General features: G+C 62.2%; 58 protein-coding genes, 1 tRNA gene, 1 rRNA gene and 1 pseudogene. 20 read left to right on the top strand and 41 right to left on the bottom strand.

All coding sequences use genetic code 11. From position 1 onward, the window contains the following. Positions 1–559 precede the first annotated feature (559 nt). A complete protein-coding gene (locus tag QMK32_RS16720) occupies positions 560–823 on the top strand; it encodes a hypothetical protein (RefSeq protein WP_283476224.1) in 264 nt (87 codons plus the stop codon). Positions 824–941: 118 nt separating this feature from the next. Here the strand turns inward: QMK32_RS16720 and QMK32_RS16715 are convergent, their stop codons facing one another. From QMK32_RS16715 to QMK32_RS16705, 3 genes are read right to left on the bottom strand one after another with little or no spacing between them, the layout of a single operon-like run. Beyond that, complete coding sequence (locus tag QMK32_RS16715; protein ID WP_283476223.1) at positions 942–1,088, bottom strand: hypothetical protein; 147 nt, start codon at positions 1,086–1,088, stop codon at positions 942–944. Next, the gene (locus QMK32_RS16710; protein WP_283476222.1) at positions 1,085–1,522 is read right to left on the bottom strand and encodes a hypothetical protein; all 438 of its coding nucleotides are present in this window, start codon (positions 1,520–1,522) and stop codon (positions 1,085–1,087) included. The genes QMK32_RS16715 and QMK32_RS16710 overlap by 4 nt, the downstream gene beginning before the upstream one ends. A 31-nt stretch (positions 1,523–1,553) precedes the next feature. Further along, positions 1,554–2,213 carry a hypothetical protein gene (locus QMK32_RS16705; RefSeq protein ID WP_283476221.1) on the bottom strand — a complete coding sequence of 220 codons (660 nt, stop codon included), beginning with the start codon at positions 2,211–2,213 and terminating at the stop codon, positions 1,554–1,556. An 872-nt stretch (positions 2,214–3,085) separates the two neighbouring features. Here QMK32_RS16705 and QMK32_RS16700 point away from each other — a divergent pair. Continuing rightward, positions 3,086–4,351 (top strand): cytochrome P450, encoded by a 1,266-nt coding sequence (locus QMK32_RS16700; protein WP_283476220.1) that lies wholly within the window; start codon positions 3,086–3,088, stop codon positions 4,349–4,351. Positions 4,352–4,382: 31 nt separating this feature from the next. Next, the gene (locus QMK32_RS16695; RefSeq protein WP_283476219.1) at positions 4,383–4,973 is read left to right on the top strand and encodes a MarR family winged helix-turn-helix transcriptional regulator; all 591 of its coding nucleotides are present in this window, start codon (positions 4,383–4,385) and stop codon (positions 4,971–4,973) included. Here QMK32_RS16695 and QMK32_RS16690 read toward each other — a convergent pair. The 4 genes from QMK32_RS16690 to QMK32_RS16675 all read right to left on the bottom strand — a co-directional run bounded on the left by QMK32_RS16690 (position 4,970) and on the right by QMK32_RS16675 (position 8,634). Beyond that, positions 4,970–5,704: a FadR/GntR family transcriptional regulator gene (locus QMK32_RS16690; protein WP_283476218.1), complete on the bottom strand. Its 735-nt coding sequence runs from the start codon at positions 5,702–5,704 to the stop codon at positions 4,970–4,972. The two genes, QMK32_RS16695 and QMK32_RS16690, sit on opposite strands and share 4 nt — an antisense overlap. 236 nt (positions 5,705–5,940) lie before the next feature. Next, a complete protein-coding gene (locus QMK32_RS16685) occupies positions 5,941–6,933 on the bottom strand; it encodes an ABC transporter substrate-binding protein (protein ID WP_283476217.1) in 993 nt (330 codons plus the stop codon). A 52-nt stretch (positions 6,934–6,985) separates the two neighbouring features. After that, positions 6,986–7,777: an ABC transporter ATP-binding protein gene (locus QMK32_RS16680; protein WP_283476215.1), complete on the bottom strand. Its 792-nt coding sequence runs from the start codon at positions 7,775–7,777 to the stop codon at positions 6,986–6,988. Next, on the bottom strand, positions 7,774–8,634 hold the full coding sequence (locus QMK32_RS16675; protein WP_136171916.1) for an ABC transporter permease: 861 nt from the start codon (positions 8,632–8,634) through the stop codon (positions 7,774–7,776). The genes QMK32_RS16680 and QMK32_RS16675 overlap by 4 nt, the downstream gene beginning before the upstream one ends. A gap of 570 nt (positions 8,635–9,204) precedes the next feature. Here QMK32_RS16675 and QMK32_RS16670 point away from each other — a divergent pair. The 9 genes and pseudogenes from QMK32_RS16670 (at position 9,205) to QMK32_RS16630 (ending at position 19,487) form a co-directional block, all read left to right on the top strand. Further along, positions 9,205–9,858, top strand: a complete 654-nt coding sequence (locus QMK32_RS16670; protein WP_283476214.1) for a flavin reductase family protein — start codon at positions 9,205–9,207, stop codon at positions 9,856–9,858. A 163-nt stretch (positions 9,859–10,021) separates the two neighbouring features. Then, positions 10,022–11,584 (top strand): carotenoid oxygenase family protein, encoded by a 1,563-nt coding sequence (locus tag QMK32_RS16665; protein ID WP_283476213.1) that lies wholly within the window; start codon positions 10,022–10,024, stop codon positions 11,582–11,584. Positions 11,585–11,598: 14 nt separating this feature from the next. Continuing rightward, positions 11,599–12,327: an alpha/beta fold hydrolase gene (locus QMK32_RS16660; RefSeq protein ID WP_283476211.1), complete on the top strand. Its 729-nt coding sequence runs from the start codon at positions 11,599–11,601 to the stop codon at positions 12,325–12,327. Next, positions 12,324–13,130 (top strand): alpha/beta fold hydrolase, encoded by an 807-nt coding sequence (locus QMK32_RS16655; RefSeq protein ID WP_283476209.1) that lies wholly within the window; start codon positions 12,324–12,326, stop codon positions 13,128–13,130. Before QMK32_RS16660 ends, QMK32_RS16655 begins: the two co-directional genes overlap by 4 nt. A 17-nt stretch (positions 13,131–13,147) precedes the next feature. Then, positions 13,148–14,635: an aldehyde dehydrogenase family protein gene (locus tag QMK32_RS16650; protein ID WP_283476208.1), complete on the top strand. Its 1,488-nt coding sequence runs from the start codon at positions 13,148–13,150 to the stop codon at positions 14,633–14,635. Beyond that, positions 14,632–15,723 carry an alcohol dehydrogenase catalytic domain-containing protein gene (locus QMK32_RS16645; RefSeq protein WP_283476206.1) on the top strand — a complete coding sequence of 364 codons (1,092 nt, stop codon included), beginning with the start codon at positions 14,632–14,634 and terminating at the stop codon, positions 15,721–15,723. Before QMK32_RS16650 ends, QMK32_RS16645 begins: the two co-directional genes overlap by 4 nt. A 45-nt stretch (positions 15,724–15,768) precedes the next feature. Continuing rightward, positions 15,769–16,725: an LLM class F420-dependent oxidoreductase gene (locus QMK32_RS16640; protein WP_283476205.1), complete on the top strand. Its 957-nt coding sequence runs from the start codon at positions 15,769–15,771 to the stop codon at positions 16,723–16,725. Further along, positions 16,718–17,938: a CaiB/BaiF CoA transferase family protein gene (locus QMK32_RS16635; protein ID WP_283476204.1), complete on the top strand. Its 1,221-nt coding sequence runs from the start codon at positions 16,718–16,720 to the stop codon at positions 17,936–17,938. The genes QMK32_RS16640 and QMK32_RS16635 overlap by 8 nt, the downstream gene beginning before the upstream one ends. Positions 17,939–17,990: 52 nt before the next feature. Further along, a pseudogene (locus QMK32_RS16630) lies at positions 17,991–19,487 on the top strand (CoA-acylating methylmalonate-semialdehyde dehydrogenase). Between the two features lie 436 nt (positions 19,488–19,923). Here the strand turns inward: QMK32_RS16630 and QMK32_RS16625 are convergent. Then, positions 19,924–20,763, bottom strand: a complete 840-nt coding sequence (locus tag QMK32_RS16625) for an ABC transporter permease (protein ID WP_283476203.1) — start codon at positions 20,761–20,763, stop codon at positions 19,924–19,926. A gap of 60 nt (positions 20,764–20,823) precedes the next feature. On the opposite strand from QMK32_RS16625, the gene QMK32_RS16620 reads away from it, so the two are divergent. Then, positions 20,824–21,399: a TetR/AcrR family transcriptional regulator gene (locus QMK32_RS16620; RefSeq protein WP_283476202.1), complete on the top strand. Its 576-nt coding sequence runs from the start codon at positions 20,824–20,826 to the stop codon at positions 21,397–21,399. A gap of 133 nt (positions 21,400–21,532) precedes the next feature. On the opposite strand, the gene QMK32_RS16615 is transcribed toward QMK32_RS16620, so the two are convergent. From QMK32_RS16615 to QMK32_RS16605, 3 genes are read right to left on the bottom strand one after another with little or no spacing between them, the layout of a single operon-like run. Then, the gene (locus QMK32_RS16615; protein ID WP_283476201.1) at positions 21,533–21,802 is read right to left on the bottom strand and encodes a hypothetical protein; all 270 of its coding nucleotides are present in this window, start codon (positions 21,800–21,802) and stop codon (positions 21,533–21,535) included. Next, positions 21,756–22,244, bottom strand: coding sequence for a Rossmann-fold NAD(P)-binding domain-containing protein (locus QMK32_RS16610; RefSeq protein ID WP_283476200.1), 489 nt, complete (start codon positions 22,242–22,244; stop codon positions 21,756–21,758). Before QMK32_RS16610 ends, QMK32_RS16615 begins: the two co-directional genes overlap by 47 nt. Next, positions 22,225–22,569: an NAD-dependent epimerase/dehydratase family protein gene (locus QMK32_RS16605; RefSeq protein WP_283476199.1), complete on the bottom strand. Its 345-nt coding sequence runs from the start codon at positions 22,567–22,569 to the stop codon at positions 22,225–22,227. The genes QMK32_RS16610 and QMK32_RS16605 overlap by 20 nt, the downstream gene beginning before the upstream one ends. 157 nt (positions 22,570–22,726) lie before the next feature. Here QMK32_RS16605 and QMK32_RS16600 point away from each other — a divergent pair, with 157 nt between their 5' ends. Then, on the top strand, positions 22,727–23,101 hold the full coding sequence (locus QMK32_RS16600) for a helix-turn-helix domain-containing protein (protein WP_283476198.1): 375 nt from the start codon (positions 22,727–22,729) through the stop codon (positions 23,099–23,101). After that, positions 23,098–23,556 carry an MmyB family transcriptional regulator gene (locus QMK32_RS16595; RefSeq protein ID WP_283476197.1) on the top strand — a complete coding sequence of 153 codons (459 nt, stop codon included), beginning with the start codon at positions 23,098–23,100 and terminating at the stop codon, positions 23,554–23,556. Before QMK32_RS16600 ends, QMK32_RS16595 begins: the two co-directional genes overlap by 4 nt. 138 nt (positions 23,557–23,694) lie before the next feature. Here the strand turns inward: QMK32_RS16595 and QMK32_RS16590 are convergent, their stop codons facing one another. The 3 genes from QMK32_RS16590 to QMK32_RS16580 are packed head-to-tail and all read right to left on the bottom strand — an operon-like array spanning position 23,695 to position 24,517. Beyond that, a complete protein-coding gene (locus QMK32_RS16590; RefSeq protein ID WP_283476196.1) occupies positions 23,695–23,967 on the bottom strand; it encodes a DUF4235 domain-containing protein in 273 nt (90 codons plus the stop codon). Continuing rightward, complete coding sequence (locus tag QMK32_RS16585; RefSeq protein WP_283476195.1) at positions 23,964–24,260, bottom strand: DUF3618 domain-containing protein; 297 nt, start codon at positions 24,258–24,260, stop codon at positions 23,964–23,966. Before QMK32_RS16585 ends, QMK32_RS16590 begins: the two co-directional genes overlap by 4 nt. Beyond that, a complete protein-coding gene (locus tag QMK32_RS16580; protein WP_283476194.1) occupies positions 24,257–24,517 on the bottom strand; it encodes a phage holin family protein in 261 nt (86 codons plus the stop codon). The genes QMK32_RS16585 and QMK32_RS16580 overlap by 4 nt, the downstream gene beginning before the upstream one ends. Here QMK32_RS16580 and QMK32_RS16575 point away from each other — a divergent pair. Both QMK32_RS16575 and QMK32_RS16570 read left to right on the top strand, forming a co-directional pair. After that, positions 24,504–25,202, top strand: coding sequence for an IS6 family transposase (locus tag QMK32_RS16575; protein ID WP_283476193.1), 699 nt, complete (start codon positions 24,504–24,506; stop codon positions 25,200–25,202). The genes QMK32_RS16580 and QMK32_RS16575 overlap by 14 nt on opposite strands. Before the next feature lie 614 nt (positions 25,203–25,816). After that, entirely contained in the window at positions 25,817–26,368 is a 552-nt protein-coding gene (locus tag QMK32_RS16570; RefSeq protein WP_283476192.1) for a DUF2716 domain-containing protein, read from the top strand. Positions 26,369–26,647: 279 nt separating this feature from the next. On the opposite strand, the gene QMK32_RS25395 is transcribed toward QMK32_RS16570, so the two are convergent. The 5 genes from QMK32_RS25395 to QMK32_RS16550 form a co-directional block, all read right to left on the bottom strand. Further along, positions 26,648–26,962, bottom strand: coding sequence for an Rv1352/Rv1906c domain-containing protein (locus tag QMK32_RS25395; RefSeq protein WP_502943668.1), 315 nt, complete (start codon positions 26,960–26,962; stop codon positions 26,648–26,650). A 438-nt stretch (positions 26,963–27,400) separates the two neighbouring features. Then, positions 27,401–28,447 carry a hypothetical protein gene (locus QMK32_RS16565; RefSeq protein ID WP_283476191.1) on the bottom strand — a complete coding sequence of 349 codons (1,047 nt, stop codon included), beginning with the start codon at positions 28,445–28,447 and terminating at the stop codon, positions 27,401–27,403. Positions 28,448–28,758: 311 nt separating this feature from the next. Continuing rightward, positions 28,759–30,038, bottom strand: a protein-coding gene (locus QMK32_RS16560; protein ID WP_283476190.1) for an IS3 family transposase whose coding sequence is annotated in 2 segments (ribosomal slippage) — positions 28,759–29,753 and positions 29,753–30,038 — 1,281 coding nt in all. Because the reading frame shifts where the segments join, the coding sequence is not laid out codon by codon here. Between the two features lie 180 nt (positions 30,039–30,218). Then, entirely contained in the window at positions 30,219–30,677 is a 459-nt protein-coding gene (locus tag QMK32_RS16555; RefSeq protein WP_283476188.1) for a hypothetical protein, read from the bottom strand. A 198-nt stretch (positions 30,678–30,875) separates the two neighbouring features. Further along, positions 30,876–31,322, bottom strand: coding sequence for a hypothetical protein (locus tag QMK32_RS16550; protein WP_283476187.1), 447 nt, complete (start codon positions 31,320–31,322; stop codon positions 30,876–30,878). A gap of 339 nt (positions 31,323–31,661) precedes the next feature. Between QMK32_RS16550 and QMK32_RS16545 the strand changes: the two genes are divergently transcribed. From QMK32_RS16545 to QMK32_RS16535, 3 genes are all read left to right on the top strand, one after another. After that, positions 31,662–32,309: a hypothetical protein gene (locus QMK32_RS16545; RefSeq protein ID WP_283476185.1), complete on the top strand. Its 648-nt coding sequence runs from the start codon at positions 31,662–31,664 to the stop codon at positions 32,307–32,309. A 344-nt stretch (positions 32,310–32,653) separates the two neighbouring features. Then, positions 32,654–33,589, top strand: coding sequence for a GIY-YIG nuclease family protein (locus QMK32_RS16540; protein ID WP_283476183.1), 936 nt, complete (start codon positions 32,654–32,656; stop codon positions 33,587–33,589). Between the two features lie 338 nt (positions 33,590–33,927). Next, positions 33,928–34,854, top strand: a complete 927-nt coding sequence (locus QMK32_RS16535) for a DUF1942 domain-containing protein (RefSeq protein WP_283476182.1) — start codon at positions 33,928–33,930, stop codon at positions 34,852–34,854. Positions 34,855–35,615: 761 nt separating this feature from the next. Here QMK32_RS16535 and QMK32_RS16530 read toward each other — a convergent pair. The 22 genes from QMK32_RS16530 to rrf form a co-directional block, all read right to left on the bottom strand. Beyond that, positions 35,616–36,731, bottom strand: a complete 1,116-nt coding sequence (locus QMK32_RS16530; RefSeq protein ID WP_283476181.1) for a hypothetical protein — start codon at positions 36,729–36,731, stop codon at positions 35,616–35,618. A 370-nt stretch (positions 36,732–37,101) separates the two neighbouring features. Beyond that, the gene (locus QMK32_RS16525; RefSeq protein ID WP_283476180.1) at positions 37,102–37,428 is read right to left on the bottom strand and encodes a hypothetical protein; all 327 of its coding nucleotides are present in this window, start codon (positions 37,426–37,428) and stop codon (positions 37,102–37,104) included. A 373-nt stretch (positions 37,429–37,801) separates the two neighbouring features. After that, positions 37,802–37,875 (bottom strand) — tRNA-Pro (locus QMK32_RS16520). Positions 37,876–37,960: 85 nt separating this feature from the next. Then, positions 37,961–39,403, bottom strand: a complete 1,443-nt coding sequence (der, locus tag QMK32_RS16515; RefSeq protein ID WP_283476179.1) for a ribosome biogenesis GTPase Der — start codon at positions 39,401–39,403, stop codon at positions 37,961–37,963. Further along, entirely contained in the window at positions 39,400–40,083 is a 684-nt protein-coding gene (gene cmk / locus QMK32_RS16510) for a (d)CMP kinase (RefSeq protein ID WP_283476415.1), read from the bottom strand. The genes der and cmk overlap by 4 nt, the downstream gene beginning before the upstream one ends. Further along, the gene (locus QMK32_RS16505) at positions 40,083–41,033 is read right to left on the bottom strand and encodes a pseudouridine synthase (RefSeq protein ID WP_502943651.1); all 951 of its coding nucleotides are present in this window, start codon (positions 41,031–41,033) and stop codon (positions 40,083–40,085) included. The genes cmk and QMK32_RS16505 overlap by 1 nt, the downstream gene beginning before the upstream one ends. Then, positions 41,030–41,323 carry a hypothetical protein gene (locus tag QMK32_RS25390; RefSeq protein ID WP_502943650.1) on the bottom strand — a complete coding sequence of 98 codons (294 nt, stop codon included), beginning with the start codon at positions 41,321–41,323 and terminating at the stop codon, positions 41,030–41,032. The genes QMK32_RS16505 and QMK32_RS25390 overlap by 4 nt, the downstream gene beginning before the upstream one ends. 35 nt (positions 41,324–41,358) lie before the next feature. Beyond that, positions 41,359–42,051 (bottom strand): SMC-Scp complex subunit ScpB, encoded by a 693-nt coding sequence (gene scpB / locus QMK32_RS16500; RefSeq protein WP_283476176.1) that lies wholly within the window; start codon positions 42,049–42,051, stop codon positions 41,359–41,361. Beyond that, the gene (locus QMK32_RS16495; RefSeq protein ID WP_502943667.1) at positions 42,044–42,889 is read right to left on the bottom strand and encodes a segregation and condensation protein A; all 846 of its coding nucleotides are present in this window, start codon (positions 42,887–42,889) and stop codon (positions 42,044–42,046) included. Before QMK32_RS16495 ends, scpB begins: the two co-directional genes overlap by 8 nt. After that, positions 42,886–43,974, bottom strand: coding sequence for a ParA family protein (locus tag QMK32_RS16490; RefSeq protein ID WP_283476175.1), 1,089 nt, complete (start codon positions 43,972–43,974; stop codon positions 42,886–42,888). Before QMK32_RS16490 ends, QMK32_RS16495 begins: the two co-directional genes overlap by 4 nt. Positions 43,975–44,074: 100 nt before the next feature. Beyond that, on the bottom strand, positions 44,075–44,974 hold the full coding sequence (gene xerD, locus QMK32_RS16485) for a site-specific tyrosine recombinase XerD (protein ID WP_283476174.1): 900 nt from the start codon (positions 44,972–44,974) through the stop codon (positions 44,075–44,077). A 20-nt stretch (positions 44,975–44,994) separates the two neighbouring features. After that, on the bottom strand, positions 44,995–45,633 hold the full coding sequence (locus tag QMK32_RS16480; RefSeq protein WP_283476172.1) for an NUDIX domain-containing protein: 639 nt from the start codon (positions 45,631–45,633) through the stop codon (positions 44,995–44,997). After that, complete coding sequence (gene pyrG, locus QMK32_RS16475; RefSeq protein WP_283476170.1) at positions 45,630–47,369, bottom strand: CTP synthase; 1,740 nt, start codon at positions 47,367–47,369, stop codon at positions 45,630–45,632. Before pyrG ends, QMK32_RS16480 begins: the two co-directional genes overlap by 4 nt. 154 nt (positions 47,370–47,523) lie before the next feature. Next, a complete protein-coding gene (locus QMK32_RS16470) occupies positions 47,524–48,471 on the bottom strand; it encodes a copper transporter (RefSeq protein ID WP_283476168.1) in 948 nt (315 codons plus the stop codon). Continuing rightward, a complete protein-coding gene (steA, locus tag QMK32_RS16465; RefSeq protein ID WP_269306792.1) occupies positions 48,468–49,652 on the bottom strand; it encodes a putative cytokinetic ring protein SteA in 1,185 nt (394 codons plus the stop codon). Before steA ends, QMK32_RS16470 begins: the two co-directional genes overlap by 4 nt. A 208-nt stretch (positions 49,653–49,860) precedes the next feature. Beyond that, the gene (gene recN / locus QMK32_RS16460) at positions 49,861–51,627 is read right to left on the bottom strand and encodes a DNA repair protein RecN (protein ID WP_283476167.1); all 1,767 of its coding nucleotides are present in this window, start codon (positions 51,625–51,627) and stop codon (positions 49,861–49,863) included. A gap of 3 nt (positions 51,628–51,630) precedes the next feature. Continuing rightward, the gene (locus QMK32_RS16455; RefSeq protein WP_283476412.1) at positions 51,631–52,575 is read right to left on the bottom strand and encodes an NAD kinase; all 945 of its coding nucleotides are present in this window, start codon (positions 52,573–52,575) and stop codon (positions 51,631–51,633) included. 79 nt (positions 52,576–52,654) lie between these two features. Next, positions 52,655–53,485, bottom strand: coding sequence for a TlyA family RNA methyltransferase (locus QMK32_RS16450; RefSeq protein WP_283476165.1), 831 nt, complete (start codon positions 53,483–53,485; stop codon positions 52,655–52,657). Position 53,486: 1 nt separating this feature from the next. Next, complete coding sequence (locus QMK32_RS16445) at positions 53,487–53,708, bottom strand: hypothetical protein (protein WP_283476164.1); 222 nt, start codon at positions 53,706–53,708, stop codon at positions 53,487–53,489. Between the two features lie 85 nt (positions 53,709–53,793). Further along, positions 53,794–54,798, bottom strand: coding sequence for an HAD-IIA family hydrolase (locus tag QMK32_RS16440; RefSeq protein WP_283476162.1), 1,005 nt, complete (start codon positions 54,796–54,798; stop codon positions 53,794–53,796). Further along, on the bottom strand, positions 54,795–55,715 hold the full coding sequence (locus tag QMK32_RS16435; RefSeq protein ID WP_502943649.1) for a hypothetical protein: 921 nt from the start codon (positions 55,713–55,715) through the stop codon (positions 54,795–54,797). Before QMK32_RS16435 ends, QMK32_RS16440 begins: the two co-directional genes overlap by 4 nt. Before the next feature lie 71 nt (positions 55,716–55,786). Continuing rightward, positions 55,787–55,903: ribosomal RNA gene (rrf, locus tag QMK32_RS16430) — 5S ribosomal RNA — on the bottom strand. Between the last annotated feature and the right edge of the window lie 190 nt (positions 55,904–56,093).

The following is a 56,093-nucleotide window of genomic DNA, read 5'->3' as shown; positions in this document are numbered from 1 at the left end:
GACCCCTTGACCCCCAGCTAGATGCGACGGCCTGTTGTGGGTCCACCTGGGACCACTACCGCAACTCCACCAGCACAAACAGTCCATCCCCGGTCGTAGCAAGCCAAGGTCAACCGGAACCACTTGTGACACCCTCGTGACACTGCCGAACGCCGAAATCGGCGCACTTGACCGCACCGAGTGCCACGCCTTCCAATGCGGCGAGTGTGCGTGCATGTCACCGACCGGGCCCGTGCCGTCCACCCAGTGCCTCGTCAATCCAAGTAGATGCAGGAACCGACAGAAATTCTGGCTAATAGCCAGAAACCTTGAACTCAATATCCACGAAAGTCGCTGCACCACTTCGCCAGACTCAAGTGCGCGCACACAAGGCGAAACTGCTGATTTACTAAGAAGTGCGCATCCACTCCCTTCCCCACGCGTCCAGAATCAGCACGCAGCCGTCATCGACGGCCCTTGTCACCGCCGAACCTGGCGTGGCCGCCACAAGTTGTGACAACGTCGTGACACCGACAGCAAGCTGCTCGATCTCGCCCGCGCCGCCACCGACCGTCTGCGCATGAGTGCATCGTTGCCGCGCTTTACTGCGTCTACTCGCGCCTCCCCCACCGCACCAGCTAGGAGTCCCACCGCGCTTCGCATTGTGGCCGGCACCCGGGTCTTCCAACGCCACAGCACCGGCCGCGGCCCGCTGTGGTTAGCCAACGCCGGATACGGCCGATTCGACCTCGCCGGCGATCACGGAACCTGCTACATCGCCCAGCCCCCGCAGATCACGTTGCTCGAAACGTGGGGAGGTATGCGGGTCATGCCAACCACATGACTGCGAGAGCTCGACCGGCCGCCGAAGCAGCGGCCGAATTGCCCACCGGACCAATCCAATCGACTCACGGTGACGGCCATCAACGCTACCGGTTCGTCGCAACGCCGTGAACGCGTCCTCACTCTGAGAGGCGACTGGGCCGATCACTGCACCGCTCGACGGCGGCACGGCGGCGTATCGCCGTCGAGCGGTGCAGCCCGGTGAGGGCGCTCGCCTGACGTGTCCCGATTTCGATATCGGTGAGGTCGGTGTAGGCGGAGGTCATCGCTTGTTGTTCTTCTCGTCCGAATCCGCGCTCTCGGAGAGACTTGCCAAGAGCGCGTGTGCTTTTCCCATGATATCCAGTGCAGCTTCGGTAGTATTCAACCGCTTGTTCGCGCGGGTCAGTTCGCGGGTCAGTCGTGCGATCTCGGCTTGCTCGGCGGTGAGCTTGCCGACCTTCTCGCCGGGCTTCTTTCCGGCGAGCACACCGGCGTCGCGGTGTTTGCGCCATTCGCTGATCAACGACGAATACAGTCCCTCGCGGCGTAGGTATGCCCCACCGTCGCCGCTCTCGCAGGCCTGCTCATACGCGCGCACGTGCTCTGATTTCTCCGCTGCGGTGAACGTGCGTCGCCGTCGTGGTCCGTCTGCTCTCGGATGTGCTGGATCCATCCGTTCATTGTCGCCGCTGATCGGCATGGTGGTGGTAATCGTCATGGTGTGTGTCGATCCGTATCTCGCCCCTGCATCAGGCCGGGTTGCTATGAACCACTGGACTCACCTCACCCTGACACGCAGGGCGGTCGGCGTCGATGTCTTTGAGGGTGACAGTGTCGCCGATGTATCCGGGGTTGATTGCTTTGCACAGGAAGTGGCCGTGGTGAAAGACCCGATTTCGGTGATGTCGCGGGAGTCGTAGTGGATGGTGACAAGTTCTCGTACGTAGGCGGCCAGGAGTGGGGTTGAGGTAGCGCAATCCCTGGAAGTGGATGCCGTCGCGGTGCACGATGCACGGTTTTGCGACGTAGACGAGCAAGAGGTCGAGTTCGGTGAGGTCCGCGGGCATGCGCGGGAGCCAACGGTCGGCGAGCCAACGCTCGTGGGGGCTGGTACCGATTTCGGAGTGCCGTCGGCGGTGGTGGGTGTCGACGATGAAGTGCCGCAGGGCTCGGTCGAAGTCCGCGAGGGTCGAGGTCGGTGCGGTGACGTGGCGGTTGAGGACCGGGGAACTCAGACAGTAGTTCGGTGTGACGGTGCCGAAGAAGCGTTCAATCTTGCCGCGACCTTGCGGGCTGGCGATGGTCGAGTGCACGATCTGCAATGTCAGGTCGGAGGCGACCTGGGCGAGGTAGCTATTGTTGAAGTCGCTGCCGTGGTCGACGTAGAGGATGCCGGGGATTCCGCACATCGGCCGGTGGGGTCTGCTTTCGTCCAGATCGCTTGTCGTAGTGCGAGGGACGTCGATAGGGGCGGGGGCGCGCCGAGTCCGACGATGTAGCCGAGGGCTTCGATGTCGAGTTCGGTGTGAGCGACCTGCCAGATTTGGTTCGAGGTTTCGCTTTGTCTGCGGTAGACCAGCCCGTATTTGTCGCGCGGTGCGCTCGCGCCTTCCCTAGCGAGAATCAGAGCCGCGGGATCCCATCGCATCGATGACCGCGCGACCGCGCTGTACGAGAGCGGTCGGCAGGTTTCGTGCCGCTGCGGTCGAGACCGCCAGCGCGGTAGTCGGGTGAGCCAGCGCCGGGCGGCGCGTTCGTGGATCGGAGTGTCTCGGACGGCGCGTGCGAGTGGAACACCGCCGGTCCAGTGCAGTTCGAGCATCGCGTAGCGGCGCATCGCTTCTGAACGTTCCGCGGCAGTGTTCACCCAGGTCGGTCATGACCAGTAGTGCGGATCACCGTTGCAGCCCTCCCTGCGGCGTCAGGTTGGGCATCGCTGACGTTACGCCGAACCGACCCGTCAGGTAAGGGCTACTCAGGGTTCGGCGGTGAAGGTGCGTCGGGTTGCTTTCGGCGCGGGGTTGATCGGCTCGTCTCGAGGTGGTGGTACGGGCTTTGAGCCGCTCGTCAGTGATGCTCCAGTCATGCCCTCAGGGTGTTCACTTCGTTCGCTGCAAGTCTCACTTGATCCTGGCAGAGATGGGAACCATCTACCTGGGTCGGCCGCCATTGACTTACATGTCGTTGACATGTCATCGATCTATTCGTACGCTGTGGTGAGCGCCACAATCGAGCCCGGTGGCATCCCTCCTCACATAACCCGCTTAGGAGTCCGAAGATGATGAGCGCCCAAAAGTGCCCCTATTCGTCGATAGGTGAGGAGTATCAGCCATTCGAGCAAGTCGGCATGGCCGACCATTTTCGACGCGCCCGTGCCGAAGAGCCGGTCTTCTACAACCCTGAGCTCGACTGCTGGGTGGTCACCAAGCGCGCAGACGTAGTTGCGGTGTTCAAGGACCCTGACACCTACTCCGCCAGCAATTCCCAAGACTCCGTTGTTCCATTTCCCGAGGCAGTACAGCAGTACCTCGCTGACGGCGGGTATCGGCGTGAACCCACACAGGCCAACTGCGATGCACCCAAGCACACCCGCATTCGCAAAATCGCCAGCCGGTTTTTCAGCCCGCGGCGTTTCCGCGTTCTCGAGCCGCAGATCCGGGCAATCATGGACGAGTACGTTACCCGGTTGAAGGCAAGAGATCAGGTCGACCTGGTCGGCGAGCTGGCCTACGAGCTGCCTGCGCGTGTGATCTTCTTGCTTCTGGGTGTGCCGGATATCGACGTCCGACAGATCAAATACTGGTCCGACAACAGATTTGCAATGGTTTGGGGGCGCCTCGATCCGGCAGATGCCGAGGGGGCCGGCGAGCAGCTCCTCGACTACTGGAACTACTGCAAGGCGCTGGTCGCAGATAGGCAAGAAAATCCTGGCGACGATTACGCCAGCGGTCTTCTCAAAATTCGCAACGGTGACGACGACATCATTTCCGTCAACGAGATCGTCAACCTCGTCTTCGGCATCTTGCTTGCCGGGCACGAAACCACCACCAACGGTATCGCCAGCATGCTCTACGAGTTGTTGCTCGACGAACGGCGGTGGGCACAGGTGTGCGAGGGCCAGACCCCCCTCCGTAATGTCGTCGACGAGAGCCTGCGGTACTCACCGCCCTTCGTCACTTGGCGACGCCGCTGCACCACCGACGTGGAGATCTCCGGTGTGCCGATACCGAAAAACTCGACGATCATGCTCGCGCTCGCCTCCGCGAACCGCGACGAGGAAATTTTCGATGAACCCGAACAGTTCGATATCGATCGAAACCGACCGAGCATGCATGTTTCTTTCGGCTTGGGCGCGCACTTCTGCATGGGGGCCGAGCTGGCGAGGATGGAAATGGAAATTGTGCTCGAAGAGCTCGTCAAGACATTCCCGAATATGAGCATGGTCCCGGACCAGGATTTCCAATGGGCCAAGACCATATCGCCTCGCGGTCTCGACAAGCTTATGGTGAACTTGAACAATGCGGAGCCGCCTTCGAACACACGATAGTCAGCGCCTAGCTATGGACGATAATCGGCGTATGCACCCTCTCCAGTCCCAGGATGATGACGCACCGGCGACGAACGACTCACGAGTCGAGAGGCCTCTACGCGACGAGCTGTTCACGGATTCCGTGGTTACCTCGGACGAGCTTGGTCGCGCAGAGGTGACGTTGAGCCTCACCCACGCCCCCATGGTGCGCATCGGCCTGCTTGCGAACAAGTACCGGCAACTGACATCGCGGTACTACTTGCGCGAATTCGGTGTGGGCGCTACGGACTGGCGACTTCTCGTTGTGCTCACAAAGTCTCCGGAGGTGTCCGCGGGGTATATCGCCGAACTGCTGGGAATAGACAAGGCTGCGGTGAGCCGCTCCCTCAACGCGCTCGGGTCTCTCGGCCTCTCCACGGACGCTTTGCGGTCGTCGGCTGATCCCCGCATCAAACTCTGGCGGCTGACCCGGGACGGGCAAGAGCTCCACGCACGAATGCTGACTGCATCACTCCGGATGAACAATGTCCTCCTCACCGGATTCGGCGAGGAGGACATCATCAAACTTCTGGAGTTGTCCGACGCAATGCTTCGAAATCTCGAACTGCTCGAGGCTGAGTTCGGCGCCAGCTCCGGCTAATTTTCTATGCTGGCCGAGTCATCCTCTTCTATCGTTCTCAGGTCCTGCGCCAAGAGCGCAGTACGCAACACCCCGGTCAAGTGCGTCGTCATCAGCCGCTGCGCAGCCTTCGCGTCTCGGTCCCCGACCGCTTCGAAAATATGCTCGTGATCGTTGAGCCACACCTGCCGTTGTCCCGGGTCGGCCGCTGCCATTCGAGGCGCTCCCCGCGAACCGATCAGCAGCGAGCGCACTATCCCCCCGAACACCGGGTTGCCGGACATCTCTGCAATACACGTGTGAAAACCCGTTCGTCGGGGCGAACCATCCGAGCGCGCCGACTCGTACGAGGTCTCGATCGATTCCTCCAACAGCCGCAAATTCTCTGCGGTGTGCCGCTCGGCCGCGACACCTGCAATGAAGGGCTCGATCGCCAATCGCGCCTCCACGACGTTCTCCAACGATCGGTCCGAGTTGAGCAGTACGTCAGCAACACGTACCACTGCATCGTCCGAGGGGGCCGCCCGCAAATACACCCCAGACCCGTGGCGGGTCTGAACAACACCGATCGCTTCGAGAGATGCCAGTGCCTGACGCAGCGAGTTCCTCGATACGTTCAACCGTGTGGAAAGCTCACGCTCCGACGGCAACGACTTTCCTGGCACGTATCGCCCACTTCGGATCTCGTCATGCAAGTGATCGCGTACCTGATCGTGCACTGATCTGCGAACAGCCTTGGAATCGTCAGACATAAATCGAGCACCCTAACTAGCTATCTGGTCAGTTATCTGCGGCGTTGAACATGAACCTCTGCGCACAACTTGCAATGGAAGGCTTGGTCAAGGACATCGACGAGCGCTCCGAAGTAGTAAACTCGACTGGTCTACGCGAGCGGCGCTGCAACTCCCGAATACGAAGGGAGTTGCAGCAATCCATTGTAGCTACGACCGGACGTTTCCGATACGTAAGACCATGCACCCACCACACGTTAGCCGTAAATCGAATCCGGTGGCATCTGCTCGATGATGCCGGCTTTCGCCAGCGCCTCGAACTCCTTTTCCAACTCGCCGCGCGCCTCCGATACCGGCTGCACATCATAGGAAATCATGCCTGAGACCAGGAACTCGCGCGCTACGCCTGGTTTCTGTCCGCGAGCAACAGCAAAGTCTTCTACCGCGTCCGGGTTGGCTTCCATCCATGCAGTCTTCTCTGCGAGAGCGGAGGTGAGCTTCTCTCCGTTCGCGCTGGAGAGGCCGTTGGTGTTCGATTCCAGCACGTAACCGATATCGGCCTTACCTGGCACAATACCGAGCTCGCTGGCGTCGGCCGCCACCTTCAACGTAGGGAACTGCTGCTCGGCCAACAGAATCTGCTCGGCACGCACTATCGCGTAATCGGCCTTGCCTGTGGCTGCTTGAACGGCGGCGGCTGCGGTGCTGTCGGAGTTGATGACTTCGTAGTCCTGTCCGGATTGGAGACCGAGGTTGTTGGCGATGGAGGCTTCGACCGACTTCCAGCTACTCGAACTGGTCTGTGTCACGATTCTGCTTCCCCGGACATTATCGGCGTCCCATGGTTTTCCGGTACTCATCGCCGAGTTGGTAGCGTTTGCGATCTTGCCGACGATCGCAACCGGAGCACCCTGAGAAGCAGACGACGCGACTGTCGACGGTCCAGCTGTGCTGACGTCGATTCGGCCACGGACGATGTCGGTGTACATCGTGGACAGATTGCTGTATTCCTCCATTTGGAGCTTGATACCGTGTGCTTCCTGCATTGCGGAATCCTCGCCCAACATCACCAGTCCCTGCGACGTCAGAGAGGGTGCTCCGCCGACGTAGTAACCGAGGTGGATGTTGGCGGTTTCACCCTCCGCGGTCTCCGGTCCGGAACTACTTCCGCAGGCGCTCGCGGTCAGCGCCAATGTGGTTGCCAAAGCGGCCAGTGCAAAGCGTTTGGTGATCTTGTTGTTTCGATTCATCCGATTCTCCAGTGAGATCAATTGAGTGTGGGTGACGTATTGGCCCTGCTGATCAGCCGCGCGCGGTGATGCCGCCCGCTGTGGAGGTGAGCATTTCGCGCACCTGCCCTCGCAATTCAGTGAATTCAGTAGTGCCGATCGAGGGCTCCCGCGCGGTGTCGTACTCGGCGAGAATTTTCGCCGGCCGCCCCAACACGATTACCCGGTGCGCGATCGCGAAGGCTTCCTCGATGTTGTGTGTGACGATCAACGCTGTCTTCTGCTCCTGATCTGCCAGCGCGCAAAAGTCCTCACGCAACGAACGCGCCGTGACCTCGTCCAGTGCACTGAAACTCTCGTCCAGCAACACCAGTGCCGGGTCGATCGCGAATGCCCGAGCCAGCGAAACACGCTGGCGCATACCGCCCGAGAGCTGCCCAGGGTACTTGTCGTACGAGTCGGACAGATGCATCTTGTCGAGCCATTCGCGGGCGTGCGCTCGCCGCTTAGACTTGCCGACCTTGAGTATCTCTTGGCCAACCGCAACGTTGTCGACGGCCTTGCGCCACGGCAGCAGCCGAGGGGTCTGGAACGCCATTCCGATCAGTGAGCGCAACTCGTGGTGCTCGGTGTACGGGTTTCGCCCGGCGATCCGCACGCTGCCGGAGGTCGGGTCCAAGTTGCCGATCAGCAGGTTCAGCACCGTCGACTTGCCGGCGCCCGTGCGTCCCAAGATCGCGAGCCGCTCGCCCTTGTGGACCTTGAGGTTGAGCTGCTCCACGGCAGCGACGCCGCCGAACTCGTGGTGGACATCGTCGAAATCGACGATGATGTCGTTGTCGTTGTCGTTGTCGTTGTATGTCATCGGACCACGGCCTCCGAACGCCAGTGCAGCAATACGCCTTCGAGAAGGCTGATGAGTTTGATTACGATGAAGTTGGCCGCGATCAAGATGACTGTCCACGCGAATACCACGTCGAGCCTGAAGTTGGCTTGCGCGGTGCCCATAGCGCGGCCGATGCCGTCGTTCGCGCCGAGCAGCTCGGCAAGCACCATGATCTTCAGGGTCATGGCTGCCGTGGAGCGCATCGCGGTCATCAGACTCACGATGGACTGCGGCAACAACAGGATTCGCAGAGTCTGCAGCTTACTTGGCCGGAATTGTTCGACAGCCTCGAGAACGTCCTTGTCCATGTCCCGGATGCCCTCATACACGGCGATGACAAAGAACGGGAACGAGATTATGAAGGTGACGAATCCGATGCGGCCCTCGACCGAGGTCATCCACAACACCGAAAGCAGAATCCACGAAATCGCGGGGACCGCCTGGATGATCGAAATAATCGACTCCATCAGCCGGCCGAAGACCCGGCGATATGCGCCCATGAACAGGCCGATCCCCCAGCCCGCGAAAATTGCTGCGCCGAAGGCAACGAGGTAGCGCACTGCGGTGGTGGCAATGTCGGCCCTGTCATCGATCAAGATCGTCTTGAGCGCATCCCATACTTGGGGTATTCCTGGGAATACGAACGAGTCGAAGTTGAGCGACGCGACCCAGTACAGAAAGATCGTCAGCAGGATCGCCACAGGTGTAGGCCAGCCCCTGTCGAAGAGCGCGATGTGCTTCTTCTTCCTTTTGGGTGGCGGCACACCGACTCCTGAAGCTTCATTTTTTTCGGCGGGGGCACCCTGCGCGGGTGTGCGCTCTAGAGCTGCGGGCACGATACGTGACCTCCTTGGCGACGCTGTTGTCTACGGGATTCAAGCCGGAATGGCTGCCGAAACCTCGTGAGGCTCGACCAGGCGCGGGGTTCACCTTGCATAGGCAGCCAACTCGGCGAACCCGGGGCGGACGATTCAGCTTCCGCTTCGGTAGCAATTGACCAGCAACCTAAGGTGGTTGAACCACTTCACCATAAAGGTGGCTAGCATCACAAGTCAAGCCTTTTAGCCTCTAGCTCACATTTCAGCCTTCGCACGCTTGTCCACCCCCCCGCCCACCGGCCGGACGCCCACACTCCGGGACGGCAGGCCGCCTGGCTAAACAAGCCTTGAGGCCTGGGAAGCTAAATCGTGGTGCGCCAACCAGAAGAACTCGATGGACAATCGAACCCCTCAGTTCTTTCGCGATTCAAGTCACTATTGACGCCTGCCAGTGACGTGCAATACATTGAAGTGGTTCAACCAATAAGCCGAATGTTGTTAGATTCCGGCTGTTGCGAGGGAAGACCCCGACCCACCCGAGACCGGCAACCGCCCTGCCTCTCGATACTCCGCACTCAGAGGTGACATGTGCACTACTCGACACAGACCCCCGGGTCACACGAACTGCCCTGGAATCCCTTCAAAAGCTGCTGTATCCCGCGCCCGATCGGCTGGATTTCGACGATAAGCTCCGACGGAGTACCGAACCTGGCGCCTTACAGTCAATTTCAGAACGTCACGTGGGACCCTCCGATGGTCATGTTCGCCGCCAACCGCAACGAGACGGGCGCGCGGAAGGACACCGTCGCCAACGCCGAAAATTACGGCTGGTTCAACTGGAACATGGCAACCTGGGATCTTCGTGACGCAGTGATGACGACGTCGCGTCCGGCACTCCCCCATGAAGACGAGTTCGAACTGGCCGGGTTGACGACAAAAAACGCGATCGATTCCGAGATCCCCCTGGTTGCGGACTCCCCCTGCCACTTCGAGTGCCGCTATCTGCAGACGATCTCCATTCCCGGCGACACCCCTGAAGGGAGCGTCGACATCGTTCTGGGCAGGGTCACGCGTGTCCACGTCGCCGATGGGTTGATCACCGACGAGGGCAAGCTCGATGTGCTCCGTATGAAGCCCATCGCCCGCCTGGGTTACATGGACTACACCGTGGTCGACAACATCTTCGACATGCCGACCCAACAGTCCAGGCTGCCCGCTGGCATCACAGGCGTTGCGGAATAGCCGACTCCACCATCTGACAGTTTTGGCGTCATCCGCCAATTGCTCTCTCAGATAACTGAATACGACTGAAGCTCGCGCGCAGCAGAGGCTTTAGTAGTGCCCGCCAGATCTGGGCAATCTTCGAAGTCAGCTACTGCCGGCCAATCGCGAAAGGACATCGCACATGTACGAAGTCAACGACACTCTCATCGTCACTCTGCCCAAGGAAGATGACCAGGACAATCCGTTCCTGAAGGGCCCCTTCCGGCCACAGGGCCGCGAGTTCGCGGTCAGTGGCGACGAGATGCAGGTCATCGGCGAGATCCCGGCCGACCTCGATGGGATCTACATCCGCAACACTCATAACCAGGCGATGGCGCCCACCGGCATCTACCACCCGTTCGACGGCGACGGAATGCTGCATGCCATCAAGTTCCACGATGGCCAGGTGGAGTACCGCAACAAGTTCGTGCGCACCACAGGCTTCCTCGCCGAGCAGGGCGCCCAAAAAGCACTGTGGCCCGGCATCATGCAGCCCAGCGATTACACCCGAAGAGGCTGGGGCGCAATGGGCGTGATGAAGGACAACGCGGGCACGGACGTCGCCGCGCACGCCGGGCAGATCATGGCTTGCATGTCCCAGGGCTCCGAGCCGTGGACGCTGAGCCCGCACACCCTCGAGACCTTCGGTGCCAACAAGAATTGGGCGCGGCTGGTGCCCGACGGCGTTGCCTCGCACTACAAGGTCGACAACGAGACCGGCGACATGATCTTCTTCAACTACCCGGAGAAGGCCCCGTTCATGAACTACGGGGTGATCAACAAGATCGACAAGCTGATCCACTACGTCCCGATCGAGTTGCCCGGCCCGCGCTGGCCGCACGACATCGGCATGACCAAGAACTACACCGTGCTGCATGACCTTCCCTATTTCTTCGACGAGGAAGCACTCAAAGCGGGCGTCCGCAAGCTGGAGTTCCACCGCGAGGTGCCCGCCCGATTCGGCATCATCCCGCGCTTCGGGCGGACCGAGGACGTCAAGTGGTTCGAGGCCACGTCCTGCTGGATCATGCACTTGGCCAACTGCTATGAGGACGGCGACTGGGTCATCCAGGACGCATGTGTCTGGGACAACCCGGTCAAACCGCCGCTGGGCGCCACCGACGACCCATACGCCAAAATCAAGCGCAACTTGGACAAGCACGCCACCAATACCCACATGTACCGCTGGATGTTCAACATGGTCACCGGCGAGGTACGCGAGCAAAACCTCGACGACGAGGTCACCGAGTTCCCGATCATCAGCAACGACTATGTGGGTGTGAAGAACCGCTACACCTACAACTCACTGTTCGTATTTCACGAGTGGCTGATGGCAGGGGTCAAGCGCTACGACTGGCTCACGCAGAGCACCGATCGCTACGAGTACGGCGAGGGACGCTACGGCAGCGAGGTCTGTGTCGCACGCGCCGTCGGCTCCAAAGCCGAGGACGATGGCTATGTGCTGACCTACGTCACCGATATGCGCGAGGACCGCTCCGAAGTAATCATCCTGCGCGCCGACGACATCGCCGCCGGCCCCATCGCACGCGTCATCCTGCCTGAGCGCATCTCGGTGGGCGTGCACGCCTGCTGGGTCGAGGGCGACCGCATCGACGGCGAGCACCGCGATCCCGCGATGATTCCCGCCGAGGAGCACAAGTTCTCTCCCCTGGGCAACGCCGAGTTCGCGGCGACGCTCTCATGAACGGCGCACCGACTATGAGCGGCGAGGGTGTCACCGATGTCGTCTTCATCGCGGGCTTGAACAATTCCTCGTCCACCTGGCGGCCGGCCATTGGGGCCCTGCCCGCGGGACTTACCGGCCACGCGCTGGACTGCCCGCCCATCCCGGACATCGACGAGTTGGCAGCGGCACTGCTAGCGGATCTACCCGAGCGATTCTTCGTCGTCGGCCATTCCTTCGGCGGCTACGTTGCCCTGGCAATGCTGGCAGCGGCCTCCCAGAGGATCGCGGGTCTGGTGCTGGTGAACAGCGGGACGGGCGCAGACAGTGAAGCCGTCGCGGCCGGGCGGCTCGAGAAGGTTGCGCAGACCGAGGCGGGCGGATACGAAGAGCTGGCCAACGCAGCCTCCGCTCGCGCCTATCATCCAGACAACGCCGGGGATGCCGCGCTGATGGACGCCCGTGCCGTGGGGGTTCGCGAGTACGGTCCCAGCCGCTACGCGGCGCATCAGCGGGCGACCGCAGCGCGTCCGGACCGCACGGAACTGACCGCAGACGCGGCCGTACCCAAGCTCGTCCTCGCCGCCGACCACGACGTCGTCGTCCCTACCGCGAAGCAGCGTGCGATGGCCGAGGCAATCGGCGCACAGTATCAAGAAATCCCGCGCAGCGGTCACATGATGCCCGCCGAGCAGCCAATCCTGGTGGCGGCGGCCGTTGCCGACTTCGTCACCGCCCACCAACAGCAAGGAGCCACGCTATGACCACCGCCCTATCCCTGCCCCAGCACACCGTGCACGGCGAAGGCGGCACCACCGTCTTCCTGCTGCACGGCGCCTACGGCGGCGCCGACTACTTCGACAACGCGGCCAAGGTGGTGTCCGACGCCGGCTACCGCGTCGTCGTCTGGAACGCGCCGGGCTACGGCGGCACCGAACTACCTGCCGGCGCCTCCATCGCGGGCTACGCCGAGTCGCTGCGCGCGCTGGTACAGGCGGTCGGCACCGACACCAACGTGGTACTGGGGCACTCCATGGGCGCACTCATCGCGCCGCTGGCCACCAACGCCGAGCCGGCGATCCACGGACTGGTGCTCTCGAGCGCCTCCGCCGGGTTCGCCTCCCGCACCCCCGAGGACCAGAAGCGCTATCTGGCCGAGCGGCTCGAGCCGATCGAGAACGGCATGTCCGTCGCGGAGTACGTGCGGCCGCTGCTGGTCTCGATGATGGGCCCGGGCGCATCCGGCCCCCTCGTCGAGCACGTGCGCGAGGTCATCGTGAACATGAGCACCGCCACTCTCGCCTCCTCCATCCGTGCCATCGCCGGCTACGACGGCAGGCCCGCTCTCGCAGCCCTGACCGTCCCGACGCTGCTGCTCGCCGGCACAGAGGACACCGCATGTCCTGTAGCCGGCATGCGAAAAATACACGAGATGGTGCCGGGCTCCGAGATCCACGAGCTCGAAGGTGCGGGCCACTACGGCTTCGCCGAGAGCCCCGACGAGTACCTCGGGCACCTGCTCGACTTCCTCGGCCGCAATTTCCCCGCGACACCCGCCAAAAACTAGAACGGAAAGGGACCCCCATGATCGTGGACTTCGCCGCGCGCCTTGCCGCGGCCAGCATCCCGCCCCTCTCAACAGTTGTCGGCGGGGAGTTCGTCGACGGCACGGGGGATGCATTCGACTCCGTGTACCCGGGCACCGGCGAGGTCATCGCGACTCTTCGCTGCACCGGGGAGGAGCAGGTGGACGCCGCCGTTGCCGCGGCGCTGGCTGCGCAGCCTGGTTGGGACTCGGCTGGCGCGGAGCATCGCGCCCAGGTTCTCGAGACTACCGCGCGCAGCATCGTCGCTGACGTCGACCGCCTCGCCACGCTGGTTGCCCTCGACAACGGCAAGCCCCTCGCCGATGCGCGCGGGGACGTACTCGGCTGCGCGGCGATGATACGATCCGCCGCCGGGTGGGCCACCCGAACCAAGGGCACCACCCTGCCTGACGAGGGCGGCTTGCTGCGCCTGACCTGGCGTGAGCCGGTGGGTGTAGTCGGTGTGATCATGCCGTTCAACGCGCCGCTGATGTTCTCCGGCATGAAGGTCGCCGCCGCCATCGCAATGGGCAACAGCGTCGTCGCCAAAGCTCCGGAGAAGTGCCCACTGGCGCCCGTCGCGTTCGTCGAGCACTTGCTCGCTGCGGGGATGCCCGCCGGGGTGGTCAACGTAGTCCAGGGCTTCGGTCCCGTCGGGCACCGGCTCGTCACCGCACCCGACGTGCGGATGGTCTCGTTCACCGGCAGCAACCACGTCGGCAACATCGTCGGCGCCGCGGCCACCGCACTCGGCAAGCGGGTGCTGCTCGAGCTCGGTGGCAAGTCCGCCAACATCGTCTACGACGACGCACCGTTAGACGCCGCCGTCGCCGGTTCGTTGGCCGGCATCTTCACCAACGCAGGGCAGCGCTGCTTCTCTGGTTCTCGAATCTTGGTGCAGGAGAACATCGCCGACGAGTTCATCGCCGCGCTGGTCGCCGGCGCCAAGGCGATCCGCGTCGGCGATCCATTCGCCCCCGAGACCACCATGGCCGCGCTCATCACTTCCGCCGATGTGGACCGCGTCGCAAGGTTGGTCGCCGAGGCCGAGGAGGAGGGCGCGAGCGTGCTCTGCGGGGGCGCACCGGTAGCAGGCCTGGCCCCGGGAGGCGCGTACTTCGCTCCCACCATCGTCGATGCCACTAACACCCCGATGCTGAGCTTGCTCTCGGCGGAGGCCTTCGGCCCAGTGGTCACCGTGCAGCGTTTTCGCACCGTCGAGGAAGCGATCGCGATGGCTAATGACTCCGAGTTCGGTCTCGCCGGTGGCTGCTGGACCAACAGCCTCGATCGCGCGCTCGCCACCGCCAAAGCCGTTGATACCGGAATGTTCTGGGTCAACGCGTACGGCCAGAAGGGCGGCGCGGAGGCCACTCTCGAGGCACGCCGCGGCTCTGGCTTCGGCCCCGAGAAAGGCGCCGACGGCGCACAGCATTACACCACCAGCAAATCCGTCATGATCAAGCAGAATCCAGGTGTCGCATGAGCCGCACAATCACCTCCCGCGCCGCCGTCGCGCTGACGGCCGGCAAGGTGGACATCGTCGAGATCGAGATCCCCGCCCCCACCGGTCGCCAAATTCTTATCGACGTCGCCGCCTGCGGGCTCTGCGGCAGCGATCTGCATTTCATCGACGGCACCTCCGGCACCGCATTCCCGTATCTGCTGGGGCACGAGGTCTCCGGCACGGTGCGCGAGATCGGGGAGGACGTCACCAAGTTCGCAGTCGATGACCAGGTGATCGGCGCACTTGTAGTCGCCTGCCAGGAATGCAAGGACTGCGAGCGCGGACGCCCCAAAGCGTGCCGATTCCGCAAACCAGTATTGCCGCACCCCACCTTGGAAGATGGCCGCGAGTTGACGCCGGTTCTCGGAATCGGGGGCCTCGCCGACGTACTCCTGATCGACCAGTTGCACTTGACCAAGCTGCCCGACGGACTCGAGCTCGAGCTCGGTGCACTGCTCGGCTGCGGCGTATCGACTGGCTTCGGCGCAGCCGCCAACACCGGTGAGGTGCGTCCCGGAGACAGAGTCGCCGTCATCGGAGCCGGCGGAGTCGGTCTGGCCGCCATCGCCGGTGCACATGCCAGCGGCGCCGACGCAATCCTCGCTCTCGACCGAGACCGCACTCGATTCGACCGGGCCAAGCAGTTCGGTGCCACCGCTACCGCCGCCCCCGAGGACATCAGCGGCGGAATTGCCGACGACCAACGCTACGACGTGGTGATCGACTGTGTTGGCGGCGCCGGGCCTCTGCAAATGGCCATCGATCTGCTGCAGACCGGTGGCCGCATCGTCATGCCCGGGGCACCGCGCCGCGACGAAGAGGTCACCCTGGCCATGCGGACACTGTTCGACCGCCGCGTGGAGTTCACCGTCTGCCACCTCGGCGACTGTGTGCCCGATGAGGACATACCTCGCATCGCCGCCCTGGCCGCGGACGGCAGCTTCCCGCTCGAGCTCTACCGCAGTGAGACTGTCGGTCTCGAGGACGCACCGGCAGCCTACGAACGGATGCGCCGCGGCGAGGTGCTGCGCTCGATCGTGGTGCCTTCGCGGGATCGGCGCGCCTAAATGAGGGCTGGGTCTCCGGGCCTCGGACATCTCTCGCCTGACCAGATGGGCGTCGTGCTCAGCCAGGCGCCAGGACGTGAACCGAGTGCTGTCCTCGACGCCGCGCAGGTGGCCGATGAGCTGGGCTACCGCGACCTGTGGATCGGCGAGATGGCAATGTTCGACGCCTTCGTCCTGGCCACGGCCATCGCAGCGCGCACCCATCGGATCGCGCTGACAGTGGGGCCGCTGGCCGTAACCGTGCGCACCCCCGTCGGGATCGCTATGGCCGCAGGCTCAGTACTCGCGGCGACGGGCCGAGTGGTCGACCTCGCGCTGGGCACCTCTAGCCCCACCGTCGTTGCCGGATGGCACGGACGCGACCGCGCACACAGCGCGGCGCTGCTCGCCGACACCGCTCAGGCACTACGCCCACTACTCTCCGGTGAGAAAGTCGACTTCACCGGCGATGCCCTGACTACCAAAGGCTTTCGCTCTCTCGTACCGTCCCCCGAGTCCTCGATCACGGTGGCGGCATTCGGCGCGAAGGCGATCACCGCTGCCGCCCGCTACGCCGACCGCATGGTGCTGAATATGGTTGCGCCCGAGAGCGTGGCCCGTCTGCGGGGCGAGTTGACTGCCGCCGCCGAGGCCGCGGGCCGACCAGTCCCCCGCCTTGCCGCGTGGATCCCCGTCTCGGTCGACCCCGACGAAGACGCCCTCGCCCAGATGCGCCGCTCCAAAGTGGGCTACCTGTCCGCCCCCGGTTACGCGCAGATGTTCACCGAGGCGGGGTACGGGGACCTGGTCGAGTTTGCCCGCACCCGTCCGCATCCCCGCGAGGTGTACGAGCGCATCCCCAACTCCCTACTGCACGCGATCGGAGCAGTCGGCGACGTCGACACAGTCCTGGGCCGGCTCGGCGACTTTGCTGCGGCTGGCATCGACGAGATCGTGCTGAATCCGAGCACCGCCGGCGACCCCGGAGGTCTCCGCACACTGAAGGCGATAAGCAATGGTTGAGAAAACATCCGGCCCATTGACCGGTCTCACAGTGATCGAGCTGGGCCGGTTCGTCGCGGCGCCGCTGGCGGGCCGGTTGCTGGCGGACTGGGGTGCCGACGTAATCAAAGTCGAAGCCCCAGCGGGAGATCCGATGCGCTGGGGTCCGATGGGTGAGCGCCCCGGCTTCTCCCCGCAGTTCGCGTCCTTCAACCGCGGCAAGCGAAGCGTAACCCTGGATCTGAAGTCCGAGGCCGGCCGCGAAGCACTGCGCGCTCTGCTCGCGGGCGCCGACGTACTCATTCACAACATGCGCGCTGCAGCGTTGGTGCGTCTGGGCATCGACCCCGAACTGGTATCCAGCCAGTTCCCGGATCTTGTACTGTGCGGGATCTCCGGGTTCGGCGACGTCGGTCCTTACGCCAGTTCGCAGGCGTTCGACTCTATCGTCTCGGGGGTGAGCGGGCTGTACTCCCAGTATTGCGAGCCCGATCAACTTGTCCCCGTTGGCCCTTCACTGTCCGACATCCTGACGGGGATGTACGCGGCGCAGTCGGTGCTCGCTGCGCTGCACGCCCGCAGTGCGCGGGGTACTGGCCAACGCGTGGAGGTCTCGATGCTCGAGTCAGTGGTCAATGCGATCGACGACGCGTTCACCACCCACTTCGAGGCCGACGCCCCGGTAGGACCGCAGACACGCCAGGAGCGTCAGCATGTGTTTGCTTGCCCCGCCGGCGATGGTCTCTCCTTCGTCGTGCAGGTTTCCTCCGCTCCGTCGCAGTGGCAAAAATTTGCCGAACTGTTCTCAGAGAGATCGAATACCGCTGCACTGCTTGATGATCCGAGTTTCATCGATTACGATACCCGCATTACGCATTTCGTCGAGCTCGCTGCCCTCGTCAGCGCCGCCGCTTCTTCCCGCCCTCGGGCTGACTGGCTCGCAGACTTGCAAGGTCTCGACATCGCCGCCGGGCCCGTCAACTCAATCACCGATGCCATATCTGATCCCCAAGTCCAAGCCGGCGAGATGATCACCGAGATCGCCATGCCCGACGGCCCTCCGCTGCGGATGACGCGCGCCGTCGGCTCGTTCTCGCAGACTCCACTCTCGTCCGTCGTGCGCCCACCCGAGGCCGGGGAACACACTCTGGAGGTGCTCGACCAGTTCGACCTCACCCCTGCCCAGCGCGAGAGCGTCGAGCAGGTCTGGCGCACCCGCCGCCGCTACCGCTAACCCCACCGCTAACCCGCTTTCCGGCCCAGCCCGGGACATGAAAGGACACGCAATGAGCACCCCCACAGCGATCTCGCACTGGATCGACGGACACTTGCAGGAGGGCGCGTCCGGGCGCGTTGGACCCGTCTACAACCCCGCCACCGGCGTGCAGACCGGGGCCGTAGCCCTGGCCGACTAGTCTGAGGCCAACTCCGCGATCGCCTCCGCCTTCGCCGCTGCGCAGGGCTGGCGCGAGACCTCGCTGTCCAAGCGCACCGCGATTCTCTTCGCCTTCCGAGAGCTGCTGCACGCCAACATCGACGAGCTCGCCGCGTTGATCACGGCCGAGCACGGTAAAGTGCTCTCCGACGCTGCCGGCGAGATCCTGCGCGGGCTGGAGAACGTCGAGTACGCCACAGGCATCTCACACCTGCTGAAGGGCGACCACTCCGAGCAGGTCTCCACCGGGGTCGATGTGCACAGCACCCGTCAGCCCTTGGGTGTCGTCGCCGGCATCACGCCATTCAACTTCCCCGTCATGGTGCCGTTGTGGATGTGCGCCAACGCGATCGCCTGCGGCAACGCGTTCATCCTCAAGCCCAGCGAAAAGGACCCCTCCCTTTCGCTGCTGATCGCCGACCTCTGGAAGCGCGCCGGCCTCCCCGACGGCGTCTTCACGGTCCTCAACGGAGACAAGAGCGCCGTCGACGTGCTGCTTCGACACCCCGACATCGCCGCAATCAGCTTCGTCGGCTCCACTCCCATCGCGCGCAGCATCTACGAGACCGGGACCGCGCACGGCAAACGCGTGCAGGCCCTCGGCGGTGCGAAGAACCACGCGCTGATCCTGCCCGACACGGACCTGGACATGGCTGCGGACGCCGTCGTGTCCTCCGCCTACGGCTCGGCGGGCGAGCGCTGTATGGCCCTGTCCGTGGCGGTGGCGGTCGGCGACATGGGTGACCGCATCGTCAAGGCCGTCGCCGAGCGCCTACCCGCCCTGACCATCGGGCACGGAGACTGCGAGGGCACCGACATCGGGCCGCTGATCACCCGCGAGCACCGCGACCGGGTCGCCAGCTACATCGTCGCGGGCGAGGAGGCCGGGGCCACCGTGGTGCACGATGGCCGCAAGGCCGACGTCCCGGCCGACGGTTACTTCCTGGGCACCACCCTGCTCGACCACGTGCGCCCGGAGATGACCGTCTACACCGATGAGATCTTCGGCCCCGTGCTCAGCGTGGTCCGCGTGGATACCTATGCGGAGGGCCTGACGCTGATCAACTCCAACGAGTTCGCGAACGGCGCCGTTATATTCACGCAGAATGGCGGCGCAGCAAGGCAATTCGAGTTCGACGCACATGTCGGCATGGTCGGCGTGAACGTGCCAGTTCCAGTGCCGGTGTCCTACTACTCCTTCGGCGGTTGGAAGGCCTCGCTCTTTGGCGATAGCCACATGTACGGCCCAGAAGGCGTGCAGTTCTACACCCGCGGCAAGGTCGTCACCACGCGCTGGCCGGACCCGGGTACCTCGGAAATCAACCTCGGGTTCCCCCGCACGAGGTAGAGCTGGAGTCTCGGTGGCACTGCCACGTTGGCGAGCTGGGCGGGTGGCTGACAGGATTCGGGTGGTGAGCACCCCGTCGCCGTCGTACAAGGGCCACCGGCACTCCAGCACACGCCGTCTCTGAACAGCTGACCACTGTGCGTCCTCGGAGTTGAGCATTACCGCGCTCGCATCCGAGGGATGTTGTCTGCGGTGATTGGCCGTACCTCGTCGTTGATCGCCGCGCCGTCGTTGTTCTTGAGGTAAAGCCCTCCAATATTGTCCGCGCCTGGACTATGCGAGAGTGCCGACTGGCTGCACGAGCTCGCTCTCAGGTAGATGGATGGGGGTCGTGCTGCGGTGGTGACCGAGGACCGAGAGTGCGACACCTGCGAGCGTCCAGGTCAGCAGGACAGTCCATTCGTGCCACGACGAGGCGTCCGGAAAGTAGTTGACCTCACGGACCAGACTCGCCGCCGCCCCGGGAACGAAGTACTGCCCGGTCGCGCCCCACGGTCCAGCGATGAACTGGTATGGGAGTGCAGCGCCGGAGATCGGATTGCCGATCAGCATGGTGACCACCGCACCGACCCCGATGCCCGGTGCCCGGTGCCCCAAGGAGCGCGTTCAAACCGACGATGGTCGAGGCGGTGGCGAGCATGCTGACGCCGATTGCGAGAGCCTCACCCCAGAAGTGGCCGCCCAGGATTCCCAGGAGTGGTCCGGTCACGAGCGCGACCAGGACCCCGCCCACGACGGCATAGACCGCGAGTGCGAGTAGCCGTCGAGTGACTCCGGCAACAAGGAGTGAAATTACGACGCCGCCGACTATGCCGCCGAGTACGAGGGGGAAGCCCATGGCGCTGATCCCGCCGCCGGTGGAGTCCTCGGCCGACAGTGGCACCACGTCCGTGATGGTGAGGTTCGCGTTCTGCATCAGTGCGATCTGTTTGCCGATGCCCTCGATGACCGACGTAGCCGCCGCACCGTCAGCACCCGCGACGAGGACCTCGGGGCCGTCGGCTCCGAGGATGAAAGCCCCGTACACCTCGCGCTCCTGGATCGCCTGCACGGCATCGGCCCGCGACGGGTACGAGGTGGACTCGACTGGTAGATCCGCCGACTGCGAGAGCTGGCCGCCCACAACGCCGACGGGGAGGTCGTGGGCGTCGGACGTCGCGACCGGCCACAGGAAAGCGAGTGTCACGAGTGCCACGATCGTCCCGGCGAGAACCCCGAACATGAGCGTCGCGGAGGGGCGGGAGCGCGGTGCGGCTCCGGTCTGTTGTGTCGACATGAGAACTCCTAAACAGAATGACTATTTCGTTTGATGGAGAGTTAGCGCTAATCTTGGTATGTGCCAAAAGTCAGCGATGCCTACCGCCAAGCCAAGCGTGATGAGATCGTCGCGGCGGTTTTTCGAGTGATCGCACGGCGCGGGCTGCGAACCATGACGATGGCCGACATCATCGATGAGTCCGGTCTGTCCGCCGGCTCGGTCTACTCCCACTTCACCACCAAGCACGAAATCATCGGGCTCGTCGCGGCCCGGGCGATCGGTGAACGCGCCGAGCAGCTCCGTGCGGAGTCCCAGGAGCGTCCGCGCTCACCCCGCGAGACCGTGCACTGGTGGCTGTCCGGACTCGAGAACGACCCACTCCCGTATGGTGCCGCGCTCCAGATCTGGGGCGAAGCGGCATCGGATCCGGACATCCGCTCCATTGTCGAGGCACGGATGACAGCGATCGAGGACGCCTTCGCCGTGGCCGCCGAGCGGTGGCTGGTGGCATCGGGCAACGACCCGGCCCCTGCCCGCGACACCGCCCGCGCCATGCTCACCTTCTGCCAGGGCTATATCGTCCGAGCCGCTGTGCTGGGACAACAGGACCTGACCTCGTCCATCACTGCGATCGAGCTACTCACGCCCTCGTAGGCCTGCCCATCATCGCCACCATCTGCCGATCGTCGCCACGATCTACAGGAATGCACCTTCCAACGTCCCGTCGATCGGATCGTCGATCGACCGAAAGCCCTATGCGCTTGGCCGGAGGAGATTGCACATGTGCTCAGCGCCCGGCTAGCGACTTCCTGATCATGCTCTCGGCAGAGGCGATGATCGCGTCTTCGGGGCTTCGCGGACGCACTCCGAGGATGCGACGCATCTTGTCGTCCGAGACTAGTTTGATATAGCCCAGATCGGCTGCAACAGTGTGGAACTCGAGGTTATAGAGCGCTGTGGCGCGCACGACGAAGTTCGGGATCGATCGGGTGGGTACGCGTGTGGCAGCCTCACCGAAACGGTCTTTGAGAATGGTGCCGATCTGCTTCATTGCCATCGCAGGCTCGCCGGTGGCCACGAGGATTCGCTCCCCGGCCGCCCCCACCGCAGTCATCGCAGCCACATGTGCGATCGTCGACGTCACGCACGTCGACGATCGGTATGTACATGTTCGGGTAGCCGGGCATTGCTCCGTCGAGGCTTCGTTGGATGATGTGGTTTGCGCCGGAGATGTCGGAACCCATGATCGGCCCCATGACGGCGACGGGCAGTAGCGTCGTCAGCTCGGTCGACCCCCCTGCGGTGCGAACGAAATCCCAGGCGGCACGCTCGGCGAGGATCTTGCTCTTGCCATAGGTATCCATACCCGGACCGTCGAGCACGGACCAATCGTCCTCGGTGAAGGTGTGGTCGATACGCCCGTGACCGAATCCGACTGCGTGGAACGCCGACGTGAGCACTACTCGCTTCACCCCGGCATCACTGGCGGCTCTCAGCACACGAAGCGCACCGTCGCGCGGGTGCGATCACATCGTTCTCGCTGCGGACCTTGCCGGTGACCACGGGTGACGCGATGTGCAGAACGAAGTCGACGTCGGCGACAGCACCGGCCCATCCGGCGTCGTCGGTCAGGTCCGCGGAGATGAAGCTCAGCGCATCACCATCGACCATACCGCCGTCGACAAGCACCGCCCGCACCGCGGCCTCGCGCTCCAACGACCGGACCGTGGTTCGCACGAGATACCCCTGTGCCAGCAGTTGGAGAATGCAGTGACCGGCGATGAAGCCGGACCCGCCGGTGACGAGAACGCGTTGTCGAGCCATGACTGCACCTTCGGTGAAAACTCTGACGAAGTCGGAGCCGGAGTCGAATTCGGGTGTTTCCGAGTGTGGCAGTGCTGCTCGGGTCCAACCAGTCCTCTCGTTGTCCTAGGACTGCCGGACCCAGGACAACGAGAACGCTGTGCTTCACACTCGTGGGATGGATTCGTGGGATTTCGGACGGTCGTTGAGGATGTGGCGTGATCATGTCGCGCTGGAGGACGTCGGTGTTCGAGTGGGTGCTCGGCGGCGGGCCACCGGGCTACGGCGAGAAGAGCTTGCCGCGCTATCCGGAATCTCGGCGGACTATCTGACCCGACTCGAGCAGGGGCGTGCGACCTCACCGTCGATGCAGGTGGTCGAGTCACTGGCCCGCGCTCTGCGACTCCCGGACGGGGAGCGCGAAGTCTTCTATCGCCTCGCCAGTCATACCGTGCGCGGTCCAGAAGTCGTTCCGTTCCGCGTCCCTCCAAGCGTTGCGCGGTACTGGACCGCTTCGAGAGCACTCCGGTCGCAGTCTACGACGCCACAATGACCCTCATCGTCGCGAACGCTCCATACGACGCATTGATGGGAGGCACATCTCATCTGCGCGGAATCGAACGAAATGCCATCTGGCGCAACCTCATCGGCCCGGGCTCGCGGGCTGTGATGACGACTACCGAACAGGCTGTACTCGAGGAGCAGCTCGTTGCCGACCTCCGCATGACGGTCGCGCGCTATAACAATGACCTCTCACTGACAAGACTCGTGAGCGAACTTTCCGCGCAGAGACCACGTTTCACCGAGCTATGGGAGTCGAACGAGCCCGCACGAACCACGACGCCTTCGCGGAGCAAGGTCATCGACCATCCGTCGGTCGGCAGGATCACAGTCGACTGCGACACCCTCGTAGTTGCCGCTGATGACCTGCGAATAATGATCTACACGGCCGAACCGAGAACCAAGGACGCCGACCTGCTCGCACTCGCTGTCGTCCTCGGCTCCTAAGAACTGACGGAGTGAAGGACGGGCCGCACCTCGAACGAAATATTGCGGCACGTTCGGTCAGCGCCACCCACGCCTGCTGGCGGTCCGTAGCCCTGTGTGCGCCGGAGGTGCTTGCGTGAGCTGTGTCGGGTGCGGGGTCTACACCGGGCTTTCGTGCGTCATGGCCCGGTAGCCGGTGGCGCCGGCGCGATCGATGGCCGCTTTGACGAGCCCGAAGATGGCCCCTTGTATGACCGCAGCGATCAGCACTTCCCGCGCGCTGCGGTCGAGATCCTTGGGGTTCGGGGCTTCCGGGTCGTTGTCACCGATGCGTTTCCAGATTTGTTTGAACACCATTCCTGCCGCGATGCCGCCGAGCACGCTCGTAGCCAACGACAGGGGTTTGTAGATTGCTTTCGCGACGGCGCTCATAGCAGAATCCTGCGGTGAGAACGTCTGCGGCGCAACACGATCAATACAATTATCGCACCGAGGAGGGACCCGGCCGAGGCTGCGAGGATCTGCGGGTTCTCCTGCGCGATGGCTTTCGCTTTTTGTATCTGGGCGTTTGCACTGTTCTGCACGCGGGTGGGTACGTCGGCTTTGGCAGCGAGCGCGGCGACGGTGTCGGCGAGCTCTGCGCGTTGCGTTTCGACGCTCGGCTCGAACTCGGAAACGGGCGTGTGTTCTGTAGACGCGTTGGGTTCGATGTGTTTTCCGGTCATCGGATGCCTTTCTTGATCGTGGAGATGTCCTCGGTGACACTGGCCGCGGTGTCCTGCGGTACCGGTGGGAGCGCTTTCTTTGCGCGGGCCGCACCAACAGCCGCTAAAGCCCCACCGAGCAGTAGTACCGCGACAGCAACGATCAGCGCCGCGAGCCAGGCTGCCACTACGGTGGCAAGGCCGAGGGCACTGTCACGTTGTTGAACGCGGCAAACTGGGAGAATCGGCGAGGTGAGCACCTCGATGCCGTCGCACAAAGGCCACCGCTACCCGGTCGAGATCATCAACCACTGCGTGTGGTTGTACTTCCGGTTCCCGCTCAGCTTCCGCGACGTCGAGGAACTCATGCTCGAACGTGGTGTCGTGGTCAGTTACGAGACGATCCGGCGGTGGTGCGCCAAGTTCGGGCAGGCCTACGCCAACCAGTTGCGTCGACGGCGGTCCCGGCCCGGCGACAAGTGGCACCTCGACGAGGTGTACATCCGAATCAATGGCCGCCAACATTATCTGTGGCGCGCGGTCGACCAGGACGGCAACGTGCTCGATGTGCTGGTCCAGTCCCGACGAAATGGCAACGCCGCCAAGCGATTCTTCCGTAAGCTACTCAAGGGCTTACGGTATGTGCCGCGGGTGATCGTCACTGACAAGCTTGGCAGCTACCAGGTCGCGCACCGCGAACTGCTGGCTTCGGTCGAGCATCGCCGATCCAAGTACTTAAACAACCGGGCCGAGAACTCGCATCAACCCACTAGGCAGCGAGAACATGCGATGAAACGGTTCACATCTCCTGGGCACGCGCAACGATTCCTGTCCGCGTTCTCTGGTATTTCACCGCATTTCCGGCCCTGCCGCCACCGACTGACCGCACCCGAATGGCGTGCTGAGATGGCCGACCGTTTCACGGTCTGGCAGGAAGTCACGACGACCGATGCCGTCGTCTGAGAGTGAACGGCCCGGCGTTGCCCCGTAGCGGCCTGTCCCAAACAGGCTTCGCTGCTAGGTTTCAATTAACGTGACAGTGCCCAAGAGGTCCCCTCCGAACGCCGCACGTCACCAATAGGCGCGGTTCAAGTGAAGTGCTGCCGGACGGTGCATTCTGGACCTCGACGCCGCTCGGCGATTACAGCAAGAATTCCTGGACGTACAGCCGAGAGACCAACAAACCCGCAGCGATCCACGAATTGCATTTCGACCCGACGGAGATCCGGGTCGCACGAATCGACAGCGCGACCGATTGGTACACCCTGCTGCGATCACACACACGAGGCGATTCCAGATCCGGAACCTTGTGTCCTGATTGGGTCTCTATCGCGGAACACTATGATGCGATTCATCTCTCGTTATTGGGTTTGCTGTCCGCCCATCCTCGCCTGTCAGAAGTCGCCGCCACTGATTCGAGTCAGAACTACGCGCACAGCAAGATGGGAACCTGGGCGGGGGTAGGCGACTGGTCGACTGTCAGCACAGCCTGGATGAACCTGCCACGGCACAGACGTTGGACACCGACGAGCAAAAAGCCGATCGACTGTTGAATGTTGCCCTGCAACGATGATCCAATGGCAACGAAGATAACTAGAGACTTCCAGTCCGCACTCCCCATTGGGTGGTCGGAACTGGCCAGGGACTTGGAGACCAAGCACTGGGCCATGTTCAAGAGCAAGTTCGGGTTCCGTCCGGGGACCAAGCCTGACGCCTGGCCCGCCATCACAGAACCCTCCCCATCGATGACATTCGACCTCAGCGCCGATGACGTGCGCACCCGATCATCCTTTGCCGCACGGGTAGACGCGGTCAACGCCGAAGCCCTGCGGTGCTTCGTCACCGACTTCACTGACGACCCCACCTTCGTCGTACTCGACTGGCAACACATGTGCTATCGCTTCGACGCAAACGCCCACGCGACAGCGGAGGACGCGGAGTGGCGCGTCCCCGTCTACCCGAACGGCGACTACTACATCTTCGCGCAAGACGATTTCCAAGAAGGAACTTTCGGTCACCCGTGGGAACAAACGCTCTGCGTCTACGGGCCGAGAATGGTTACCACCCTTGGACGCACACTTGCTACCTGGCTCCCCACGCTCCGCGTCGACGGCCACAGGACCGACTGACATCGATGCGGCCTCAGCGCCCCACCACGCAACGCAGCATGCCTGGGCAGTCCCCACCGAGTGTTTTCGACGCACGCAGCACCGGTAATCCGAACTACCGGATGCCCACACCTTGATGCATCTGCTTCGAGCATCACGGTACGCGACCACATGATTTACATCAGCAATGGAAATACTGAAAGCTCTAGGCGAACTCAACCGAAATGAGGTTGCAAGTTGCGCGTTGACCGGAGATCGTGCGGAAATAAAATAATCTGCGGCACTCCGCATTTCGTTGTACTACTCAGACACCTGAGTGAGCGAGTCGCATCCGGATGTATACAACGCGATATCGCCCGCTTCGACGTCCAGGACTTGAAACGAGTACTCGAAGGATCCACCGGCGATAACATGTTCTGGGATAAGTTCCGTACTGGACAGGCGGGCCCAGTCGCAACGGGATATTGAACCTCCCGCGTCCGACACCATGGGGAACGAGACTTCGTACCTACCCGGGGGGAAGTCAGGTCCGACGACGTGCACGCCGTCTCCCGTTACTATCAAGGGTTGAGGAGGCGCGGTCACTTGCCCTTCGCGAGCAATAGCGAAATCCATTGCGAAATCGTCAGGAGTCCCACAACCAGCGGCCGCGGCGATTCCGACTGCAAGGAGCGCATAGGTCGCTCGTTGTCCGCTCATGGTCATCAAGACCAGCTTACGTGGTGTGCCAGCACAGCGTTCGAGGTAGTGCTGAGTCCGATCAGATCGCAAGTATCCGCCCCCGGTCTGGTGATAGGGCACCAACGGCGCATGACATCTGTTTCGATCCGTATCTCGCCCTGCATCAGGCCGGGTTGCTATGAACCACTGGACTCACCTCACCCTGGCACGCAGGGGACGTGCAGTACTCGAAACGTGCGGTATTCCGCGACGCGCCATACTCGTATGGCCGCAATACTCGGACAGCGGTCGAACTGTGAATGCTCGAGGTCTCAGCAGAGAAGAAGAAGCAGTTGAATGCGGTGCCGACGTCGCGAACCGCCTATGCCGCTGTCAGTTCTCCCCGTTTCTTCCGAACTTAACCCAGGTCACTCCGTCGATCTCGTGTGGTGACCGAAACACAGGTTGGCTGAACGGTGTGGCACCGATGATGCGTGCAGGTCTTTGCGCTCGGCCGTCATCGAACTTCCGAAGCTGTTCAGCGCGTACTCCCGCAAGGTCGATGTCGTAGGCAAACGCTTTGTCACCAGCCACGAGGTGCCAGGTGTAACGCACAGTCACACGCGACAGTCCGTGGAGGGTCACTTCTTCGATTGTGAACCACTTGCCGCTTCTCATCCGTCCGAGTTGGTCCGCGAGAGTGGCTGTCAGTGTGGAGACGAACTCGTGCGCCCATACCGCGGGTTCGGATGCTATCGGACGCGCTACGAGGTCGGCGTTGATGATGTCCCCGTGCCGACGAAGGTGCGCGAGCAGTTCTTGGCTTTCAGGAACGACTTTCTCCGGGTAGGCGCGGCGCCCTCCGCAGAGGTAGAGCCACCGGAAGTCGCTGGGAGCCAGACGTGGTGCTGTGGCATCGGTGAACGCGACGAACAACGCTGGTAGGGGCCGTAACTGCGCTCTGTCATTGAGGATTCGATATGCGTAATCGGCCAATTCTCCGAGGACGGCACGTGTCCATGCGATCCGCTCGCGGACCGGCAGGTCGACTGCCGGTGGTGGGTGACCCTGGGGTTCTTCACCGGTGCGGTTCAGTCGTGCGTGTACGGCAACCGTCACCATTCGTGTACCAGCTGTGCGATCGAACGTCCCTAAAAACGACGGGTCGGAGGTCCCGACGAATACTCGAACAGTCACGTCGTCGAGTTCAACGCTGGGCGCCACGATCGAAGGGCCCCGGCCTACTGATGGTCTGCGCGCGGTCCCGTAGACAGTTGCCAAGTAGTCGCGCATTGGTGCTAGATCGATACCAGCATCATTGCGAATCGACTCGGCAATCTCGGTGGGTGTCCTATCTGCGGTCACGTTCTCACGCACCAGATCTGCGCTTTTTCGCAGTCGCATCGATATCTTGATTGCTTGAGTTTCGGCACCGGGCACACTCCTGCGTACTCCATCCGAAGACGAAGAGAGCCACATTACACCCCGTCCGCGCGGAAGCTGTGCCTACAGCGAGCAGAGGGTAGCCACGCCGGTTGCTACTCGGTCTACGCTGCCGCCGACACTGCGGTTAGTTGGGTCGAATCGTGCATGGTGGCATCCATGAATCCGCGGATGCGCCTGAACGCACGGTCAACTTGCAGCGATACTGCAGGTAGGAATGTGCAGACTACCCCTCAGTTTGTCGTCGGATTGATAGCCGAACCGACCATTTTCAGTCACACTGATCCGTCCCGGCATTTCCGGAGGGCTCACTGTGTGAGTGCCTCCTCCGGACTGAGGATGCGCGTCCGATCGTAGTGGAGTTGCTCGGCGTGGTCGGGTGTGAGGTCATGGCAGTAGCTGTGGGGGCGTTCGCGGTTGTAGAACGCGACCCACTGTGCGGTGGCCAACGACAATTCTGCGGCGCCGGGGTAACGAGGACCGTTGTCGACGAGCTCGTTCTTGTAGTCGGCGTTCACCGATTCGGCGAGGGCATTGTCGTAACTATCGCCGACCGTTCCGATCGATGCCGCGATGCCCTCCTGCGCCAAACGCTGCCCGAACGCAATCGCCGTGTACTGCGATCCGGCGTCACTGTGATGGACAAGATCTCTCAAAGTAGTTACACCCGAACGTTTTCGGGAATCAATCGCGTTGGTGATGGCTGCATCGACAAGGCTGGTAGTCATCTCCGATGCGACCTTCCATCCGATAATTTTCCGAGCGAACACATCGACGACGAACGCCGTGAACGCCCACCCCGACATCGTGCGGCAATAGGTAAAATCGGCAACCCACAGCCGGTTCGGTGCCACCGCGGTGAACCGGCGCTTCACCAGATCCTCCGCCCGTAAGTGGGCCGGATCGGAAACCGTGGTGCGGACCCGCTTTCTTTTGAGCGCACCGTGCCATCCCATTTCCCTCATGAGCCGCTCGACGGTACATCGAGCAACATCAATACCGCTTCTGCGCAACACAATCCAGGTCCTACGCGAACCGAGAACCCGCGCGAGGGGCTGCCGCGTCCGGAGCACATGAATCGCATCGATGACATCTGCATCCGAAAGCATTCGGGCACAGGGCATCCGAGTGACATGGTCGTAGTACGTGGAAGGGGCGATGTGCATGCCATGCTCGGAGAGCACCGTGCACATCGAGTCGACACCCCAGACAAGACCATCGGCACCCACCCGGTTTCCCTGGTGAGTGCCGATGAAGTCCACAATTATCGGTGTGGCCGGTCGATCTCGGCCGCGAAAAAAGCTGACGCCGCCTTCAGCATCCCGTTGGCCCGTTTGAGTTCGGCGTTCTCCTGACGCAACTTCCTGATGACCTCCGCGTCGGCGCGTACCTCGACAGTGCCGCCCGGGCCGTCGACGGGCACCTTCCGAACCCACTGGCGAACGGTCTCAGCGGCACCCACGCCGAGCAAATCCGCGGTCTTGCTCATCGCGGCCCACTCGGTATCGCCCTGCGCCACCAACCGGGCCACCATGTCCACGGCATCCTTCTTCAATTCCGCCGAGTATCGCTTCGATCCTGCTGCCATGAGGTTTCATCTTTCCCTGAGACGAACCCTCCGGAAACGCCGGGACGGATCACTAAGTGGGTTGGCGCCCCTACAACACTCCAGCATGTTCGCTTCGATCGAAAGCGAGTGTTGCACCCGATTCGCGCATTTCGCTTGACACCCGCCCCTTACGCGAATGGGCCATTCGCGTAAGCAGCGCTACCTCAGCGCTTTCGCTTTCACCGCGACCAGAATCGAACTGACCAACAGGACCAAGGCGCCAACGAGCATTAGCCACAAACCCCAACCGACCGACGGACTGATCGTCGTGCCCATGAAGTCGCTTTCCACACTGCCGATGTTCCCGACATCGTAGAACGCCACGACCACCACCACGAGGGCGATGACAGGGTTGACGAACCGGTCCCCCACCATTGGTCTACCGTTGCGCAACAAAACCGCAAAGGAGATCAAGGCAGCGAGCCCACCGAGGAAAATGGTGACCGCACCGTCACCCTCCATGCCGTTCTTGGTGAAGGCGAAGATGGTCGCCCACGGACCAAGACTGCCCACCACGATCGCCAAACTCGACGCCAGCGACGCGATCACCCAAGGCTTGTGCGGCAGCGTCTGCGAATCAGGTTGTAGAGCGCCGTAAGCTGGAGAATTCGTAGTCATGCCATCCACTTTCCACTTTGAAAACGAAGTTGAGCCTTACTGATGCTAAGCGTTTCTAAACAGCTCCGGACTGAGGGCGCTTCCAAACGTAGTTCCGGGATTTCGACCGAGCCGAACTACACGCGCCCTCAGCGAACCGAGGATCAGTTCCCTGACGGCTCAAGAGAGCACACCCAAATAAGAGTTCGCCAGCCCGACTTACTGCAGTAGGACCTGACACAGTGGCGCTGGCGTCCCCGCGCTCCCGGAGACCAAGGCGTCGGCGATGAACCCGCTGATCGATGCCTTCTCCCAATAGTGCGTGTTCTGCCGGAACGTCTGACCGTTCTCACTGTTGTACGTGTGGCAAGCAATCGCGGTGCCGGACGCGACCTTCGGCTCCAATCCTGCCCAGTGGCCCTTCACCGCGGGCTGATCCAACTGTGCAACACCCCCGCAGGCGATTTCGTCTCGGACGCTTCCATCGGTATCAGTCCAGGTCAGACCGATGCAGTTTGCCAATCCGGACCACGTGACGATCGAGGTGATGTTGTCGCCTTCGACATATGTGCCGGCAGCCTGCGCTGATGGCGCAGCTGCGAGAGCAACGGCGACGAATGTGCCGCCGACAACAGCAGCGCGGCGAAGAGATGAGCGGAGTGTCATGTCGACCTGTTTCGTCAGAGGAGATTCGCAGCCACACTATACGGCCCATCAACGACAACAATCGCAACGTCATTCACTTGAATGACCCTGCGACACAGAGGCTCCAGCTTCCGTCCACTCCTCCAACAGGTATGGATACGACCTCGGATTTGCGTCACAGGCTGAGTTTCGGTCGGAGGCATCCAATAACCAACAGCGCAACCGCATGCCACGAGCGCTGCATCGCAACACTTGTCGCTCGCTACAGATATGATCCACCGAATCGCATCGACCCACTCAAGCCTCCGGTCGACGGTGCAAACAGAATCCGAGTTCCAGAGAATCGAAAGTTGCCACTCCATGAGTACCGCGACACCGGACACCCGCGAAGTCGACAATCTTGATGACGAACTCGACGGTTGGACAAGATCCCTCGGAGTCGACGTCGAAGGATGCCTGATGATGTGCGTGGTGTCTGGCCGCCGTGTCACGGTGGAATCATCACCGTCGAGGCTGTCTATCACCACCCACGAACACACTTCAGGCCGCGACGCGACCTCTCAGGTCACCACCTCACTGGTCACCACATTTATTCTCGACCAGAACAGTTTGGTAGTCGACGACAATGCCACCGGAATAGTCGAGGCAGGCACACTGACTATCGACCGTGACGACGACATGTTCGACGCCTTGTGCTCACGCATCCCCTCGTACCTATGGAACGAACATCCGTGCGCGGACCAAGCTCAAACAATCGACATCCGCGAATACCTTACTGCCGCCGACGAGACCGCCTTCGAGTACTTCGACGCCCACGTACTTCACCCGTTGGCGGAAATTCTCACACTGGTTTTCTCAGCAGCACGATCGGGCTGGGGGCTGGTGCTCGATCACAACCGTGACGCCTCCGGCAACCGATCGATCAGGTTGACAGTCGAACCGCCGGTCGCGCTTGATACCCGATGGCTGTGGGAGGACGAAAAACCCTCCACGCTCCGCGCACATTAACGTGGACACTCGGCATCGACGGCTGGGCTCTCGACGGGTCCAAAGCTCCTAACCCAGAACAGCCGTCGGACTTTTACCGTGCGCTCGATGCGATCGAATTGTGTCCCGCCTCGTGGACGCTCACGCCTGATGCTGCCGCCGAGATCATAGGGCGCTGGCATTCGAACGGTTCCCGTAGCGGCTCATCCGTTCTACCTGTTCGGCCGCTCACTCACGAGCCCGCACCAACGGTGGCGGAACTGCAGGGCCGAGCTCGAGACATCGAGAGGTGGGCAACCGAACACGAATTCTCAGTAGCGCTACTCCCCCAACCGGCGTGAGTCACAGAATTCCTCGCCGACAACATGTTCGGGACTGCCGGCTACTACCTACTCGAGTTCACAGACGGTCAGTGCTACATCGGCGAGTCAATTGATATCGCGTCTCGTCTCAACCAGCACCTGGGCCGATTCCGCGACATCGCCACGATCCGCGTACGCCCAGAAGCAAAATCCAACGCCCAGACCTCGATTCTGGACCACAAGCGTCTTCTACGACTGCGCGAACGACGACTGATCCACCACGCTCAAGAATCGAACCTGCTGGCGCGCAATGTCAACGAGATGGCAACCTTGGTCGGCGAGAGCAAGCATCTCGACCACGTCATTCCCGACGCTGAACAGCGCCGGTGGCTTGACGCACCCGATACTGTCAACCGTGCGGACTCGACAACTCAAAAGTTCGAGCACAGCCAATTCCTCGGCGCCGCCGACAACTTTCGACGATTCGCATCCATGTCCGAATCCGTAGAAATGCTTCAACTGATCGGGCAATACCTGACCCGATGTGTCCCCTACCCCCTGCGAACCGAATACCAGTCCTGGTCGGTTAGCTGCCTCCCAACGACGAGATCTATACCGCGCCGCCTCTCGTGCGTCAGCATCGCGATGACCGAAACATTTGTCGTCAACATCGACCCGACATCCGGCACCATCGGCGGATTCATCCAAGTCAACGACGCAGAGCTCTTCTCAGCCGGCGCCGCAAGCGAGCTGGCATTCCGGCGGCGCCACCCCCACGCCACGCTGAGCGTCGCGAACTACGAAGAATCCGGTCCGGGACAAACCATCATTTTCGCCAACTCACTCGCACAGCTTCAACAACTACGGGACGACGTCGCCGTAACCCGCGCCGCCGCCACCACAGCACTAAACATCATGCGGAAGGGACAGAGCATGCACCGACGCTCCCATTGCCCGCAGCTCGTCGCTGCCGCACTCGACCTACCGGCGGCGCTGTAGCAAACCCCGGCCTGGTCACCAGACGCTGATAGCTTCGTCACGGAACGTCGTCAATATGCATCGGCCATCCACGAGATCGTACTGTCTGGGCCCATTGTCGATCCACTGTAGAGGACCCCAGATCCGAAGGGCATGCCAAAGAGAACCGAATAATGTTCAGCGCCAACAAGTGCGGAGAGCGACGATCGGCGCCGCCCGCAGACATAGACCGCAAGAGTCGTAGGATCGCCCTCCACGTCGATGCTCCCGCTCCGTTACGGCTTCCGGTGGTCAGTTGTAACGACTGACAGCGCACGAAGATATGTGATCGGCAACCACCGATAGAAATGGGACGCATCATGACGTGCAGGAACGCAACAGCATCGTGGCTCCTTGCTCCAGCCATCGCCGCGCTCGTATTGACCGGTTGCAGTAGCACCAACGGCACTCCCACAGCGGAAGGCACCACGAGTAACATTGCTTCTGCGACGCAACCGGATGATATTGCAGTTCAGATCGGGACCGCACAGGATATCACCGACAACGACGTGACCACCCGCGTCACCGTCGAAAACCTCACCTCTGCACATGGTTCGAAGTACGGACTCCCAGCCACCGGTGACCTGCAGCAGATCACAGTCACATTGGAAGGAATCCGAGGAACGACAAACGCCAATCCCCTGTACTTCACCGCCAGAGCGGCAGACGGCACCTCCTACGACACAGCCCTCGGGACCGTCGACGGCCAACTATCGACAGCAACCGTCACATCAGGCGACGTCCTCAAAGGCGTTGTCGCCTTCGACGTGACCGGACCACCGATCGCATCGATCCGCTACAACGGCGCACTTGGAGACGAATTGGCGAAGTGGGCTGGACAGGCGGCAACATCCACGTCATCGGGATCGGCCTCCGCGGCCACTGCACCCGCGCCGTCCTCCGGTTCAGTGCGAGGCGACCTCGGTCTGGCCTCGAACAGCATGTCAGTCCCACCATGCGACGGCACGGGCATCGTCGTGCTATATTCCGCAACCAACCCCGACACCTATGGGCAAGAAGTCGCCGCGCAACTCCTCGCCAACCCAGGCGCGCAGTATCTACGCACCGACAACGCCTGTGCGTCCCTTCGGCAAGCCACCAACGACGGAAATGCCATCTACGCGGTCTACCGCGTCGCCGGCACGACCGAGCCCGAGGTGTGCGACGCCGTCATGGCATCCGGCACCGACTCGTACGGCAAATGGCTCGACACCACCACGGACCCGAGTTACATCGTCCCGTGCTGAACCCGAACCACTGCTCGCACCAGCCGCGCCAACAGGATGGCTACCAGATCTGCACGAAACCGGGCCGGAGCCAACGATTTCTACCGCGATACTCAATCTGGCACGGGTCGCTGTGGACTACGCAGCTACTTGACAGCGAACTAGCCGAATCGAGTGGCTTCGTCCGCTCAGGTCCGTTCGCTCTTCCGGCGCCGTTTTCCGGCCTTCGGTGAATCCATACGGACATCAAGTTTCCCAGATCCCGATCCCTTAAGCCTTCCGTTAAACCCAGAGCACATCGTCTCCGGACAACCCGGTTCGGTTCAATCGATGGGCCCTAGGCTCGCTTCCCAGGGGTTCGCTGCCACAATAAATGGAACGGGCTTACCGGCAAAGGTCGCGTCGTTCCCGAATCCGATCCACCGAGCAGGGCGGACTCAATCCCGGTCAAGTGTTCCGAACGTTCACAGACTGCGAACCACCGCTGGGGGGACTCACCCGCCTCGATCCTGACAACATCGAGAACAAGGGACCCGGTGTCAGCATCTGCTACATCAACCGCAGCGACAATCGAAGTGGCGGAGGAATATTGAGCTGGTTCTACCGGAAACAACGCGTAGGCAACTCCGAGGAGTTCTACGTGAACTGACGTAAAACTTCCCACCCTCGGGGGTCCCGGTCCGCGCGACCGGGACCCCGAAGTGCTTTCTGACCGAATCTTTTTCTGCCCAGTAAAGCGGTCGACGCGCCTGCAATGAGCGCCTCGGACTGCCGCAGGCCGACTATTCGGCTGGAACTGCGAAGCGCTCCCTCAAGGTTGCGATGAACTCTTCGTATCCGTCCATACCGAATGTGTCCAAGGCACACATGTAGGCCTCCAGAGCGCGATGCAACGCGTCATAGGGGACCGGCTCGTAGAACCCGGCAATTGTCTTCACTGCCTCGTATTGCTGGAGCGACTCGCGCCTGGACGGTACGCCGGGAACAATCCGTTTCGGGATGGTCGGGTCCCACTTCACGCGTTCGGCCACATCGATATAGCTCTCATCGAGTCGGCGCTGCGCAATCGCACGGTCTGCCCACTCATGGACCCAAGGGTATTTGTCGAGTCCGCTTATCGCGAAAGATGCTCTGACGCAAACGGCCTTGAACTCGTCGAGCATCTCATCGTCTTGCTGCGCGAGCCAGTCGACCAGAGGCCGATCGAGGAAGGCTAACGCCTTCGCATACACCTGGTCGCTGAGTCTGCCCTCGAGCGGTCTACCACCGTAAGCCAGTTTCAGCGCCCTGGCAGCGCGGCCGAGATCTGACTCGGGGTCCACCTTGCGAGCCACACCGTTCTCGTCACGGACGTAGATCATCGACCTGTCCGGCCACAGTTCGGTGTCATTCGACGGCTCGTCGGACCACGCCCTGTCCGTCTTCTTCAGCGTTGCCACCACAGGTGGCTCGGCGAGGTCATCGCGATGTGTGGGCCAGAATTGAAGCAGGTAGTCCTCGACCGGCTCTGTCACCTCCTGCGAGGTCGCCGTGTCGCGGCCACGTGCATGTGCGCGAACAAGGTAAACGCCAGCGGGAATCTGCCCCACGCCACCCGAAGGACGCCCCTCCAGCGAACGCACTTCGATCGCGGCCGACGCGGCGATGACCGATTCTTCGACCACCTCCCATTCGTCATACTCGGCCGCAGGCTCTGCCTGCCACACCTGCACCGTCACGCGAGCTGGACCGTAGGACACGCCCGTGTACGTGGACAGAAATCCCGGACCCACCTCGATCAACGTGCCCTTCGCGCGCACGTCGAGAGTGTCCGCGTCGTCATTAGAGACAACGAATTGATCATGGTCGACCCTGACAAGCCCGGAGGTCTCCTGCACGGGTTTAACAGCTTCGGCCATGGACACGAGCCTAGCGTTCTCAGGGGTCAGCTTGATCGAAATGTGTTGACACCAGCTTCGACGCGCTGGTTGCCTGCAAGAACTGGCTACGCACACCGATTCTTCGACCAATTGTGCCCTCGGCGTGCCGCGGGTCGCGTGCAACAATCTGCCGAAAATGTTTAAATTTCGCGAAGAGGCTCACATTTCTTGATAGACAGCTACTTTCACGATCCTTGCTTGGCAACTGTACGTCTGCGAGCACATCGCGCGCCGACAAGAGTCGCGCCCACCAAGCCGTGCAGACGAGCGAGCCACCGAGGCAATGTTCTGAGGCCAACGACACTGAACCCGACCCTTTCGATGGGCACACAGCCTGCCGCGTGGGGCATCAATCTCCGATGTAACCAGTCTCTGGATTGATCATGCCGAGGAAGTCCCGGATCGACTCTTTATGCTCGTCGATCGTGCTCGGCGGGAACGTGAACGACGGGGTGTCCGCTCGGTCTCGAACGCCGCCATACGCCACACGCGGTGCAGAACTGGAAAAGCCGTACCCCTCGTTCGGCCCGGACGACCAGTCGTAATGGCAGGCGCCCGGTTCATCCCGGCTGAGCGTCACCACGAAAACCTCCCCGTCGACCGTCAACGAAAACGGCCCATCGGCTGCAATGGGTCGGCGTCCACCGGCCGGCCCGTCAAGTCCTTCGAAATCCATGATCCAAGCCTGCCACACGCACGAAAAATACAATTTACGTCGCCGTTGCGGGCAAAGGATGTGGGTCGAGCAACACTCAAATTCTTCGACGGGCTGAGTAACTTCCGTTGTGCGTCCCGGAACGTACAAATCCGACGGAGGAAGGTCACAGTCGACGAAAGCCATCCCCGCACCGAGGCGCCTTGTTCAACCGAATTGAACTTTCCGCGCCTGAAATTCGCCGTCAAAACCCGGGCTGTAAAGCGGACTTCGGTGGACCCCGGAAAACAAGTAAGGATCGAGTAGTGACATCGGGCGGCACCGAGCCCCGTTTTGACAGAAAAAAGGCGGCCCCGGATTTCTCCGGAACCGCCTTTGAACTGCATATAAACTGTCGGGCTGACAGGAATTGAACCTGCGACCCCTTGACCCCCAGTCAAGTGCGCTACCAAGCTGCGCCACAGCCCGCCGCGCCCCGTAAGGCGCTTGATGAGAGTACCTCAGCCCCGCCTCTGAGCGGAAATCGCCTGCTCAGGGGCGGGGCCCGGTGGGATCAGCGCTTGTGACCCTTGCCTGGCCGTTCGCGCTTTTCGCGGATACGGACCGAGACTCGGACGGGGCTGCCGTCGAAGTTGAACTCTTCACGGAGGCGACGTTCGATGAAGCGTCGGTATCCGGCCTCGAGGAAGCCGGTGGTGAAGAGCACGAACGTCGGTGGACGCGTCGTCGCTTGGGTTGCGAACATGATGCGCGGCATGCGGCCCCCACGCATCGGCGGCGGGGTGGCTGCCACAACTTCCTTGAGCCAGTTGTTGAGGCGTCCGGTCGGCACACGCTTGTCCCAGGACTCCAGTGCAGTCTCGAGCGCCGGAACGAGCTTCTGGACTGCGCGGCCCGTCTGAGCCGAGATGTTGACGCGCTGCGCCCACGGCACGCGAGCGAGATCGCGATCGATCTCCTTCTCGAGCATCTGGCGACGGTCGTCGTCGACGAGGTCCCACTTGTTGAATGCCAACACGAGTGCACGACCAGCGTCGGCGACCATGCTGAGCACTCGGAGGTCTTGCTCGGAGATCACCTCGGAGGCGTCGATGAGCAAAATTGCAACCTCGGCGGCCTCGATGGCCGACTTGGTACGCAGCGATGCGTAGAACTCGGCACCGCTGGCGTGACTGACACGCTTACGCAGACCTGCAGTGTCGACGAATCGCCAAGTCTTACCGCCCAATTCGACCAACGAGTCGACCGGGTCGACGGTAGTTCCGGCCACCTCGTGGACTACGGAACGCTCGTCACCGGACAGCTTGTTGATGAGTGAGGACTTGCCTACGTTCGGCTTACCGACGAGCGCGACGCGACGCGGTCCCCCACCGGGGATTCCCTCGCGAGGAGTTTCCGGCAACGCGTCGAGAACGCGATCGAGCATGTCTCCGGTGCCGCGGCCGTGAGTAGCCGAAACAGCAAGTGGCTCACCGAGACCCAATGACCAGAGGGCAGCAACTTCGGACTCGGTGCGGCCGTCGTCGACCTTGTTGGCTATCAACAGGACCGGCGTCTTCGAGCGCCGAAGCACCCGGGCGACAGCCTCGTCGGTGGTGGTGGATCCGACACGTGCATCGACGACCAGGAGGATCGCGTCAGCGGTCTTCATCGCCAGTTCTGCTTGGCGGGCAACGGATTGCTGCAGGCCCTTGGCGTCGGGTTCCCAACCGCCGGTGTCCTGCACCAGGAAACGCCGTCCGGCCCAGTTCGCCTCGTAGGAGACTCGGTCCCGCGTCACCCCCGGTACGTCCTCGACCACTGCTTCACGACGGCCGATGATGCGGTTGACGAGAGTGGACTTGCCCACGTTGGGACGTCCGACCACCGCGAGGGTAGGAACGGCGACTTGCACTTCGCCGTCCTCGCCTTCGCTGAGGTCGACCATTTCCCATTCGCCCTCGTCGCTCCAGACGCCGTCGCCGGCTGTTTCGGAGCCGTAGAATTCTTCGGTCACTGCATTGCTCCAGTTCTCTCGCTGACGACCTGGAGCAATGCGGCGACAACGCCGTCCATGTCCAGTTCGCTCGTATCCACGATCACGGAGTCTTCGGCGGGCCGCAAAGGAGATACGGCGCGGGTGGAATCAGCATGATCACGGCGTTGGACGTCGGCGAGGACTGCTTGATAGTCGTCGCCCCGTCCTTCGGTGGTGTTCTGTTTGTTTCGACGCTCGGCGCGCGCTTCGGGCGAGGCCGTCAGGAAGACCTTGACGTGTGCGTCGGTCAGCACGACTGTTCCGATGTCCCTGCCCTCCACGACGATTCGCGGTTGGGCCGAAGAGATTTCACGTTGCATCCGTACGAGAATGTCCCGTACACGTGGAACTGCGGACACAGCCGAGACCGCTTGGGTCACAGCAGCTCCGCGAATCTCGGAGGTGACATCTTCGCCGGCCAACGTCACTGCTTCGACGGCCGGATCGGTGCCGATGTCCAACGGCAGGGTCTCGACGAGGTCGGCGACCTTGTCTGCATCGGACGGATCGATACCGGCCCGCAACACCCACACCGTCGCCACGCGGTACATCGCACCGGTGTCGAGGTAGCGAGCGTCGAGCGCAGTGGCCAACTTGCGTGAGACCGTCGACTTCCCGGTTCCCGACGGCCCGTCCATCGCAATGACGAGACTGTCCATCACAGCCCGACCGACTCGTAGAGTTTGCCGATCTCTCCACGACCGAGGACCCGCAGCGTTCCCGGTCGCTGATCGCCGAGGGCAATGTTGCCGACATCGGTGCGCACGAGACGTCCGACGGGATAACCGACCTTCTCGAACATGCGTCGCACGATGTGCTTGCGCCCCTCGTGCAGGGTGACACGTACGAGCGATTTGCCTTCGTTGACGTCGAGGAGCGAGTAGCCGTCGACCTTGACGGGGCCGTCGTCGAGTACGACACCCGAACGCAACTGCTTGCCGACCTCGCGCGGGATAGTTCCATACAGCGTGGCGAGGTACGTCTTCGATACCTCGTACGACGGGTGCATCAGGCGGTGAGCAAGATCACCGTCGTTGGTGAAGAGCAGAAGGCCCTCGGTGTCGGCGTCGAGGCGTCCGACGTGGAACAGTCGCTGTCCCGCCTGAACACGTTCGGAAACGATATCGCCGACGCACGGACGCCCCAGATCGTCGGACATCGTGCACTGCCATCCACGCGGCTTGTTCATCGCGAGGTGGACGAGCTCTTCCTTGACGACGACTCGAGTGCCGTCGACGCGGACAACAGCGACGTCCGGATCGATACGGATTCCTTGCTCGGTGACGATGCGTCCGTCGACCTCGACACGGCCGTCGGCGATCAGTTCCTCGGCTGCGCGGCGTGAAGCCACGCCGGCCTGAGCCAGAACCTTCTGCAGACGAACGCCTTCACCGCGGGGCACGTGGCGCCGTTTGGTGTCGGGTTCGATGTACTGATGCTTCGCGGGCTTCGCGTTGCTGATCGTGGTCGTCGGAGTCTGCTTTTTCTGCGGCTTCGGCGGCTTGGGGCGCGAAGGCTTCTTACGAGGCACCGCATCGTTACTGCGATCGTTGATGCCTGTCTCGACAGGCGTGTCCTCGAACGCGGGATCAACGAAAGGCTTGTTCACATACGGTTTGCGCTGTTCAGCAGGCTTACGGGGCCCGGTGGGTCGCCCTGAACCGCGAGGCGAATCCTCTCGGCGCCCACTCGAGGCACCGCGTGGACCCTCGTCTCGGCGTCCCGAAGCCCCGCGTGGAGCGTCATCCCGACGTCCTGAGCCGCCGCGTGGAGCGTCGTCTCGGCGTCCCGCACCGCGGGGCGCGTCGCCGGTGCGGCGACCATCCCGAGGGCTTTCCGACCTACCTGCGGCCGGCTTCCGACGGGGATCTTGTCTTTTATTTCTGTCCGGTGTGCCATCACGGCGAGCGGGCTTGTTCACTTCTTGTTACCTATCAGTCGTCCGAGTCGAGCTCGGATACCGGATCGGGTTTCGATCCGCGGTTCTTGGTGGAGCGTAAAACTCTGGGCTCGGTGTCCATGCTGTCGCTGATCTCGTCGATCAGATCCACACCTGGCAGCAACGGTGCCAGCGGCGGCAGGTCCGTCAGCGATGCCAACCCGAGCCGTTCGAGGAACAACTCGGTGGTCGAATACATGGTGCCGTTCGTTTCCGGATCCACTCCAGCTTCCGAAATCAAGCCACGAGCGAGCAATGTGCGCATGACTCCGTCTACATTGACTCCTCGCACAGCACTGACTCGCGAGCGCGTCAAAGGTTGACGATATGCGATAACGGCCAGAGTCTCCAATGCCGCGCGTGTGAGTTTCGACCGAGCGCCATCGAGAAGTAGCCGTTCGACATACGGCGCGTAGGCCGTGCGGGTGTAGAAACGCCATCCGTCGCCCGCATAACGGAGATCGATTCCGCTGCCTCGTTCGGTCAATTTCTCGGCCATCCGCTTCACCGTCCGCTTCACCCGACGTGCATCGCACCCGACGGCCGACGCCAACTGCTCATTCGACGCGGGCGAGTCCACTACCAACAGGACGGCTTCGAGTGCGGCCTCGAGCGTCGCGTCGTCCAGCTCTTCGCCGGACTCGATGCCCGTTGACTGTTCACTCTCGGCAAGCTCTTTCTCATCCATAGTCCACCGCTGACACGAGCACTCCGTCCACCTTCTCCGTACCGGTCCAGCTCACCGACAATTCCCCCAGCGGCTCGGGCTGCTCGAATACGATGACCTGTTCACGGAACAGCTCGAGCAACGCAAGGAAACGCGCAATGATCTCGACAGGGTATTCGCAGCCCTCGATGATCTCGCCGAACGTCGCCCACTGCCCCGGGCCCTTCCCCTGAAGAAGTTTCATCACCCACGCGGCCTGCTCCGGCACCGACACCGCGTGCTGATGAATGTGATCGAGGCCGACATGCGGAATCGGCTTCGGCCGGAACGCCGTCGCCGCGATATCGGCGAAACGAACCGGGTCGACGCCGAGTAGCACTTCTGGAATCAGGTCCGCGAAACGGTCCTCCACGGACACCGACCGTGGATATCGACGCAGTGCGGCGGCTTCGAGCTCAGCGAACAGCATTGCCACCTGCTTGTACGCGCGATATTGCAGAAGGCGGGCGAACAGCAGATCACGTACTTCGAGCAAGGCGAGGTCCTCGGCATCCTCGACATCGCCGGACGGCAGCAGCCGCGCCGCCTTGAGATCGAGCAACGTGGCTGCGACGACGAGAAATTCCGTCGTCTGATCGAGGTCCATCTCTTTGCCGAGTGACTTGGTAAACGCGATGAAATCGTCCGTGACGGTGTGTAACGCGACTTCGGTGACATCGAGGCGATGCTGACTGATCAGCGTCAACAACAGATCGAACGGTCCTTCGAAGTTGAGCAACCGAACGCGAAATCGCGACGGATCCTCCCCACCTGGAACCTCGATCGGAGCTTCGCCGGGGGTGGCGGCAGACACGATCAGGGACCGGACCGGTATATCACCTCTCGGGCCAGAGCCCGATAGGCTTGGGCCCCTGCCGATTTCGGTGCCCACGTGGTGATCGGCTCGCCTGCGACGGACGTCTCGGGGAAACGCACGGTCCTGGTGATCACTGTGTCGTACACGACGTCGCCGAACACCTCGACCACCCTCGTCATCACCTCGCGCGAGTGCAGTGTGCGGGCGTCGAACATGGTGACCACGATGCCGGCGAGCTTGAGCCGTGGATTGAGCCGATCGCGAACCTTTTCGACGGTGTCGTTGAGCAACGCCAATCCGCGCAGGCTGAAGTACTCGCATTCCATGGGAATCAGAACTTCGTCGGCACACGTCAGTGCGTTGACGGTGAGCAATCCGAGCGAGGGCTGGCAGTCGATCAACACGTAGTCGTATCGATCGAGAATCGGATGCAATACCCGACCGAGCGTCTGTTCACGCCCGACCTCGGTGACCAACTGAATCTCGGCCGCCGACAGATCGATATTGCTCGGCAGCAGATCGAGATTCTCGACGCGCGTCCGCATCAGGACGTCGTCGGCGGACACCTTCGGTTCGACGAGGAGGTTGTAGACCGTGAGGTCGAGCTCGTGGTGTGCGACGCCTAGCCCTGCAGACAACGCACCCTGCGGATCCAGATCGACCAGAAGCACTCGACGACCGTAAGCAGCCAGCGAGGCACCCAGATTGATGGTCGACGTCGTCTTTCCGACGCCACCCTTCTGATTGCACATCGCGATGATCTTCGCCGGGCCGTGACTGCTCAGTGGCTGCGGTTCGGGAACCGGTCTGGTCTTGCGACCGGTGGGGCCGAGCGTGTCGACAGGGGAGATGACGTCCTTGCTCTCACGAGCGGACTCGGGCTGCCGGGTATGAAAGAGAGCTCCTTCGCTTGGTGAATGGAGCGGGGTCAGCCCGTCGGGCGTTGCCTCGTAGGACCTGTTCGAAGAAACTGTCGACGGCGAAGCGACCGGAGCCTGCTCGCCCCAGGTAGGTCCAAAACCTGACTCCGCCGCTGGCGGCTGCGGTGTCGACACGTTCCAGCGCTCCCCTGTCCGTTCGTTGATCATGCATTCGCCTCGTGCCTGAAGGCACAAAAGATGAAATACGCTCCCAAGAACGTACCGCGTGGCGCTGCGGCAGTATCGCCGGACACGCACAAACATGTCTTCACCTCGCGCGGGGATGAGCTCCTGCCCATACCTCGCGCAGCGTATTCACCGTCACAAGCGTGTAGATCTGGGTTGTGGTGACCGAGGCATGACCGAGAAGCTCCTGCACTACACGGACATCTGCCCCACCGTCGAGCAGATGCGTCGCAAACGAGTGTCTCAGGGTGTGCGGAGAGACCGGCGTGGCGATGCCTGCACGCTCGGCTGCCGTATGTAGTACCTGCCAGGCACTCTGCCGCGACAACCGACCACCACGAGCGTTGAGGAACAACGCAGGAGTCGACTTCGTCGCCAGAGCGGGTCGCCCTCGAACGAGATAAGCGTCCACAGCCTCGATAGCGGGGCGGCCTACTGGTACCAGCCGCTGCTTGTCACCTTTGCCGTGAAGCATCACCGATCGCGTGTCGGTATCCACATCGTCGACGTCGAGACCCACTGCTTCGGAAATGCGGGCACCGGTCGAGTACAACAATTCGAGGATGGCCTTGTCACGCAAACCACGAGGGGCATCCGGCCCCTCGGCGGTGGCCGATTCGAGAATCGCGATCACCTGGTCGAGGGGAAGCGACTTCGGCAGCCTACGACTCGGGGTCGGCGGCTTGACTGCGCTGGCAACGTCCGAAATCGTAAAGCCCTCTGCGGCAGCGAATTTGTGAAACCCACGAACCGCAATGAGCGTCCGTGCTGCGGAACTTGCAGCCAACGGTGGGAACTCGTCCCCACCTCGCCGCAAATACAACACGAATTCGGTCACATCCGATTCGGATACCTTGGCCAAATCATCGATGTCGTGGGCAGTGAGAAACGCCTCGTATCGCCGAAGGTCTCGGCGATACGAGGACAGAGTGTTCTTCGCCGACCCACGCTCGACCTCGAGGTGATCGAGATAGGTCGACATCTGTTCACTCAACACGGCGACTACTCGTGCGAATTCTTCCGACGCTCGAAAGTAGTCGGCAGATCCGGCCACGGAGCATCGGCGGGGCGCAGGCTTGTCGACGCTACCCGCGAGGCTGCCAGCGCCAGAATGCCCGCCACCGCACTCGCATTCACGAACTCACCGGACAGAGCCCGGCGAACAGCGTCGTCGACCGGCACGTAGGACAGCACGATGTCGGCCTCTTCGTCGTGTGCATCCGGCCGCTCGACTTCGGTCAGGTCCTCGGCGAGAAAGACTCGAACGCACTCGTCGGTGAAGCCCGGGGACGCCAAAACGTCGACGAGTACCGACCAGCGGGCCGCGGAAAGTCCTGTCTCCTCGGCGAGTTCGCGCTTCGCCGCGTCGACGGGTGGCTCACCGGTCTCGTCGAGAAGACCGGCGGGCAATTCCCACAGACGTCGCCCGATCGGATGCCGGTACTGCTCGATCATCGCGATCCGATCCTGACCGTCGAGTGCCACGACGGCTACCGCGCCGTGGTGCTCGACTACTTCACGCTCGGCCTCGCGGCCGTCCGGCATCGCGACCTGATCCAATCGCAAAGCGAGAATCGCGCCCTCGTAGACGGTTGTCGAACCGAGAGTCCGAAACTCGAACCGGCCGTCCTGCTCGCTCATCCGTTGCTTTCGGCGTTCACTTCCGGCACCGACGCTTCGGACTCGGCGTCGTCACCGTGAATATCGACCGGAAGCCGCTCGGCTGCCTTGTACTTCAACGCTGCGTTGATCAATGCCGCGAAAAGCGGGTGCGGACGCGTCGGCCTGCTCTTGTATTCCGGGTGAGCCTGCGTGCCGACGAAGAACGGATGCATCGACGTCGGAAGTTCCACGAACTCGACGAGGTGCCCGTCAGGGGAAGTTCCGCTGAAAACCAGACCGCTCTTGGAAATTTGGTCACGGTAGGTGTTGTTGACCTCGTAGCGGTGACGGTGTCGTTCGGATACCTCGGTCGACCCATATGCACCTGCCACGACCGAACCCTTCGACAAGATCGCCGGATACGCGCCCAGTCGCATAGTTCCACCTAGGTCTGCCTCACCGGCAACGGCGTCTTCCTGATCGGCCATCGTCGAGATGACAGCGAACTCGATGTCCGGTTCGAACTCCGCCGAGTTGGCGTCGGCCAGTCCGACCGAGCGTGCTGCTTCGATGACCATGCACTGCAAACCGAGACACAGTCCGAGCAGAGGCACCTTGCGGGTACGCGCAAAGCGGACAGCGCCCAGCTTGCCTTCGATGCCGCGAATACCGAATCCACCCGGAATCAGCACTGCGTCGACATCACCGAGTGCAGCTTGCGCGCCTGCTGAAGTCTCGCACTCGTCCGACGGAACCCACTTGATCTCGACCTTTGCACGATGCGCGAAACCGCCCGCACGCAACGCCTCGGTGACCGAGAGGTACGCGTCGGGAAGATCCACGTATTTGCCGACAAGGGCAACACGCACCGTCTCGCGAGGCTCGTGGACACGTTCGAGAAGACCGCCCCACACCGTCCAGTCGACGTCGCGGAACGGCAACCCGAGCTTGCGCACGACATACGCGTCGAGGCCCTCCTTGTGCAGCACCTTCGGTATGTCGTAGATCGACGGTGCGTCTGGAGTGGAAATGCAGGCCTCGACATCGACGTCACACATCAGTGCGATCTTGTTCTTCAGGCCGGGAGGAACGTCGCGATCACACCGCAGAATCAGTGCATCGGGCTGGATGCCGATGCTGCGCAGTGCTGCAACCGAGTGCTGAGTCGGCTTGGTCTTGAGCTCACCGGAAGGCGCCAGGAACGGCACCAGGGAGACGTGCAAGAAGAAGACGTTTTCGCGACCGACGTCATGACGTACCTGACGCGCCGCTTCGAGGAACGGCTGCGACTCGATGTCTCCGACAGTGCCACCGATCTCGGTGATCACCACGTCAGGCTGATGCCCCTGGAGATCAGGACCGTTCATGGCAAGGATTCGACGCTTGATTTCGTCGGTGATATGCGGAATGACCTGGACGGTGTCGCCCAAGTACTCGCCGCGACGCTCCTTAGCAATGACCGTCGAGTAGACCTGACCGGTAGTGACGTTTGCGAACCCGGACAGGTCGCGGTCGAGGAATCGCTCGTAGTGTCCGACGTCCAGATCGGTTTCGGCTCCGTCATCGGTGACGAAGACCTCGCCGTGCTGAAACGGATTCATGGTGCCCGGATCCACGTTGAGATATGGATCGAGCTTCTGCATCGTGACGCGGAGGCCACGAGCTGTCAGTAGCTGGCCCAGGCTCGAAGCCGTGAGGCCCTTGCCGAGAGACGATGCGACGCCTCCGCTGACGAAGATGTGCTTGGTGTCAGAACGCGACTGAAGGCGTGACAATGATGCTCCCGTGACGTATCTGCAGGGCGTGCTCCCACCAGTGAGCTGGCAAGAGAGGTAGTGCATAGAACATGGGCCTGCTACCCACGGGACTTCACGGTAACACCAATGTTGCCCAGAGAGCGAACGACGCGCATATTCTCAGTACCGGATCTCATCGGGCCGGTGCACCGACGGTGACCGCCGTCGCATTCGGACCGGTTCCGTAACGGCCCGCGGCTGCATCCAACTGCTCCTGCAATGCCAGCGCCGTCGTAATCCGGCCGGCTTCCCGGTCAACGTTGTCCACCGTGCTCACAGCCGCGGACAAAGCTGAGTCCGCGCGCACCACAGCTACCGGCCCGTTGCCCTCTGCTGCTCCGGAACGTCCAGCCAGCACTGCACCGGCGCCCCTAGCGTCGAGCCCGCCGGCGAAGCGCGCCACGATCGCACCACGGTTTCCGTCCCCGGTACCGGCATCACCGGCACCGGTCACGACGACCGCTAGCTGGGCGGGGGCCACTGCACCGTTGTCGTACGCAATGAAACCTCCACTGCGCAGCGTTTCGAGTGCGAGTGCAAGTTCCTCCGGGGTGGACTGAGGCTCGGCGTTCTCGGCATCGAGCAACAGAACCGAGCCCATCAAGTCGCCCGCCATGCTTCCCTGATCGACAGATCCCGTGCGCAATTGAGTCCCGGCAGGCACGACATTGGTCAGTCGAGTACGAAGATCGTCACCGCTGGCAGCGGTGACGAACGAATCCGTCAACGACACCCGGCCCGTCACAGCCGCTCCCGACGCCTCGATCGAACGAGAAACACCATCGACGTCACCCGGATCCGCGTCGGGAGTGGTGATCACCACCACGCTGCGGCCCGCCAATGCGTCGCGTACGACGCGTCCCGATACCGCCGCATCGAATCCATCAGCGGAGTTGAGCTGCTCGCCGAGCTGATTGTTGGTGCTTTGCAACGAATTCACTTCGGTCTCGAGGTCGGTCTTGTCGTCCCGGAGTCCCGACACGAGACCACTGGACAACAACCCGGACCCGAGCACCACTCCGATAGCCAATGCGATGAATATCGCTGCGATCGAAATGGCATGTTGGCGCATGGAAATCACTCCAGCAACCCCTGAACCCACGTTGCGAAGCGGTTCCACAAGTCGACTGTCCAGTCCAGGACTTCACTGCCCATGTTCGACACGACCAAAGCGACGATGACAGCAACCAGTGCGGCCAGAATCAGCAATGCAACAGCGCCACCCGATACGCGACTGCGGTACAGCGTCGCAACAGCCTTCGAGTCGACGAGCTTGGCACCCACCTTCAACCGCGTCATGAAAGCCGCCGGGTTGGTATTTCGCCGGCCACGATCGAAGAACTCGTCGAGGCTGGCCGGGCTACCGACGGTCACGATCAGCGACGCGCCATGATGGTCGGCCAGCAACAACGCCAAATCGGCAGGTGCACCAGTGGCGGGGAACGTCATAGCTCCGATACCGAGATCCTGGATCCGTTCGAGTCCGTTCGCATGCCCGTCCGAGTCCGCCGGAAGCACCACTTCAGCACCGCATTTGAGCGTCTGGGCAGTGATGTCGTCAGGATCGCCGACGATGAGGTCCGGCTTGTGCCCAGCCTTCATTGCCGTATCGGCGCCTGCGCCGACACCGATGATGATCGGCGAATACTCTTTGATGAACGGCTTGAGCGCCTTGAGGTCTTCGGCATGACCTGGTCCGTCGGCTACCACCACGACGTGACGGTCCTGCAAGTCGAGCTCGATGTCCGGGACACCGACCCCGTCTATGAGCAACGGACTTTCGGTGCGAATGAACTCGATGGTATTACCGGAGAATGCTTCGAGATGGTCGACCAATCCGGTCTTTGCCTCGATCATCCGATCGGAGATCTCGGCTTCACTCTGCTCGTCGCCTTTCGCGAGACGACGATCGCCGGTGTATACGCCCCCTTCGTTGAGGCGAATCTTGCTGCCGTCCTTGATCTTTTTGAACACCTCGGTGCCGGTGGAGTCGATCAACGTTATTCCGTTGGCGACGATCACCTCCGGGCCCAGATTCGGATAGCGACCCGAAATCGATGGCGACGCATTGACTACCGCCAAGACACCCGCAGCGACCAGAGCGTCGGCAGTAAGTCGATCAAGGTCGAGTTCGTCGAGGACGACGATGTCCCCGGGACCTACGCGTTTGAGCAGTTTCGACGTGTTGCGATCGACCCGGGCGATACCACTGATTCCGGGCAGCGAGTCCTGAGTTCGTGATAGCAGAGCCGGCATCTTCATGGCTCCCATGATGAGGGCTTCGACTCGAGCCATGAAGGAGGCGCGCCGAAACAGATACCACACTGTCCACATGGATCACACACGCACCAGCTGATCCTACGGCCGGAAGCTAGGATTCAGTCGGTTCTGGGCCATGATTCCAACCCGACGCCCTTGGAATAGGGATTTTCGGGGAAAACGTGGCAACTACGGGTCTTGTCGCATCCTGCTAGTCCGCACGCTCGGCGCGGGCAGTTGCCAACAGTTCTTCGGCATGCGCTCGACCGGTCTCGGTGTCGTCCAACCCAGCCAGCATTCGGGCCAGTTCGACAACACGCTCCGACGCAGACAGTGATTTCACTCCACTGTTGGCCGCGCCTTTACGCGAATCAGCCTTGTCCACCACGAGATGTGTGTCGGCAAACGCTGCAACCTGCGGCAAATGTGTCACCACGATCACCTGATGTGTGCGGGCCAACCTGGCGAGCCGTCGGCCTACCTCGACGGCTGCGCGGCCGCCGACTCCGGCATCGACCTCGTCGAAGACCATCGTTGCGCCCTTGTCCGATCCTGCGAGGACGACTTCCAATGCCAACATGACGCGTGAAAGCTCACCTCCAGATGCGCTCTTGCTGATCGGTAGAGCTTGCGCGCCGTCGTGTGCGGACAATTTGAACTCGACTTCGTCGACACCATTCTGACCTGCATGCAGCTCCGTACCCGCGATGTTCAGCGGTGCGTTGTCTTGCTGACCTGCAACTGCAGCGCGCAGATCGAGCTGCAGTTTCGCCTTACCCATCGCGAGACCGGCAAGCTCGACACTGACTGCCTTCGCGAGTTTTGCGGCGGCCTTGCTCCGCGCGGAGGTGAGTTTGGTTGCAGCTGCGGCCACCTCGGCAGCTGTCTCGTCCACTCGTCCCGACAGATCTGCCAACGTAGTGGCAGAGACGTCTATGTGCAGCAGTCGCTCACGCGCGTCGCTCGCCCAGGCGATGACGCCATCGACGTCGGCTGCGTATTTTCGCGTCAACCCTTTGAGCTCGGATTGGCGATTGAGCAATGTTTCCAGGGCACTCGGATCAGACGGCAAATCCGACAGATACGCAGTGAGATCCGCACCGATGTCGGTAACCACAGCCATGGCTTCGTTCAGCCGAGGAAGCAGATCGGTCAACGCAGCATCGTCAGAACCCTCGAGCTGCGTGCGTGCCTCACCGAGCAGATGGAGAGCCGACGTCGCCCCGCCCGTGTCCTCGACGGCACCGACCAGTGCGGCGCCCGCGCCCTCGGCAGATTCGCGCAGCGAGTCGAGGTCGCCGAGTCGGCGAACATCGGCCGCGATGGTCAGGTCTTCTTGTGGCTCAGGCGCCACGCCGTCGATCTCCTGGATGCCGAACTGCAATCGATCGGCCTCCTGAGCGAGCTCCCTGCTTCGCTCGGTTCGGTCGATCAATTCGGTCCGAGCAGCCAACCATGCGGTGCGGGCAGACCGGTACTTCTTCAGCGGACCGGAAACGGACTCGCCCGCAAAACGGTCGAGAGCCTCGAGTTGGCGATCGGCACGCAGCAGTCGTAGCTGATCGTTCTGGCCGTGCACAGTCAGCAACGGATCGGTGAACCCGGACAACACGGCAGCCGGAACGCTCCGCCCGCCCAGGTGCGCACGCGATCTTCCATCCGCGTTCACAGTGCGCAACGCGATGATCGATTGGTCCTCGTCGCGCTGAGCACCAGCCGACTCGAGCACCCTCTCGACCTCGTCGAGAACCTGCGCCGAGGCGGTCTCAGTACTGAACCGACCTTCTACGACGGCCCGATCGGCTCCCAGACGCACCCGCCCGGCGTCAGCACGCGCTCCGGACAACAGATGCAAACTGGTGACAACCATCGTCTTACCGGCACCGGTTTCACCGGTGAGCACGGTCAGACCCTCATGGAATTGAGCACTTGCGGCAGAAATTACACCAAGGCTGTCGATTCGAATTTCTTCGAGCATGCTCTACCTCGCCCTCCCCCGCCATCCCTTGATGGGCAATGCAAACTTCGTGACCATTCGATCGGCGAAAGGTGCCGAATCGAGTCGGACCCATTTGATCGGCTCGGCGCCCCGGATCACCTCGACGCGTCCACCTGCAGGCAGCGTCAGAGTTCGTCTGCCGTCACAGAAAACCAGAGCTTCGTGACCGCCGGCGTCCGTCTCGACGGCGATGAAAGAATTGGGACTGGTCACCAACGGCCGCGCAAACAACGCATGTGCGTTGCTGGGGACCACGAGAATCGCTTCCAGTTCCGGCCAGACAACTGGCCCGCCGGCCGAGAATGCGTACGCAGTGGAACCTGTTGGGGTGGAGATCAGGACGCCGTCACAGCCGAATGCCGACACCGGACGGTCGTCGACCTCGAGTACCACCTCGAGGACACCGAGCCGCGAGCCGTTCTCGATGCTCGCTTCGTTCAGTGCCCATCCTCGTTCGACGACCTGATCGCCGACGCGAATGTTGATATCGAGAGTCATCCGATTCTCGATTCGATAGTCCCCGCTCACGACGCGAGCCAGCGCATCCTCGAGATGGTCCGCCTCTGCCTCGGCGAGAAACCCGATACGCCCGAGGTTGATCCCGAGAACGGCGATGGACGCCGCACGAGCGAGCTCGGCTGCACGGAGAAACGTCCCGTCGCCTCCGAGCACCAGCACCAATTCACAACCCAGTGCCGCATCGGGGCCGAATTCGACTACTTGTAGCTCGAACTCCTCCACCAGTGCAACCTCGGCTTCACGTACCCCGGAAGCCTCGGTGCGCGTCGAATGCACCTCGTCGACGAGTACCCGCAATCGAATACCAGCTTCGCCGAACACCTTCGCGACTCGAAGCGCCGTCTCGGCGATATCGGGCCTTCCCGGGTGGGCAACCAGCAATACCTCGCGAACCGGTGCAGGCTGCACTGTCGAATCTGGCGTCGTCACCGTGGTCCCTCTGTTGTCGTGGGCCTGTGCCGAGGTTCGCTGGCGTCGCTTCGCACTCTCACTGTGGCCCTTCTTCGACTGCGCGCTGCACCAGCGCTGCAGTGTCATCGCGCACTGACTCGCTCGGGTACACGACAGACTGCGATCGTAACCACAAAAAATACTCGACGTTGCCAGACGGCCCCGGAAGCGGACTTGCCGTAACTCCTTGCAAGCGAAGACCCAGCGCAGCCGCCGCTTCCGCGACCTCGACCACGGTCTCGGCGCGCAGTGCAGGATCGCGAACGACCCCTCCCGATCCGACACGGTCCTTGCCGACTTCGAATTGAGGTTTCACCATCAACGCGAGATCGGTTTCCGGGCCGGCGCAGGCTACGAATGCCGGTAGAACCAGCTTGAGCGAAATGAACGAAAGGTCGGCCACGATGACCTCGACCGCACCACTGATCGTCTCGGCGTCGATGGAACGTACGTTGGTTCGATCGACTACATGGACACGTTCGTCGGACTGCAACCGCCACACGAGCTGGCCGTATCCGACGTCCACCGCGACGACCTCGCGCGCGCCCCGACTCAACAGGACATCGGTGAACCCGCCCGTGGATGCGCCGGCGTCGAGACAGCGTTTTCCTGCGACGGAAAATCCTGACTGTTCGAACACATCGAGCGCACCCAGCAACTTGTGGGCACCACGCGAGGCCCAACTCGTTTCGTTGTCCTCGACGGTGACGAGCAATGGTGTGCCCGGCTCGATTGCCGTCGCCGGTTTGGTAGCAACGGTGCCGGCGATCTTGACCCGACCGGCATCGATGAGATCGACTGCATGTTCACGTGAGCGAGCCAATCCTCGACGTACGAGTTCGGCATCGACGCGTGCGCGCCGAGCCACGTCAGCTCTTGTCCACTGCAGACAGTGCCTGAACCAGAACTTCGTGTGCGTGGTCCAGAATCTGCGCATGCGTATTCAAGTCGCCGGATATCGCGTCCGGCGACGGCAGTCGAGCCAGCAACTCGTCGACCTCTGCTTCGACGACGCTGGGATCGACAGCGGGCATATCGGCTCGACTGTCGTGCTGACGGTGTTGCCCGGGGAGTGGAATCGACGCGCTCATCGCCGTCAACGCTATCGGATCGCCTCGACACTCGCCCGCCCGCCTGCACGCCCCAACACTCGCCGCACGCATCGAGAACGAAGGATCAGGCAGCCAGTCGCTCTCGAAGGCCGTCCACCCCGTCACCGACGACCGAGATCGTGTCCCAGTTCGTCGTTCCTTCACTCGGCGATCCCCACACAGCGTGCGCGGCGGCCAGAAGACCGTCCAGCGCATCAACTTCCGACGTGCCATCGTGGGTCACCGTCAGAACCGCGTGTTCGACGTGTACCGACCAGCCTGGTTTAGGACCAACCGCGGATTCACCTGGCGGCTTGTTAAGAGCTTCCAAGTCGAATCCGATGTATGTCGGACGCTCCGACGGAACGGCACGAAGAACGTCCAGGACAGTGCTGACCCCGGTCAGCACGAGCAACGAAGGTATGTCCGCTGCATTGGCGCCGGCGATGTCGGTATCGAGGCGATCCCCCACCACAAGGGGACGCTCCGCGGAACTCAAACGAATCGCATCGTGCATTATCGGGGCAGCAGGCTTGCCGGCGACCAGAGGCTCGGCACTTGTCGCCCAACGAACTGCGGCAACCATCGATCCGTTCCCCGGAGCCAAGCCCCGTTCGGTCGGCAGGGTCGCGTCGACGTTGGTAGCCACCCACAGTGCGCCCGCACGTATAGCGAACGTCGCCTCGGCCAGGCTGGACCAATCGGTCGCCACGCTGTGACCCTGGACTACAGCACGTACCGAAGCATCAGCAGTTCGGACAGGTACCAGACCGACCTGTGTGATCTCTGCTTCGAGCGCAGCCGTCCCGACCACAACCACCGAGGAGCCGGGCTCAACTCGATCGGCCAGCATTCTGGCCGCCACTTGAGCGCTGGTCACCACGAAATCCTCAGAGGTCTCGAAGCCCAATTCACGGAGATGAACAGCGACGTCGGACGGTGAGCGGCTTGCATTGTTGGTGACGAAGAACTGCTTTTCCATACCTCGACCAAGGGCCTCGACAGCTCCCACGATGGGGTGCTTACCTTGGTAGACGGTGCCATCGAGATCGAGCAGAAGAACGTCGTGATCTTGTCGGAGGGTCGTCACTGCCCATCGCCGGACAACTCGGCCACCCGCTCTTCTGCATCGGTATCGCCGTCTACGTCGGCGGCCGCCGCATTCAGGAACCACGTGACACCTTCGCCGACACGACCCGCAGCGACCAAGGCGTCGGCGTAAACGTAAAACAGACGAGCTGCTGCTGTTCCCGACCGAGAAGCATCGAGGTCCGGAGTCTGTAGCGTGACGACAGCCTGGTCGAACTGACTCAAATCCATCCGTGCACCGGCCACGACGATCCGAAGCTCCGACGCCTCGTCACCTGTCAACTGACGTGCTTCATCACTACGACCGAGTTCGATGGCGCGTTCGGGCCGCCCCAGGCCACGTTCACAATCGGCCATGACAGCCACATGCCCTGGTCCGCCGGCCATGCGTCGAGCGGCACGCAGCTCCGAAAGGGCCTCGGCCCATTCGCCGGCGTGATAAGCCGTCAGACCGGCTGTTTCGCGCACAACTGCTACACGGCCTGCACGCTGCCGAGCCGCGCGAGCGTGAAGAAGTGCAAGTTGCGGATCGTCGTCTACGAGGCGACTCGCCATCACCAGGTGCCGTGCGACAGCGGTTGCGTTGCTCTTGTCCAAGCTGAGGAGATCTCGACGAACCGTCGGTTCCAACTGTCCGGCCTCGACCTCGTCAGGTAGGTCCGGCTCTTCTGGTCGAGGCGGACGACGGTCGGTAGAGCCACCACCGGAACGGCGATCAGCGGTGAATCCGCCCTCGCCTCCTCGACGACGCGGGGGGCCATCGTTCCGACGGTTGTCGTTGCGGCCGCTCGCCGGTCGTCCGCTGCTATCGGATCGTCCGGCGCCTTGGGATCCGCCATTGCGGGGCTGTCCTTGCGAGCGGCGGTCGTTGCTGTCTTCCGGCACAGCGGTTCCTCTCGGTCGTACACGTTTCATCATGAAATCAGATGTAGTTGTAAAAACAAAAAAAGGGGACCCACCGTGGGTGGGTCCCCTTGATCATAAGCTGTGTTCGGCGGTGTCCTACTCTCCCACACCCTGTCGAGTGCAGTACCATCGGCGCTGGAGGGCTTAGCTTCCGGGTTCGGAATGGGACCGGGCGTTTCCCCTCCGCTATGGCCGCCGTAACTCCATGAAACAGTTACACACGGAACACAACGGACCAATCACACACACATGGCGGTGATGGTGTTGGTTCATTCAATTTTGTAATACTGAAACGTGTGCTGTTTCAGATATCGCACAGTGGACGCGTAGCTTCTTTGTGGTAAGTCCTCGGCCTATTAGTACCAGTCACCTGCATCGGTTACCCAACTT

Source organism: Rhodococcus sp. H29-C3, assembly GCF_030063405.1.
In the GTDB taxonomy this organism is placed as follows: domain Bacteria; phylum Actinomycetota; class Actinomycetes; order Mycobacteriales; family Mycobacteriaceae; genus Rhodococcoides.
The sequence above is the reverse complement of the archived record's forward strand: the minus strand, read 5'-3'. Positions and strand labels throughout refer to the sequence as shown.

Excerpts from the sequence above, each read along its gene's own strand:
- QMK32_RS16705 (WP_283476221.1), bottom strand. The coding sequence starts at position 2,213 with ATGTGCGGAATCCCCGGCATCCTCTACGTCGACCACGGCAGCGACTTC.
- QMK32_RS16590 (WP_283476196.1), bottom strand. The coding sequence starts at position 23,967 with ATGAGCGCCGTCGCGAAAGCAATCTACAAACCCCTGTCGTTGGCTACG.
- steA (WP_269306792.1), bottom strand. The coding sequence starts at position 49,652 with ATGAAGATGCCGGCTCTGCTATCACGAACTCAGGACTCGCTGCCCGGA.
- QMK32_RS16650 (WP_283476208.1), top strand. The coding sequence starts at position 13,148 with ATGATCGTGGACTTCGCCGCGCGCCTTGCCGCGGCCAGCATCCCGCCC.
- QMK32_RS16660 (WP_283476211.1), top strand. The coding sequence starts at position 11,599 with ATGAGCGGCGAGGGTGTCACCGATGTCGTCTTCATCGCGGGCTTGAAC.
- QMK32_RS16540 (WP_283476183.1), top strand. The coding sequence starts at position 32,654 with ATGTTCGGGACTGCCGGCTACTACCTACTCGAGTTCACAGACGGTCAG.
- QMK32_RS16720 (WP_283476224.1), top strand. The coding sequence starts at position 560 with ATGAGTGCATCGTTGCCGCGCTTTACTGCGTCTACTCGCGCCTCCCCC.
- QMK32_RS25390 (WP_502943650.1), bottom strand. The coding sequence starts at position 41,323 with ATGGCACACCGGACAGAAATAAAAGACAAGATCCCCGTCGGAAGCCGG.
- QMK32_RS16690 (WP_283476218.1), bottom strand. The coding sequence starts at position 5,704 with ATGTCTGACGATTCCAAGGCTGTTCGCAGATCAGTGCACGATCAGGTA.
- QMK32_RS16530 (WP_283476181.1), bottom strand. The coding sequence starts at position 36,731 with ATGGCCGAAGCTGTTAAACCCGTGCAGGAGACCTCCGGGCTTGTCAGG.
- QMK32_RS16595 (WP_283476197.1), top strand. The coding sequence starts at position 23,098 with ATGACCCTCATCGTCGCGAACGCTCCATACGACGCATTGATGGGAGGC.
- QMK32_RS16575 (WP_283476193.1), top strand. The coding sequence starts at position 24,504 with ATGCCGTCGCACAAAGGCCACCGCTACCCGGTCGAGATCATCAACCAC.
- QMK32_RS16535 (WP_283476182.1), top strand. The coding sequence starts at position 33,928 with ATGACGTGCAGGAACGCAACAGCATCGTGGCTCCTTGCTCCAGCCATC.
- QMK32_RS16710 (WP_283476222.1), bottom strand. The coding sequence starts at position 1,522 with ATGACGATTACCACCACCATGCCGATCAGCGGCGACAATGAACGGATG.
- QMK32_RS16435 (WP_502943649.1), bottom strand. The coding sequence starts at position 55,715 with ATGATGAAACGTGTACGACCGAGAGGAACCGCTGTGCCGGAAGACAGC.
- cmk (WP_283476415.1), bottom strand. The coding sequence starts at position 40,083 with ATGGACAGTCTCGTCATTGCGATGGACGGGCCGTCGGGAACCGGGAAG.
- recN (WP_283476167.1), bottom strand. The coding sequence starts at position 51,627 with ATGCTCGAAGAAATTCGAATCGACAGCCTTGGTGTAATTTCTGCCGCA.
- QMK32_RS16655 (WP_283476209.1), top strand. The coding sequence starts at position 12,324 with ATGACCACCGCCCTATCCCTGCCCCAGCACACCGTGCACGGCGAAGGC.
- QMK32_RS25395 (WP_502943668.1), bottom strand. The coding sequence starts at position 26,962 with ATGGATTTCGCTATTGCTCGCGAAGGGCAAGTGACCGCGCCTCCTCAA.
- QMK32_RS16525 (WP_283476180.1), bottom strand. The coding sequence starts at position 37,428 with ATGGATTTCGAAGGACTTGACGGGCCGGCCGGTGGACGCCGACCCATT.
- QMK32_RS16585 (WP_283476195.1), bottom strand. The coding sequence starts at position 24,260 with ATGACCGGAAAACACATCGAACCCAACGCGTCTACAGAACACACGCCC.
- QMK32_RS16615 (WP_283476201.1), bottom strand. The coding sequence starts at position 21,802 with ATGGCAATGAAGCAGATCGGCACCATTCTCAAAGACCGTTTCGGTGAG.
- QMK32_RS16685 (WP_283476217.1), bottom strand. The coding sequence starts at position 6,933 with ATGAATCGAAACAACAAGATCACCAAACGCTTTGCACTGGCCGCTTTG.
- QMK32_RS16605 (WP_283476199.1), bottom strand. The coding sequence starts at position 22,569 with ATGGCTCGACAACGCGTTCTCGTCACCGGCGGGTCCGGCTTCATCGCC.
- QMK32_RS16570 (WP_283476192.1), top strand. The coding sequence starts at position 25,817 with ATGGCAACGAAGATAACTAGAGACTTCCAGTCCGCACTCCCCATTGGG.
- QMK32_RS16490 (WP_283476175.1), bottom strand. The coding sequence starts at position 43,974 with ATGATCAACGAACGGACAGGGGAGCGCTGGAACGTGTCGACACCGCAG.
- QMK32_RS16550 (WP_283476187.1), bottom strand. The coding sequence starts at position 31,322 with ATGACACTCCGCTCATCTCTTCGCCGCGCTGCTGTTGTCGGCGGCACA.
- QMK32_RS16545 (WP_283476185.1), top strand. The coding sequence starts at position 31,662 with ATGAGTACCGCGACACCGGACACCCGCGAAGTCGACAATCTTGATGAC.
- QMK32_RS16625 (WP_283476203.1), bottom strand. The coding sequence starts at position 20,763 with ATGTCGACACAACAGACCGGAGCCGCACCGCGCTCCCGCCCCTCCGCG.
- QMK32_RS16665 (WP_283476213.1), top strand. The coding sequence starts at position 10,022 with ATGTACGAAGTCAACGACACTCTCATCGTCACTCTGCCCAAGGAAGAT.
- QMK32_RS16600 (WP_283476198.1), top strand. The coding sequence starts at position 22,727 with ATGGATTCGTGGGATTTCGGACGGTCGTTGAGGATGTGGCGTGATCAT.
- scpB (WP_283476176.1), bottom strand. The coding sequence starts at position 42,051 with ATGGATGAGAAAGAGCTTGCCGAGAGTGAACAGTCAACGGGCATCGAG.
- QMK32_RS16700 (WP_283476220.1), top strand. The coding sequence starts at position 3,086 with ATGAGCGCCCAAAAGTGCCCCTATTCGTCGATAGGTGAGGAGTATCAG.
- QMK32_RS16695 (WP_283476219.1), top strand. The coding sequence starts at position 4,383 with ATGCACCCTCTCCAGTCCCAGGATGATGACGCACCGGCGACGAACGAC.
- QMK32_RS16715 (WP_283476223.1), bottom strand. The coding sequence starts at position 1,088 with ATGACCTCCGCCTACACCGACCTCACCGATATCGAAATCGGGACACGT.
- QMK32_RS16680 (WP_283476215.1), bottom strand. The coding sequence starts at position 7,777 with ATGACATACAACGACAACGACAACGACAACGACATCATCGTCGATTTC.
- QMK32_RS16645 (WP_283476206.1), top strand. The coding sequence starts at position 14,632 with ATGAGCCGCACAATCACCTCCCGCGCCGCCGTCGCGCTGACGGCCGGC.
- QMK32_RS16445 (WP_283476164.1), bottom strand. The coding sequence starts at position 53,708 with ATGAGCGCGTCGATTCCACTCCCCGGGCAACACCGTCAGCACGACAGT.
- QMK32_RS16555 (WP_283476188.1), bottom strand. The coding sequence starts at position 30,677 with ATGACTACGAATTCTCCAGCTTACGGCGCTCTACAACCTGATTCGCAG.
- QMK32_RS16640 (WP_283476205.1), top strand. The coding sequence starts at position 15,769 with ATGGGCGTCGTGCTCAGCCAGGCGCCAGGACGTGAACCGAGTGCTGTC.
- xerD (WP_283476174.1), bottom strand. The coding sequence starts at position 44,974 with ATGTCGACCTATCTCGATCACCTCGAGGTCGAGCGTGGGTCGGCGAAG.
- QMK32_RS16480 (WP_283476172.1), bottom strand. The coding sequence starts at position 45,633 with ATGAGCGAGCAGGACGGCCGGTTCGAGTTTCGGACTCTCGGTTCGACA.
- QMK32_RS16635 (WP_283476204.1), top strand. The coding sequence starts at position 16,718 with ATGGTTGAGAAAACATCCGGCCCATTGACCGGTCTCACAGTGATCGAG.